Genomic DNA, 57,671 nt, shown 5'->3' on the forward strand with positions numbered 1-57,671 from the left:
TCGGCTACGGCCGAGTAGCGCCGCAAGCCAAACGAGCCGGCCGCCACGCCCAGTTGCACGCGGGCCTCGCCGGGCACTGGCCGGCGGTTGCTTAGCAGCACCACGCCGCCCGTGCCGGCTCCGTAGGCGCTGCCGGCCGGGCCTTTTATCACCTCGATTCTACCCAGGGTGGCGGGGTCGAGCAGGTTGAGCGGCGTGCTGCCGCTGGCTTCGGTAAACGGGATGTCGTTGTAATACACCTTTACGTTGCGCACCCCAAACGGCGAGCGTAAAGTGCTGCCCCGCACGCTAATGCGGTAGCTGGCCGTGGCGCGCTCCTCCAGCCGCACGCCGGGCAGCGTGTTAACGGCCTGCGTTAGCGACACCTCGTTGAAGCGCCGAATCACCTGCTCATCTATTACGCCTACGGCCGCAGCGGTGCGCCGCAGCGGCAAGCGCTGCCCGTACCCGATTACCGTGGCTTCGGGCAGGGCTACGGAGCGGCGGGTGGTATCGCGGGCGGGGCTGTTTTGAGCCTGCGCACCTAGGGCAGCAGCACACAGCACAAGCAGCAGCGCAATTGGTAATGGGTGCATAGCAGCAACAAAGCAAACAGTTCCCGAACGTGAAAGCCCTTGCTATAGTTGGCCGACGCTTGGCAGGCGCACGCCTATAACACCTCCCGAGGGCCTAGGCAGCTAATCATCAATTTTTTGCAACGGTGCGCCCGAATTGTCGGCACTTGCGCTTTGCGCGGTATAGCCAAACGCAGCAGCCCCTTTTCAGATTCGAAACAAGAAGTCGACCATCCGCAGCGCGGCACAAATGCATGACTGTTGGCGCCAAGTCAATAGTTGAATTTAATTCAAAGGGATTTTACAGTGCGCCTGCGCCAACGGGCTGGCTGGTCTCGCAAGCTCTACTAATGATATTTATCATATATTTATTTGTTATTTATTTATAGACTCACTTGCTATTTGGTTCCAATTAAGGTTACTTTAATCAACGCCCTTGCTGCTACTGCGCTTGGTATGCTTACTGCCCTGCCGCCGTTCTTGCCTAGCTTCCCTTCTCACCTCTGTTGGCTGATGATGTATGAGGCAACCTGTACACTTGCTGATGGCCTAACCTAAGCCCTAGGTCTCTCGCCCTTTTTGTTCGTTCAACGGCTGCACGCTTGCTAACGCGTGTGGCCTGGCAAGCTATTGCTTTTGCCAAATGGTGGTTTTGCATTGCGCCGCCTTCAATTTATGCTCAGGAGTTGCCGCCTCCTTCGCAGTTAGCTAAAGCCGATTTGCCTGCTTAGCGCTTTGCCCTGGCTTGAGTAGCCAGCCCGAAGCCCCACCTCTCCAGCCCTGCCCTCTTGCATGCCCCGCTCAGCGTGGGCAGGCTGCTTTGCGCCCTTATCACATCCGCTTCACACCTACTCTCATCCACACACCTACGCACCATGAAACAGCTTTTCAATTACACACGACCCAACATTTTGAGGTGTTGTGACACACGGACACCAAATCAGCGCCAGTTATTACCTAGGTTGTTGGTGCTGATCATGTTCGTTATTGGGTACGGGTCGGCCTATGCCCAAAGCCTACCACCGGCAGATAGGTGCGTTTCAAAAGACCTGTTTGTAGAAAGTGCTACCCTGGCCAATAGCAGCTGCATAGAGTGCGTGCCAGGCGAACCGTTATCCCGCAAGCTTACGCTGCGCATCAACAATACCACAGGGTCCGATCGAGCGGCATTCGCCTTCTGGGGTACGCTGGTAGTTACCTCGCCTGGTGGTCAGCCCGTCAGCACTTCGATTTCGGGGTGCCAAGGCACTACTGATCCCAATAATCCGGCTTTGCCAGCCAACACCGTCACACCTCTTCTCTTTCAAGATGTTACCATCAACTTCAAATGCGGCGATGCGGTAAAAATTACTAACCTGTACATAGCCTGGACCGACGCCTCCAACACAGGTAAAAACGATTGCCCGCTTGACCCGTCGAAGATTGCGCCTAAGTGCGCTACGGCAACCGAACTTCAGATTACTACGCCCCCGAGTACACCTGTAGTTACGCCGGTGCAACCTACTTGCACCGTGGCTACGGGCAGCGCCACCGTTGGCACTACCGCGGGCCTTACCTTCAGCCTAAACAATGGCCCTTTTACCGCATATCCAGCCGGTGGCTACACCAACCTAGCGCCTGGCGATTACACCCTAAAGGCCAAAAACGCCGACAATTGCGTTTCCTCGGCTGCTAACTTCACCATCAATCAGCAGCCCAGCACGCCGGCGCCGCCCACCGTTAATGTAACACAGCCTAGTTGCACCGTGGCAACGGGCACGGCGGCCGTTACTTCTACCACATCAGGGTTGGAGTTTAGCCTCGACGGAATGGCTTATGCGCCTTACCCGAGCGGGGGCTATACGGGGTTGGCTGCAGGTCCGCACACCTTAACTGCGCGCAACGCGGCGGGGTGCGTTTCGCCTGTCGCCAACTTTACCATAAATGCCCAGCCCGCTACTCCGGGTGTGCCAACCGTGAGCCCCGTGCAGCCTACTTGCACTGTGGCCACCGGTAGCGCCACTGTCAGCTCAAGCACTGCTGGCCTCGAGTTCAGCCTCAACGGTGGCAACTTTGCGGCGTACCCCAGCGGCGGGTACAGCAACCTGGCGCCGGGCTCCTACAGCTTGGTGGCCAAGAACGGGGCCGGCTGCACCTCCGCTGCGGCCAACTTCACCATCAATCCGCAACCGGCTACGCCTGCAGCCCCAACGGTAAACGTAACGCAGCCCACGTGTACCGTAGCCACGGGTAGTATTGCCGTAACCTCCAACACCAGCGGTTTGCAGTTCAGCTTGGACGGAGCGGACTATGCTGCTTACCCCAGCGGTGGTTACACGGGGTTGGCTGCTGGCTCGCATAGCCTTACTGGTCGCAACTCCGATGGCTGTGTTTCGGCTGCGGCTAATTTTACGATTAACCAGCAGCCGGCCACACCCAGCGCGCCAACCGTAAGCAAAACGCAGCCCACCTGCACCGTGGCCACGGGCAGCGCAACCATTACCTCCAGCACGGCAGGCCTGGAGTTCAGCTTGGATAGCGGACCGTTTGCTGCGTACCCCAGCGGCGGTTACACGGGCCTTGCGGCGGGGTCTCACTCGTTGGTGGCCAGGAACAGCGCGGGCTGTACTTCGGCGGCGGCTAATTTCACTATTAACCAACAACCCGCTACCCCAGCGCAACCCACTGTAAGCGTAACGCAGCCTAACTGTACCATGGCCACCGGTAGCGCAACGGTTACCTCTAGCACCAGCGGCTTGCAGTTTAGCCTGGATGGTGAAGATTATGCGGCTTACCCGAATGGTGGTTACAGTGGATTGGCTCCGGGTAGCTACACCCTAACGGCTCGTAATGCAGCCGGCTGCGTTTCGGCAGTTGCCAACTTCACCATCAACCCGCAGCCGGCTACGCCTGCAGCCCCAACGGTAAATGCAACGCAGCCTACTTGCGAACAGGGCTCGGGCAGCATCGCCGTTACCTCGAGCACCGCGGGTTTGCAGTTCAGCCTCAACAACGGTGATTTTGCTAGCTACCCCAGTGGCGGATATACCAACCTGGCGCCCGGCAATTACACCTTAAGAGCCCGCAACGGTGCCGGCTGTATTTCGGAGGCAGCCGCTGTTACCATCAACCCGGCACCCAGCACCCCCGATGCCCCCGAGGTCAGCATCGTACAGCCTACCTGCACCACGGCTACGGGCAGCTTTACGGTAACTTCGAGCACCTCCGGCCTGCAGTTTAGCCTGAACAACGGTGAGTTTGCCAACTACCCGAGTGGCGGTTACGCCAACTTGGCACCCGGCACTTATAGTCTGCGCGCCCGCAACACAGCAGGTTGTATTTCGGCGGCGGCCACGGTTGTTATCAATCAGCAACCTGCTACTCCGGGTGCACCAACCGTAAGCGCGGTGCAACCCACCTGTGCCGTTGCCACGGGCAGTGCCACTATCACCTCCAATACCAGCGGCCTGCAGTTTAGCCTCAACGGTGGCTCCTTCGCCGCTTACCCAATGGGCGGTTACAGCAACCTAGCGCCGGGCTCCTACAGCTTGGTGGCCAAGAACGGGGCCGGCTGCACCTCCGCTGCGGCTAACTTTACCATCAATCCGCAACCGGGCACTCCGGGCGCACCTACTGTCGAGGTGACGCAACCCACCTGCGCTGTTGGTACGGGTACCATTGCCGTTACTGCACCTGTGGGCCAAGGCTTCGAGTACAACCTCAACGGCGGCACTTGGCAGAGCAGCTCCACGTTCAGCAATGTTGCCCCCGGCACGTACCAAGTGCGCGTACGCAACGACGACGGTTGCGTGTCGGCGGCGGCTACTGCTACCGTGAGTCCGCAGCCCGCGGCTCCGGCTGCGCCTAAGCTCAGCACCACGCAACCCAGCTGCACCGTGGCTACGGGTAGCATCACGGTTACCGAACCAACTGGCATGGGGCTGCAGTACAACCTGAACAACGGCACTTGGCAGAGCGGTACTACTTTCGGCAACCTGGCTCCGGGCACCTACCAGGTGCGCGTGAAAAACGCCGACAACTGCGTGTCGGGCCCAACGAGTGCTATCATCAACCAGCAGCCCAGCACGCCCGCGCCCCCAACGTACTCTGCTACGCAACCAACCTGTACCACCAGCACCGGTAGCATTACGGTAACGGCCCCTACCGGCACTGGCCTCGAGTACAACCTGAATGGTGGTACCTGGCAGAGCGGTACAATGTTTAGCAACCTAGCACCCGGCACTTACTTGCTACGGGTACGCAACGGCGCCAACTGTGTGTCGGCCGCCAGCAGCGTTACCATCGACCCGGCTCCCAGCAGCCCCGGTGCCCCCACCGTGCGTAGCTCGGAGGTGTGCTCCGCTCCCGGCGGCACCGTGGCACTCTCGGGTTTTGTAACGCCCACGGCAGGTGCCACCATCGTTTTCACTACGGCTGCCGGGGTGGCGCTTTCGCCGCAGCCCAGCACGCAAAGCATAGCCGCGGTTGGCGCGTTCACGTTCTACGTGCGGCAACAAATTGGCAGTTGCATTAGCCCGGTTGTCAGCTTTACCATTACGGTTAAAACGTGCAACGAGGGCTGCACACTGGGCTACTGGAAAAACCACACCAACCGCTGGTGCTTGGCTTACAGCCCAAATACGAAATACGGCTCGGTGTTCGGTGATAAGCAGGCCGGCAGCGACGTGGTGGTGAACGGGAAAGTAGTAGACGATGGTATCCCGAAGGACATCGAGAACCTGACGCTGCTGCAGGCCCTGAACCTGGGCGGTGGCGGTGTGTACAACCTCGCTCGCCAATCGGTGGCCGCGTTGCTGAACGCCTGCAGCGACGAGGTGACCTACGCCCTGACGACCAGCAGCGTAATCAGCAACGTGAACACCGCCTTTAAATCGGGTGGTGCGGCTCCGGGCAAAATGGCTACCACGCTCGATAACCTGAACAATGCAGGCTGCCCGCTGGGTGGTACGCCGGCTACTACCTCGGCTGCCCTAGGTGCGCAGGCCGCACCGAGCAGCGCAGCCCTGCGGGGCGGCGGTGAGCTGGAGCCTTCGGTATTCCCGAACCCGACCGGCGAAGATGCTACCATTACCTTCGCAGCAGCTAAATCGGGCCGGGCCGTGGTAGAGGTGTACAACGTGCTGGGTGCCAAAGTCGCTACCCTGTTCGACGCCCAAGTGCAGGCCGGCGAAGTGAAGGAAGTCATGTTCCGGGGAGCTTCGTTACCCACGGGTACGTACATCTATCGCATAAGCACCAACGGGCAGAGTAAAACCAACCGCATCAGCTTAGTGAAGTAAGTTTTGCTGGGTGCCTGCTGTAAAAGGCCCGCCTACCTAGGCGGGCCTTTTTCGTGCTTTGGCGACAACCGCAACTAAAAATCGTCAAAGCCAACATGATAGTAGGTTGTCGCTGCTACGCGCAACCAGTATGACCAATTTACTAGATGGGCTTTTCGAACCGATTAGGAAAGGTCTCACGTTTGTCGCTATTTCAAAATTCATTCGATTTATATCCTACATCACGCTTTATGCTTTTGCCCAATTACCAGCGCTACCGCCTGGCTGTCGTTGCACAGTGGGTTGTGGTTGTAGCCACGGTCGCCGCGCTTGTTTCTTCCGGCCTGCAGTACCGCCTCCTGCAGCATGCCTTGGCAGGCATAGAAATACTACCAGCAGCGGCCGACGCCAATGATGATCGGCAGCAGTTGGTTGGCGGTTTGCAGCTCGTACTTACCCTGTTGGCATTTATTGGCTTTATCTCGTGGTTTGCCAGGGCCTACGACAACCTGCGCCGTATTCCTGGGGCGCCCGAGCCAGCGTATAGCCCGGGCTGGGCGGTGGGCGCTTGGCTGGTACCCATCCTGAACCTGTGGCGGCCCCTGCACATGCTCAAGGAAGTGTGGTACCGTACGCAGCGGTATGCGCTCCACCACGGCCAGGGGGCTCCCGCGCAAGATCACAGCTTGCTAACAGGCTGGTGGATTCTGCGCATTGTGCTTTTTGTATTTGGCCGCTTGGTGAGCCGCGCCGGGGGCTCCGACCCTACCGTGGAGCAACTGCTCGACGCCACCACCACGCTGCTAATGCTCGATGTCCTGAATCTTGCCTACGCCGTGCTCACCATCGTTCTGCTACAACGTTTCCGAAATTTTGAAGATGGGTTGGCCGCCCGCTACGCACCCGACAATGTGCCAGCCACCCCGGTGTCGGTAGGCTAATCCGAACCCGTACACGCCGCCGGCGCTACCCGGGCGCCGTTGGCGGTTGGTTGCGGCTTAAGCCCCGCCGCCACCGGCCCTAGGTGGTTTGAGCGCCGCCAGGCCCGCCACCCGCGCGCATTTGCTACTTTGCCGGCTGGCTCGCCGTCTGCATGAAAAAACTCGCCCGCAAACTCACGTTTCAGGTACTTACTGCCATTGCCCTGGGGGTGCTGTTGGGCGCGTTTTTCCCGGGCGTGGGGGCCGCCCTCAAGCCCGTGGGCGAAACGTTTATCCGGCTTATCAAAATGCTCATCGGGCCCATCATCTTCCTCACGGTGGTGCTGGGCATCGGCAGCATGGGCAGCCTGAAAAAGGTGGGCCGGGTGGGCGGCAAAGCGCTGCTGTACTTCGAGCTGATTACCACGTTTGCCCTGTTGCTGGGCGTGGCCGCCGCCAACCTGGTGCACCCCGGCGCCGGCATCGACACCTCGGCGGCTACCGGCAAAGCCGCCGAAACCCAGAAGTACGCCGCGCAAGCCGCCGGCATGGATTGGGTGGCCTTTTTCACGCACATTGTGCCCGAGAGCATGGTGGGCGCTTTTGCCGAGGGCGACGTGCTGCAGGTGTTGCTGGTGGCGGTGTTGTTCGGCTTGGCCCTTACGCGCATGCCCGAGGCGGTAGCCCAGCCGCTTATTGCCACCTTCGATCGGCTGAGCCACGTGCTGTTTGGGGTGCTGGGCATGGTCATGAAGCTGGCGCCCCTAGGTGCTTTCGGCGGCATGGCCTACACCATTGGCAGGTACGGCCTGCACACCCTGCTGCCGCTGGCCAAGCTGATGGCCTCGGTGTACCTGACGATGGCCTTGTTCATTTTTGGGGTGCTTGGGCTGGTGGCGCGCTATTACCGTTTCAGCCTGTGGCGGTTGCTGGGCTTTATTAAGGAAGAGCTGCTGATTGTGCTCGGCACGTCGTCGTCCGAATCGGCCTTGCCGCGGCTGATTGACAAGCTAACGGCCTACGGCTGTTCGCGCTCGGTAGCCGGCCTCGTGATACCCACGGGCTACTCCTTCAACCTCGATGGCACCACCATTTACCTGTCCATGGCCAGCATCTTTCTGGCGCAGGCCTTCCACATTCCGCTTAGCCTAGGGCAGCAGCTTACCATTATTGGCATTCTGATGGTGACGAGCAAGGGCGCGGCGGGCGTTACGGGCTCGGGCTTTGTGGTGCTGGCCTCTACCCTGGCGGCCACCAAAACCATTCCCGTCGAGGGCATGGCGCTGCTGCTCGGCGTCGATCGGTTTATGTCGGAGGCGCGGGCCATTACCAACATCATCGGCAATGCGGTGGCGGCGGTGGTGGTAGCCAAAAGCGAAAACGAGTTCGACGAAGCCCGCAACCGTTGGGCCCTGGCCGGCCACGTACCGCCCGAAAGCGACGTAGCCGCCGACCGCCCCGAGCACGCAGTAGCGGTGCAGGAATCGGCAACCTCGCTGCCTGAGAACGAGCAAGCCGCAAAGCCCAGAAGCTAGAACCAGTTCCCCTCCTCAGCTGAGGAGGGGTGCCCGCAGGGCGGGGTGGTTGATAATCGTTGAATTGACACCACGTAGGGCAACAAAAACGTCATGCCGAGCTTGTCGAGGCATCTCGCGTGTTTAGCCTGATAGTAGATTCCATCCCACGTCAGCACGCGAGATGCCTCGACAAGCTCGACATGACGTTCTTTTATTAGACGCGCTGATGGCTTGAGGTTAGTATCTGACGCGAGGTCAACCACCCCAGCCGCAACTGCGTTGCGGCGTCCCCTCCTCATCTGAGGAGGGGAGCTTTTTCGGGCTTCGCCTTTTATCCCCGGCCACGCGGCTTGCGTACACAGCAAAAAACTGCACTTTCGGAAGCAAAAACCGCCCGCGCGTTGTTGTTTGCCTATATCCAATTGACTACATGCCCGCCTTACCCCCCGACTTACGCAAAGCCCTGCTCAACCTGCCGCAAAAGGAAAAGGACCAACTGCTGGTGCGCTTGGTGTGCCAGGACAAGGTGCTAACCGAACAGCTGCAGTTCCGCCTGCTCGAGGGGCCCGAAGCCCTGGAGGACCGGCGCGAGCGGCTGCGCGAGCGGCTCGACGACCCGGTGCGCGGCTACCACCAAACGCCCAACGATTTGCTGCTGATTTTGCGCCAGCTGCAAAACCAAATCAGCTACCACGCCAAGATTACCGGCGACACGTTTGGCGAAGCCGAACTGACGGTGCGCTTGCTCAACAACGTGTTTCGGCACCAGCCCGCTTCGGTGGCTCGCCTCAACGGCCCCACGCAGCCCTTGCTCAACCACGTAGTGCGCCGCACCGATACCGTACTGCGCCAAGCCGAGAAGCTTGAAACCGACTACCACATCGAACTGGCCGACGCCGTGAACGAGCTGCTTACCAACATTTGGAGCACCGCCGCCGCCCCGCTCGCCCGCGACCTGGGCTTGCCCAAGCAGTGGGGCGTATTTCACTAGCAACTGCGCGGCCACTGCTTGCGCACGGCCCCGGTGCCCTAGGTGGTAGCCGGGGCTTTTTTATTCAAGGGCCCGAAACACAATGGGCAAGGTATAGGCCACGCGCACGGGTTGCCCCGCTACGCTGCCGGGCGTCCACCAGGGCATGATGCGCACGAGGCGCAGGGCTTCGGCGTCGAGGTCGGCAGCGAGGCCTTTTACCACTTGCGGCTCGAGCAGGTGCCCGCGCTCATCTACCACAAACTGCACGTACACCTTGCCCGACTGGCCTTTGCGCAGCGCTTCTTCGGGGTAGTGCAGTTTGGCTTTCAGGAAAGATCGGAGTGCCTCCGAGCCGCCCGGGAAAGTGGGCATCACATCGGGGGCGTGGTACACGGCAGCGGCGGCGGCGGCAGCGGTTTCGGTGGCTGTGTCGCTTACCAGGGTGCTTTGCTGGGCTGTGGCTGGCAGAGCGGCGAGCAACGTGGCCGCCAGCAGCAGTGGGCTGAATAGGTGTGGCATGAGGTGGGCTAACGTCTTCGGCTTGAAGGCGCTGCAAACCTATTGGGCCGCTGCAGCTACCCGATGAAGGCTGAATTATGCTTGTGTTGCCGTTGTGTTGAGTGCGGTAGCAGCATCTTTTCGGAGCCCAGATCAGTAAAAAGCTTTGAGCCGCCCTAGGTGGCCGCCATCTACCCCTCCGATTCTCTCTTCCAAGCCATGAGCTACACGCCTAACCCCGACCACATGCGGGCGCCTAACCACCTCAGCGAAAACGAACTGCGGCAGGCGCTCGACGAGCTGGACACCAAGATTAAAACCCTGCACGCCCGCGCCAACGCCACCACCGCCAACTCGCCGCACCACTACCACGAGCACATTGCCGCGCTGGAAGTAAAGCGCAGCAAACTGGCCGAGCAGCTCGGCACTTCGGGCCACGATGCCGGGCAGCAAGGCAGCGTCTGGACGGAAATCAAGCGCGGCATCGACACGCTGCGCGACGACATCAGCAAGCTGATTTAACTGCCCCAACCGATGCGCAACCGACTGATTGGGGTGGTGATGGCAGCAGCCCTGCTGTATGCCTGCACCGCGCAAGAGAGCTACAAAAACGCCGTAGCCTGCACCGAAATTGAAGTGGGCATGACCCAGGAACAAGTGCGCCAACTGATGGGCGAGCCTACCGGCAACGACCCCGCCACCGACGGCGGCAACACGTGGTCGTACCTGTTTGGCAGTGCCACCGATACCCAGCCCATCAAAATTATTTTCGGGGCCGATGGCCGCGTAACCAGCAAGCAGTGCGCCCCCGAAGCCCAAGGCGACAAACGCCCCGATAGCGGCGACTACGGCAAGGAGTAACTTCTGCCCTTAGCATACCGAAAGCGGCCCCCGACCTAGGGGCCGCTTTCTTGCTTTGCGGGTCGGCCGTAAACTGCCCCTCGGCGCCCCCACTGCGCCCGCAATACGGCTTGCCACTCGACCCGCATTTTTTACCACTCGGCCGGGCCGCTTACCGCTCGCCTAGGTTTTGCTTCCGCCCGGGGCCACGAGGTGCCACCTTTGGATCATCAACCACGCCACAAACCGCCTGATGACCATGAAACGCTTCGCTACCGCCCTCCGCCCCCTCTGCGCCGCCCTGCTGCTGAGCACCGCTGCCCTGGCCCCCGCTGCAGCTCTGGCCCACCAACCAACTGCTGACGCCGCACGCACCACCGATAACCCCACCGCGCACCCCAACTTTACGGTGCGCGTGGTGGGCAAGGGCCAGCCCGTGCTGCTGATTCCGGGCCTTACTTGCCCCGGCGCCGTGTGGGACGAAACCGTGGCCCGCTACCAGCAGCAGTACCAGTGCCACATTGTGTCGCTGGCGGGGTTTGGCGGCGCAGCGGCTCCGGCTAGCACTGATAACTTGCTGCTGAATGTGCGCGACCAACTGCTGGCCTACATCAAAACCCAGAAGCTGCAACGCCCCGCCATCATTGGCCACAGCCTGGGTGGTTTTGTGGCCCTCTGGATGAGCGCTACCCAACCCGAAGCCATTGGCCCGCTGGTAATTGTTGATTCGCTGCCGTTTATGTCGGCCATCCAAAACCCCAACCTCACGGCCGAAATGGCCAAGCCCATGGCCGAGGGCATGCGCCAGCAAATGCGCCGCGGCCCCATGCCGGCTGCGCAGCAGCGCCAAATGGTGGCCAGCATGATTACCGACACCGCCCGCCAAACGGTGGCCGCCCGCTGGGGCCGCCTCTCCGACCCCGGCACCGTGGCCCAGGCCATGTACGACATGGCCACCACCGACCTGCGCCCCGATGTGGCCCGCATTCAGCAGCCGGTGCTGGTGCTCGGCGCCTGGGCCGCCTACAAGCAGTTTGGCTCGACGAAGGAAAGCACCCGCGCCATTTTTGAGCAGCAGTACGCCAAGCTGCCCCAGCGCCGCATCGAAATGTCGGAGGCCGGGCGCCACTTCCTGATGTGGGACGACCAGCAGTGGTTTTTTGCCCAAACCGACGCGTTTTTGCAGCAGCACGCTCCTGCCAAAACCAAAGCAAAAGCTGGGGCCCGCGCAAAAAACAGCTAAGTTTCGGGCCAACACCCGCGTGGTGTTGGCCTACTTTATCTTATCTGCGCTTCCACAACCGTTTTTATACCCCACCATGATTCGCCAAGAAGACTTCGCCGCCCTGCACCTGGAGCTGTCGGTAAAGGCCAAAAACGGCCTCGATTTTATTGCCGCCGCCACGCTGCTTTGGGCCGGCATTGCGGTGCTGTGGGCCCTGCCGGGCTCGGCCGCGCAGCACAGCCTCTACACGTTTATGGCCAGTGGGCTGATGCTGCCCTCGGCGCGCTTGCTCTCGGGCGTGTTCGGCACCACCTGGACACTCAAGCACAACCCGCTGCAGCCGCTGGGGCTGTGGCTCAACTTCGCGCAGCTGTTCTACTTCCCCTTTTTGGTGTTCATGTACCTGCGCCACCCCGAGTACTTTATCATGGCGTACGGCATCATCACGGGGGCGCACTTTTTTCCGTACGCCTGGTTTTATCGCACACCCGCATTTGTAGTGGCGGCCGGCGTAGTGGCGGCGGGCAGCCTGGCCCTAGGTATGTACCTGGCCCCAACGCAGCAGTACCTTATTCCGGCTTTCATCAGCGGCTCGCTGGTACTGCTGGGCGTGTGGCTGTGGGTTGATTACCGGGCCAAAGCGCGGCTTACGGCCGCGCAGCCAGCCGCGGTGGCCGTGGCTTAGCCAGTGCGCTGCAAATTGCTCATCGCCTAGCCCCGCCCCATCCCATGAACCCCTCCCCCGCTACGGTGCCGCCCCCAAGCCGCCTGTATTGGCGCCTGCAGCTAATTGGCTGGGCCCTGTACGGCCTGTTCGGGGTGCTGGGCTACACCATGTTCACCCAAAAGTTTGCGGCGCACATTGCAGCTATTCAGCTGGCGGTGGTAGCCACCATGCTGGGGTTGTCGCACGGGCTGCGCTACATTATCAGGCGCTACCAGTGGGTGCAGCTGCCGCTGCTGGGGGTGCTGTGGCGCCTGCTGCTTGCCAACGCCGCGTTGTCGGTGCTAAGCCAGGTGGTCATCTGGAGCATTACGCTGCTGATAATTGTGCCGCTAATGCAACCCGGGGGCAAGGCCCAGAGCGCGGGCGAGTTTTTTGGGTACGCGCTCAACGTCAACTTCGTGCTGTGGCTGTGGTCGGTGGTGTACTTTGGGCTGCACTACCTGCGCAGCTACCGCCAGGCCGAAGTGGATAAGTGGAAGCTGGCCGCCGCCGTGCGCGAAGCCGAAATGCAAACCCTGAAAGCGCAAATCAACCCGCATTTCCTCTTCAACGGACTCAACAACATCCGCTCGCTCATCGGCGAAGACCCCGAGCAGGCCCGCCACATGCTCTCGCACCTTTCGGAGCTGTTGCGCTACGCCATTCAGCTGAACCGCACCGAGCAGGTGCCCTTGGGCAAGGAGCTGGCCGTGGTGCAGGATTACCTGCAGCTCGAGTCGTTGCAGCTCGAGGAGCGCCTGCGCTACACCATTGATGTGCCCGCCGACTGCCTTGGGGTACAGGTGCCGCCCATGCTGGTGCAGGTGCTCGTCGAAAACGCGATTAAGCACGGGCTGGCGCAGTTGCCCACCGGGGGCGAGCTGCGGGTGCAGGCCCGCTGCACGGGCGGCGAGCTGCTGCTGAGCGTGGAAAACACCGGCCAGCTGCACAGCGGCCCGGCCAAGGCCGATGGCACCGGAACCGGCCTGCGCAACGCCCGCGAGCGGCTGCGCCTGCTCTTCGGACCTAGGGCCGAGCTGCGCCTCGAGCAGGCCACCCCCGATACCGTGGCTGCCCGCCTGCGCCTGCCGATGATCAATGAACAATTAGCAATGAGCAATGAACAGTTATCAATGAGCAGTTACCAGTGAACCAGTAACCATTGCCGCCGGGCCGCGGGCTGGCCCTAGGTACCGCCGCCGCGTTTAGGCCCCGGCAACGCTTTGCCAGCTGCACCCCGCATTTCCCTTATCATTGCCCATCAGCAATTGATCATTACTAATTGCTCATTGATCATTACCAAATGAACATCTTGCTCGTCGACGACTCGCGCCTGGCCCGGCAGGAGCTGCGCCGCCTATTGCAGCGCCACCCCGATGCGGCAGTGGTGGGCGAAGCCGCCAACGCCGACGAAGCCGCTGCCCGCATTGCCGAGCTGCAACCCGATGTGCTGCTGCTCGACATTCATATGCCTGGCCGCACAGGCTTTGAGCTGCTGGCCGACCTCGACGGGGCGGCTCCGCACGTCATCTTCACCACCGCCTTCGACCAGTACGCTGTGCAGGCCTTCGAGGTAAATGCCCTCGACTACCTGCTGAAGCCCGTCGACGAGCAGCGCCTAGGTGCTGCGCTGGCCAAAGCACGCGCGGCCCTGAGCGCAGAACCCGCCGCCGCCGACGAGCCCACTGCCGCCGCTGCGCCCGCCCGCGAGCTGCTGCGCGAAACCGACCAGGTGTTTGTGAAAGACGGCGAGCGGTGCTGGTTTGTGCGCCTGGCCGATGTGCGCCTGCTGGAGGTGGCCGAAAATTACACGCGCCTTCACTTTCACGACGAGCACCCGCTGATTTCGCGCACTTTGCACCAGCTCGAGAGCCGCCTCGACCCCGCCGTGTTTTTTCGCGTCAACCGCCAGCAAATCATCAACCTGAAGCATATCGAGCGCATCGAGCCGTGGTTTAGCAGCACGCTCAAAATTCAGTTGCGCGGCGGGCCCGAGGTGGAGGTGTCGCGGCAGCAGTCCATTCGCTTCCGCGAGGCCCTTAGCTTGTGATAGTACTGCCAACCTCGCTAAGTATCATTGATTAATCATTTATATTCATGATTTAATTTAAAATTAAGAACATAAACCGCCCCCTGGTGTATATTTATACTACTTGTAAGTATTCTTCAAAATCAGCTGATTGATAGAAGGCTATGTTTGTTTTCACTGTTTTGGCTGATTTTTCCGGGGTTGGTGCCAATGCCCTGGAATACATCGCCTTGCTAGCCCGTCAGCTTACCCTTCGGCAAATGAGCGTGCGGTTGCGCGTGCTCTCGGTTGCCGCCGACCTAGGCACCGCCGACGGCCTGTACGCCCAGCCCGCACTGCCGCCGCTGCCGCTGCTCGAGCAACGCCTTGCTGCGCTCGAACGCTTGCGCGAAACCTCGGTAACCTACACGCACGAGTTGCTGCAGCGGCCCGTGGCCGAGTGCCTGCCCGAAATGCTTCCGGCCTCGGTGCCAACTGTGCTTGTGTGCGGCCGCGCCAACCTGCCTGTCGCCGCCAACGCGCACACCGCGCTGCAGCTGATTCGGCTGGTGATGCAACCCTTGCTGCTGGTGCCCCAGCAGTACCACGAGCACGCGGTTCCGCTGCGCATCGTGTTCGATACTGACCGTAAGCCGGCGCGCCTGCCCAAATCGGTGGCTATTGTGCCCGAGTTTCTGCTGCAGTTTCAGCCCAACCGCGTGCTGTACCTAGGGCAAGGCCGCGTTGGCGCCCGGCGGCTGCTTACGCGCGTTATTCCGGAGGCCGTGGCCATCCACATTCATACCAGCGAGCAAGCGCCCGAGCCCGACGACATCCTGGCCAACGTACACGCCACGCAGCTGCTCAACGGCCTTTCGCACACCATCCAAACAAACCAGCACGTCAGCATCGAGCAGGGCATTATCGAAACGGCCTTGGCCCACGCCGCCGACCTGCTGATGTTTGTGGCGCGGCAGCAGTCGTTGCCCGGTGCTTTGTTTTACAATAGCCCCACGGCTGGCCTTATGCAGCGCACGCCCATTCCGGCGTTGGTAATCCCCGAGGCGGCTCCGGTGCCGTGGCCCGCCTAAGCTGCACGTTTAGTATCATAGGCTTTAGCAACGCCCGGCGGCTCTGTCCCGGACGTTTTGCTTGCGGGCCTGCGGCGCGTGCATCCTTTTGGCGCTAAAGCAAGTACACTTGCTTAGCTTCCCGGCCGCGGCCGGCTACCACCTAAAATCCGCGCCCTCATGAACATCTCGACTCCATTGCTCGCGCTGGGCCTGCTTGTACTCGGCAGCGCCTGCACCCAAGATAAAGTATTGCAACAGCCTAAAAGCTACGGCAACGTAAACAACAAACCCCAACGCCGCGCCAACGACAAGTCGTCGTTCCGAAAGCAGCCACGCACCGTCGGCTTCGGCGTTGATGTGAACGCGCGCAACCCCTACAAATTTCGCACGGTGAAATCGCCGAAAGCTTACCGCTACACCAAACCCGTAACGGCCAAGCCCGAGCGCAGCGCCGCACAGTAACAGCATCAGAGCCACCAACCAATGCAAACCGCCCCGGCGCCGCAAGGCACCGGGGCGGTTTGCATTAATTAATAATTGTTAATTATTAATTATCAATTAGCCAACCGCTGGCTCGCGGAAGCCTACCCAAGTAAAGCGCTTCAGCACAAACTCGGGGTTGGTGAAGGAGGCATTGCCCGCAGGGTTACCGCCGGTTACGTGAAAGTCGGAGAATGCCGCGTTCTGGTTGACGTAGATGCCACCCGTGAGGTTGAAGCTTACAGCGGTGCCGGCCAGGCTCATCTGGTCCATGATGTCCTCTTTCAGCTCGGCGTCGGTGGTGTAGGCCGCGCAGCTGATGGCGCCGTGCTCCCGGGCTAGCTCGGCAGCAAGGCGCACGCTCTCGTGCGAGTCTTTGGTTTTGATGGCCAGCATGATGGGGCCAAACAGCTCCTGGCTGAAGTGCTCCTTCTGGGTGGCATCAACCTCGTACAAAGCCGGCGAGCAGGTGCGGGCATTCTGGAACATGGGGTTCTCCACTTTGCCGTGCGCCAGCACGTTGCGGTGGCCGCGTTGCGCCATTTGCTCCACCCGCTCGTGCGTGGCCGGGTTCTGGATGGCACCCAGCACGTGCGGCGCGGCCTTGGGGTTGGTGGCCAGCCCTTGCACGGCGCCGGCCAGCTTTTGCACTACTTCATCAAAGGGCACCAACGTACCGGCTACCTTCACACCCTGCTCCGGGATGAAGAAGTTCTGCGGGGCAGTGCACATCTGGCCCGAGTACAGGCTTACCGAGAAAGCCAGGTTCTGGGCTACTTTATCGAGGTCGTCGCACGAGTCGAGGATAACCGAGTTCACGCCGGTTTTCTCGGTGAAGACGATTTTGCCCTGGCTTTGCAGGCTCTCGATGTAGTTGCCAAACTCGGTACCGCCGGTGTAGTCGATCAGCTTCACGGCGGGGTTCTCGGCCAACTCTTTCGTGATGAGGCGGTCGTCGGCATCAACGGCCAGCTGGCAAATGGCGGCGGGCAGGCCAGCGGCCACCAGCACTTTTTGCACCTCGGCCACCACAATGGCAATCGGCAGCACGGCCTTGGGGTGCGGCTTGATGATAACCGGGTTGCCGGTTACCAGCGAGGCGTACATGCCGGGCACCGTGTTCCAGGTGGGGAAGGTGGAGCAGCCAATTACCAGGGCCACGCCTTTGGGCACGGGGCGCCAGCTTTTGTTTAGGCTGATGGTGTACTTGCCCATGGGCTTGTCCCAGCGGGTTTCTTCGGGGAAGCGCGTTTGCTCCTCGTAGCCGGCAGCCACGGCCTCCAGGGCGCGGTCGGCGGCGTGCGGCCCCGAGGCCTGGAACGACATCATAAAGGCCTGCCCCGTGGTGTGCATGGTGGCGTAGCCGATTTCGAAAAAGCGCTGCTTCATGCCTTCCAGGCTCTCGATGAGCAGGGCGGCGCGGTCGGCGGGCTTCAGCTTGCGCCACGCATCAAACGACTGCTGGGCGTTGCGCACCAGTGTTTCGGGCGCGTAGTAGGGGTATTTGATACCTAGGGCCGCCTGCTCGTAGGGCGAGTCTTCTTGGCCGGCCCAGCCCTCAGGCTGGCCTTGCTGCAGCTCGGCAAACTGCTGGCCCCGGCGACCTAGGAAAGCCTCGCGGCCTTGGGCATCGGCTTCGGCGCCGTACACCTCGGGCGAGGGGTTTTCGGGGTAGTGGGCGAAAAACGTGCGGCCGTGCAGGGCTTGCACAGCTTGCTCCAGGGTAGCCTGGTGCTTTTGGGTTGTAGCGGTCATAATCGGGTATTGAGGGAATGCTAAGCAACGTCGAGCGAAAAAGCTCGGCCATGTGTCGCGGCGGGGCTAAATTTACGTAGTAAAGGCACACCTGCCCCATCACATCATTTGCATCAATGAAACAGCTTTTACGCCTGCTGTTTTTTGCCTATAGCTGCTGGCTGCTTCCGTTGGCGGGCGCAGCGCAATTGGCCCCGCTTGCCGCTGACGAGGCCCCGCCTACCTTGCCGGGCACGGCGGTGTTTAAGCTGCGCGAGGGAGTGGCCCTTACCTACGTTGAGCGCGCCTTGGGGCAACTAGCGGCCAAGCGCGTGGTGCAAAAGTTTCCGAGGGCGGTGCCGCCCTCGGCCGATTTGCCGGGCAGCGTGGAGCTGCGCACCATTTACCAGTTCAGCTACCCCACCGAGCTGCCGTTTGCCAAGGTGCGCCAAACGCTGCTGAGCACCGGCGCCGTGGAGTACGTAGAGCCGCTGTACCAGCGTGCTCCGCTTTACCAGCCCAACGACCCGCTGGCCGACTCCACCAAAACCGATGGCCAGTACCACCTCAAGCTTATCAAGGCTTATGCGGCCTGGAACCTGAGCAAGGGCGACACTTCGGTGGTGATTGGCATTACCGATAGCGGCGTGCTGTTCAACCACCAGGATTTGCGCGGGCAGGCCAAGCTGAACTACGCCGACCCCATCAACGGCCTCGACGACGACCGCGACGGGTACATCGACAACTTTCGGGGCTGGGATACCGGCGACAACGACAACAACCCCACGGCCTCGGTGCCGCGCAGCGGCTTATTCAGCCACGGCACGCTGGTAACCGGCACCGCCGCCGCCGCCGCCGACAACGGCAAGGGCGTGGCGGGCGTGGGGTTCAAGTGCCGTTTCATGCACATCAAAATTTACCCGCAAACGCCCGAAGGCGCTTTTGGCGGCTACGAGGGCATTGTGTACGCCGCCGACCACGGCTGCAAAGTCATTAATATGTCGTGGGGCGGGGTGGGCGGCCGCTCGCAGTACGAGCAGGATGTGTGCACGTACGCGGCCGTAAACCGCGATGCCGTGCTGGTGGCCGCCGCCGGCAACACCAACGCCGAGCTGGACTTTTACCCCGCCTCCTACGACCACGTGCTGTCGGTGGCGGGCCTCTCGGAAACCGATCAGCAAACCATTACCTACAGCTACCGCGTGGGCCTGAGCGCCCCGGGCAACCAAATCCTCACCACCCTCTACGACGCCGAAGATACCTACGCGGCGGTAGGTGGCTCGTCGTTTGCGGCGCCGCTGGTGGCCGGCACGGCGGGGCTGGTGCGCAGCAGGTACCCGCAGCTGTCGGCGGCGCAGGTGGTGGCCGTGCTGCGCCGCTCCGCCGACGACATCTACGGCATTCCTAGAAACGCGCCGCTGGTGGGCCGGTTGGGCTCGGGCCGCCTGAACGCGCACCGCGCCCTGGCCCTAGGCACCAACCAAACGGCCGTGCGTGTGCTGGGCCGCAGCCTCAGCAAGCCGCGCCTGCTGGCCGGCGACACCGCCCGCTTGGCGCTTACCATCCAAAACCTGCTGCAGCCGGTGCAGGGCCTCACGCTCAGCATCAGCTCGCTCTCGCCGCACCTCAGCGTTAGCAGCGGGGGCACGGCAACCCTAGGTGCGTTGGGCACCAATGCCACGGCCACCGTGCCGGTGCGCTTGAGCATTGCGGCCAACACGCCCGCCAGCACCCGCGCGGTGCTGCGTTGCCGCTTTACGGCGCCCAATGGCTTTGTGGCCGATGAGTACGTGACCCTTGAGCTGAACCCCGACTACGTGGTGCTGACGGCCAACAACCTGCACCTTACCCTTACCAGCCGCGGCAACCTGGGCTACGACAGCGGCAACGCCGAAGTGGGCGCCAGCATCACCTACCGCAACTCACCGGTGCTGCTAAGCGAAGGCGGCCTGCTGGTGGCCACGGGCCCCGCCAAAGTAGCCGACCGCCTGCGCGGGGTACCGAGCAGCCGCGTCGAGCAGGACTTTTTCAGCCAACAGGCCATAACCATGCAAACGGCTACGGCCGCCATGCAGCGCGCCTCCGGGGCCTTTCAGGATTCGTTGCCCGGCCAGAGCAACGGCCGCACCCTAGGGGTGCGCGTGCGCCAGCGCGCCACGGCCTGGGCCGGCCCCGCCCCCGCCGACCGGGATTACGTCATTGTGGAGTACACCTTGCGCAACCTGTCGCCCGATACCTGGCAAACCCTGCACGCCGGCTTGTTTTTGGATTGGGACTTGCCCGCCGAAGCCGGCCGCAACCTGGCCGCCTACGACTCGGCCCGCGCCCTCGGCTACGTGCACGATGCGCTTAACCCTAGGTTGTTTGCGGGCGTGCGGCTGCTAGGGCCGGCGGCGCCTATCACGGCCTTGCACTACGCCATCGACCACGCCGCGCCCACCACCGCTGCCATAAGCCTGCGCGACGGGTTTTCGTCGGCCGAAAAATTTCTGACGCTTAGCTCGGGGCGCAAGCAGCGCACCGCCGGCGCCCCCAACGGCTCCGATGTGTCGCACGTGGTGGGCGCCGCCCTAGGCCGCCTGGCCCCCAACGACTCCGTAACGGTGGCCTTTGCCGTGCTGGCTGCTCCCACCCTGGCCGAGCTGCAAGCCGCTGCCGATGCCGCCCAGCTGCGCTACGCCCAAGTATTGCCTACGCGGCCCACGGCGTCCCAGCAGGCAAGCTGGGCGGTATTTCCGAACCCAAGCCAGGGGCGCCTGCAGGTGCAACTGCCCGGCAACGCGGCGGCTGGTTCGGTGCTGATCTTGCGCAACAACCTAGGGCAGCCGGTGCGCACGTGGCGCGTAACCCAAGCCACTACCGAGTTGCAAGTGCAGGCCTTGCCCGCGGGCGTGTACCTGCTGCAGTGGCAATTGGCCGGCGGCGGGGTGCTTACGCGGCGTGTGGTGCTGCAGCCGTAGCATCGGCTACGCCTTGGCGGCGGCGTCGCCGATGCGCCACAGCTGCTCCCAGTTGGTGGTAAACTGCGGCGACACGTACTCACAGCGCCCCTGCCACGAGAGCGGCTTGGTACCGGCGGCGGCGTAGCGCACTTTGGCCCGCCCGAAACGCTTGTTCAAGGCATCGAGCGCCTCCATCAGCTGCTTGCTTTTCTGGCGCGCTTCGGGCGCTTCAAACAAGCCCAACTGCACGCGACCCTCGGGCTCTAGGCCGGCGCACACCACCCCGGCGCGGGTGTAGCTGGTGCCGGCCCGGCGCAGGCGCTGCAGGGCACCTAGGGCGTAATGCGTCAGCTGGCCCGTGTCGTTGGTGGCGCAGGGCAGCGCAACGGTGGTGCTGAAGGTAGACGGACCCGGCTTGGGCGAAAACCGATCGGTACCGAGCAGCACCGTGAGCAGGTGCGCGGCCAGCCCCTCGGCGCGGAGCTTTTCGGCGGCGCGGGCGGCAAACGTGGCTACGGCTTCGCGTAGGCGCTGCTCGTCGGCAATGGGCCTGGTGAACGAGCGCGTGCAGGCGGCACTCTGGCGCTGCGTGGCCCTAGGTCCGAGGGTGGCTTCGTCGTCGGGGAGGCGGGCCTCCAATTCCAGGCAAGGCTGGCCGTTCAACTCGTACCACAGCCGCTCGCCCACCACGCCGCCCAGGTATTGGCGCACCCACGCGCGGGGCTTGGCGGCCAAGGCGGCGGCGGTGCAGATGTTTTGCTCGTGCAGCTTGCGGGCGTAGCGGTGGCCAATACCCCACACGTCCTCCACGGTGGTGCGCTCCAACGCTTCAAGCCGCTGCGCATCGGTGCCCAACACCCATACGCGTTCCTTTTCGGAGCGCTTGCGGGCCAAGCGGTTGGCCATTTTGGCCAGCACTTTGGTGGGCGCCACGCCTACGGCGGTAGGTATGCCTACGTACTGCTTTACGGTTTCCCGGATGCGGCCAGCGTACTGCTCCAGCCCCTCGGAGGCCCAGTAGCGCATGCCACCTAGGTTCAGAAAGGCCTCGTCGATGGAGTACACCTCCACCTCGGGTGCAAAGTCGCAGAGCACCCGCACCACGCGCCGGCTCATGTCGCCGTACAGGGCGTAGTTCGAGGAGAAAACCTTTACGGCGTGCTCCTGCAAGGTGGGCTTCACCAGATGAAACGCGTCGCCCATTTTCAGCCCCAGCGCCTTTGCTTCGTCGGAGCGGGCAATCAGGCAGCCGTCGTTGTTGCTGAGCACCACCACGGGCACGCCCTCGTAGCGCGGCTGAAACACCCGCTCGCACGATACATAAAAGTTGTTGCAGTCGACCAGGGCAAACATAACGCGGCTGGCTAGGCGCGGCGGCGCTGGTTGGGTACCTGCCCGAGCACGCGGCTGCGCTTTTCGCGAAAGGCGTGGATTACGTGCGTTACCACCCCAAACACAATCAGCTCGCTGCCCTCGTGCAAGCGAATAACAGGGTAGCGCGGGTTTTCGGGCTCCAGCCACGTTTGCGTGCCCTCGCGGCGCAGGCGCTTCACGGTATGTTCGCCATCGAGCACGGCCACCACAATGCAGCCATCGGCGGGCTCCAGGGCGCGGTCGACGGCGATGATGTCGTTGTGGCGAATGCCGGCCCCGTTCATCGAGTCGCCGGTTACGCGGGCCAGAAACGTGGAGGCCGGATGCGCAAACAACAGCTCGTGCAGGTTCAGCGGTGCGTCGAGGTGGTCGTCGGCCGGCGACGGAAAACCGGCCGGCACCACGCAGGCGAAGAGCGGCAGCGTGAAGCCGGCCCAATCGGTGCTAATAGAAAAAGGCGTAATGCGCGTCATAGAACGAGCCGACCCCCACTTGTCCGTTGGTCGGCGCTGCTATTTACTAAATTTTTTAGCATATAGTTTTCTAAACTTGTCGGATTAGTTCCCGCGGCACCCAATATTTTCTCTAGGCTGGCGTCCTTAACCTGGCTTTAATGCTATTCAAACAACAATAGCACCCTTTTTTAGCCGAATTTTTCTACCTAATATTTTTAGTTTATGCTGAATATCCGTATTTTTGGATATGCGCAGAACGAAGAAGATACAGCTTCCTACTCCCCCTCCCGTGCAGCAATACGCCCGCTGCGTCGATGCCACCCGCCGGCCCCACGACCACATTGGCGACTGGCCCGAGCGCGGCGCGGTGTACTCGGTAGAGTACCGGCTGAATGCCCGCACCAAGGAGCCGCAGGTGCACGTGCTTGGCTTCTATGCCGAGCAGCCCTACGGCGCATTCGCTACCCGACGCTTCGAGCCTGTAGCGGAGGTGTGGCTGAATTAGCCAACCCGTTTCTGTTCCATCGTCGGCCGCCTTTGTGCGGCCGTTTTTTTTGGCGGCGGCGGGCAGCGCCTTGCGACCTACCTAGGTGCTTTGGGCCCCTTCTGCGCGGGTTAACATTTTGCCCTAGGCAGCGGCACGGGCGCGCCAAGGGCGCGGCCTATCTTTGCCTTTTCTGCCTTTCCCGTTCTCATGAAAAACGCCACGCCCGAGCCGGTTTACGCCATACCGGCCTCGTACCGCCGCATGGAAAACCTGCACATCGTGTTCTGGCTGCTCAAGGACGTAAGCTGGTGCATGGTCTGGAAGCCCCTCGGCATCAGCATGATATTCCCGACGCTGGCCATTGCCGCGGTTATTGCCTGGCGCACCCGCCACCTGAAATCGGAGCTGGCCCACAACCTGGCCATTGTGCTCTGGATTTCGGCCAACTCGTACTGGATGATCAGCGAATTTTTTCACTTCGACGAGGTGCGCGTGGCCGGGCTAATTACGGGCAAGCACCTGGCGCTCATTCCCTTTGCGCTGGGGCTGCTGGTGCTGGCTTACCACTACTTATTTCAACAGCCGCGCGAAGCCACTACCCAACCCGAGCAAGCAGCTACGCCGTAGGCCCGGCTCGCTGCTGCTCCCCGGCGGCTCCATGCTTTTCGGCTTTGCCTAACTACCTAGGGCCAGCAAATCAGCGAGTTGGCTTTCTAAACATCGGCGCACGCTTGGCGGCCTTTGGCGCTTTGGCAGGGCCGCGGTTCGTAGAAAAGCTACGGCAGCACCCGCACGATACCAACCTCCCAGTAATCGTTGCCGAAAAGGGGTTCGTGGCGCCATTTATCGGTGTCCTGCATCTGGTTTTTGCGCATCAAATACCCAAAATCCCTGCCCGGCTCCAGCGTGCTTTCGGCAAACACAAACTTGCCTACCCGCTTTACATCGTAGAGGCCATTTACCAGTTCATAGGATTTATCCTGCTGAAAACGGGCCGGTGGGTATTTCGAGAAAAACAACGTGTACACGTAAGGCAGCGGCATATGCGTGGTTACGAGCACTTGCCGCACGCCCGGCAGGCGCTCTGCTTCGTCGAACGCCTCTTTCAAACCCACGTTAAAATCCTCGCGAATTCGGCTGCTTGGGTACTCCGCAAAATAATCCCGAACCACCAATCCGCCTTCCACAGCAAACCACAATACCACAACTGCGCGAATGGCGGTTTTGGGCACGTTATCATTTATATTTCTAATAATTAAATCAATAACCCAAACCGACAGCACCAAGCACGGCAAATAGAAATGATTAAACCGATTGATATTTAAATCAATCACAAAAAACAACGGCAACGACGCCACCGCCCACGCAAAAAACACCCACGCCACTACGTCGCGCCGCGACTCCGCTACCGGCCATTTAGGCCGCAGCACGCGGTAGAGCATAACCGCCAGCGCAACCACAAAAAGCAGGATAGTAAAGCTAAACAGCGGCCTGAATCCCTGAATCATGTTATAGGATGAGCCGTCGTTGAACCCGGAATTAACGAAAGCCCAATTATGCCGCAGCATTTGCCATTCGTGCTGCTGGTTGGCTTCGTTTACCTGCTGGAGCCGGTTTACCTCGAGCAAAGGCGTAGAGAAGAACAGCTTATCCGTCCAAGCCAGGTTCTTGTGCAGGATAAAATTCTCCAGAATAACCAGCGCAAACGGCGCCGCCACCACGGCAAACAGGCCCACCGCAGCCAGCCAATACGGCCACCGAAGCGCAATGCGTTTGCGAAACGCCAGTAACAGCAGCAGTAGCAACCCCGGCAGCACCACAACGGTGGTGCCGTAGGCGTACAACGACAGGGCGAAGGGCACGAGGCACGCCGCAATCCACGCGGGCTTTTGGGTGTTTATGGCCTGAATTACCATTGCGCAACCCAGCAGCATAAAAAACGGCACCAAATTGCTCTCCAGCCCCCACCTCGACAGCATAAAATGCCACGGAACCACCGCCACCACAAACACGGTCAGCAAAGAGGCATAACGACCTAGGGCGCGAACGGCCCCATACAACAGCGGCAGGGTAAGAATACCGAGTATCAGCGGCAGAATACGAATGGAAAATATATTCAGGCCAAATACTTTAATAAAAGGGATAATTAAATAAGCCATTAACACATTTTGCCCACTGCCCCACGAGCGGAAGTATGCCGGCCATGCGTCGCCCCATTTATCCTTGCCGGTTTCAGACAACGCAAACGCCTCCACCGCGGTGCACGCCTCATCTTGGTTAAAGCCGGGTGGTATTTTCGGAAAATGCGCAATCCGAATCCAGACACCGATTCCGATAATAAATAGCAGTAGAAGCGTAACGCCTAGGTGCTGTTTTTTCTGCAAGCTTTTAATGGCAACCATTATTGATACGTAGGCAAAGCCGGCCCTGATGGATAAACCCCAGGAATTACAATTGAGCAATTACGCGGAAGGGCTCATTCGAGCCCGCTAAACTAGGCCCGGAGCACCCTACCGACTAGGCCGCAAAACTACAGGTTGTTTTCCCAAACGCGGCCCCGCTGGCCCTAGGTGCCAGGGGGCCGAGCGGCCGCCCGGCACCTAGGGCCAGCGGGGCCAACAAACGTCATGCACCGGATTGGGCAAAAACGCGTACTTGCCCGCATGACCCGAATCCTGCTCACGGGGGCCACCGGCAACGTAGGCGCGGCCACGCTCCAACACTTGCTGCAAACCCCCAACGTGGCCGAGCGTCTGCTGGCCGCTGTGCGCCCCGGCACCGCCCCCGCCTTGCCCGCGGGCGTAGCCACCGTACCACTCGATTTCACCGACCCCACCACCTACCCGCCCGCGCTGCAAGGCATCGAGCGGCTGCTGCTGATTCGGCCGCCTGAGCTGAGCGACGTAAAGCGCTACCTGCGCCCGTTTATCGAGCGGGCGCAACTGAGCGGCGTGCGGCACGTGGTGTTTTTGTCGTTGCAGGGCGCGCAATACAACTGGTTTGCCCCACACCACAAGGTAGAGGCCGATTTGCGCCGCTCGGGCATGGGCTGGACGATGCTACGGCCCAGCTTTTTTATGCAGAACCTGAGCACCACGCATTGCTTCGACATCCGCGACAACCACCAGATTTTGCTGCCCGCCGGCAATGGCCGCACGTCGTTTGTTGATGTGCGCGACATCGGGGCCGTAGCGGCGCGCGTGCTGCTGCAGCCCGGCGAGCTGCCCAACGCGGCTTACGAGCTAACCGGCACCGAGGCGCTTACCTACACCGAAGTAGCCGCCGTGCTTTCGCAGGTGCTGGGCCAGCCCATCCGGTACCGCGCCGCAGGCATCGGCGAGTTTAGGCAGCACATGCTGGCCCACGGGCTCAAGCCCGCGTTCATCAACGTCATGATCGGTATTTACTCGGTGGCGCGGCTGGGCCTGGCGGCCCGCACCACCGGCACCGCCGCCGATTTGCTGGGCCGCGCGCCCATCTCGTTCCGGCAGTTTGCCGAGGATTTTAAAAGCAGCTGGCAATAACGCCCTAGGTGGCGCCGATAACATTAAACCACAAAGGGCCGATTTGCTACACGTACCACACAGCCTCGGGCGGCACTGCCACGTGCACCGCCGCACCCACGGCCAGCCCGTTGCCGGTGGTGCGGATAACAACCGATGCCCCGGCCAGCTCGGCCCGCAACTCGTAGTAGCTGCCGTAGTAGTTTACCTCCGTTACGGTGCCGGCCAGCCCCTGGCCCGGCGCTACCAGCCGCAGGTTTTCGGGGCGCAGCAGCAGGGCTTTGCGGTTGGGTCGCAGCCCTAGGTGCTTAGCCAGGGCTTTTTGCGCGGCACCGCGCAGCAGGTTATAGCCCCCAAACAAGCCGGCCACGTACTCGCTCGTGGGCTGTTGGTACACCTGCTGGGGCGTGCCGCGCTGCACAATGGCGCCGTGCTGCATTACCAGTATCTCGTCGGCCCACGAAAGGGTGTCCAGGGGGTCGTGCGAAATGAGGGTGCACGTGATGCCCAGCCGTTCGCTGATGTCGCGAATAACGGCTTTGAGCGTGGTTTTGTGGCCGATGTCGAGGTTGGAGAAGGGCTCATCGAGCAGCAGCAACCTAGGAGCGCCCAGCAGCAGCTTGGCCAAGGCAATGCGCTGCCGCTCGCCGCCCGAAAGCTGGTTGGTTTTTCGCTTCAACAAATGGCTGATCTGGCACACCTCGTACAGCGTTTCGGCCTCGCCGGCGGGCAGGGCGTTGGCGTACTGCAGCACCTGCTCCACACGCAAAAACTTGGGCAGCTCAAACTGCTGCGAGAGGTAGGCAATGCCTTTGTGCCCGGGAATCAATTTTTCGTGCGGGTCCTCCACGCGCTGCCCTTCAAACCACACCTCGCCCGACCCAGGCGACACCAGCCCGGCTATGGTTTGCAGCAGCGTGCTTTTGCCCGAGCCCGTTTCGCCGGCAATGGCCAGCTTCTGAAATCGCTGTTGGGTAAAGCTGATGTCGCGCAGGCCGAAGTTGCCTTCTTCCTGAAAGTTGATGTGGGAGACTTGGAGCATGGTAAGCGAGATGAATTTAGCCCGCAGAGGGCGCAGAAGTTTACGCAGAAGCCGCAGAGCTCAGCGCCCTCTGCGGGCTAACACATTACGGGAAACAAAAACCGGCCGCTTCCCACCTAGGGAAGCGGCCGGTTTGCTAGGGAGCTAGCAGCTCAGCTTCTTACTACAGCGCGCTGGCTTCCGTCGACTGCTGCAGACGGATCAGGTTCAGGGCCGAGCCGGCCTTAAACCACTCGATTTGGCCCTGGTTGTAGGTGTGGTTCACCGTGATGAGGTCCGTGTCGCCGTCGGTGTGGTGCAGGCGGATCTGCAGCGGCTTGCCGGGGGCAAACTCGGTCAGGCCGAGGATGTCGATGGTGTCGCCTTCCTCAATCAGGTCGTAGTCGGCCTTGTTGGCGAAGGTGAGGGCCAGCATGCCCTGCTTCTTCAGGTTGGTTTCGTGGATACGCGCGAACGACTTCACCAGGATAGCGCGCACGCCTAGGTGGCGGGGCTCCATGGCAGCGTGCTCGCGCGACGAACCTTCCCCGTAGTTCTCGTCGCCTACTACCACCGTGCCGATGCCCATCGACTTGTAGTTGCGGGCCACTTGCGGTACCGAGTTGTAGGTTTCGCCCTGGCTCACGAAGTCGCGCACCTTGTTGGCCTCGCTGTTGAAAGCGTTGATGGCCCCGATGAGCATGTTGTTCGAGATGTTGTCCAGGTGACCACGGTACTTCAGCCACGGGCCGGCCATCGAAATGTGGTCGGTGGTGCACTTGCCTTGGGCCTTGATGAGCAGGCGCAGACCCATCAGGTCGGTGCCTTCCCAGGGCTTGAAGGGCTCGAGCAGCTCGAGGCGGTCGGAGTTCGGATCAACGATTACCTGCACGCCCATGCCGTTTTCGGCCGGAGCTTGGTAGCCCGCGTCTTCCACGGCGTAGCCTTGCGGCGGCATTTCGAGGCCGCGGGGCTCATCCAGCTTTACTTGCTCGCCGTTTTTGTTCAGGAGCGTATCAGTGAGCGGGTTGAAGGTCAGGTCGCCGGCAATAGCGAAAGCGGTTACGATTTCCGGCGAAGCCACGAACGCGTGGGTGTTCGGGTTGCCGTCGTTACGCTTGGCGAAGTTGCGGTTGAACGAAGTGATGATCGAGTTCTTGCGCTTGGGGTCGTCGGTGTGGCGGGCCCACTGGCCGATGCACGGACCGCAGGCGTTGGCCAGCACCACGCCGCCCATTTGGGCGAAGGTATCGAGCAGGCCGTCGCGCTGCACGGTGTAGCGTACCAGCTCCGAACCCGGCGTTACCGTGAACTCGGCGTTTACCGTCAGGCCTTTGGTTACGGCCTGCTCGGCGATGGAAGCCGCACGGGTGATGTCTTCGTACGACGAGTTGGTGCACGAACCAATCAGGCCTACCTCGAGACGAGCGGGCCAGTTGTGCTCCTTAACGGCCGCCGCAAACTGCGAAATCGGCCAAGCTGCGTCGGGCGTAAAGGGGCCGTTTACGTGCGGCTCCAGCTCCGAGAGGTTAATCTCGATCAGCTGATCGTAGTACTGAGCCGGGTCGGCCAGCACTTCGTCGTCGGGGCGCAGGTGCTGCGCTACGCCGTTGGCCATGTCGGCAATTTCGGCGCGGCCGGTACCGCTCAGGTAGGTGGCCATCGACTCGTCGTAGGCGAATACCGAGGTGGTAGCCCCGATTTCGGCGCCCATGTTGCAGATGGTAGCCTTACCCGTGCACGACATGTTCGAAGCGCCTTCGCCGAAGTATTCCACGATAGCGCCGGTGCCGCCTTTTACGGTCAGGATACCCGCTACTTTCAGGATAACGTCTTTGGGCGAAGCCCAGCCCGAAAGCTTGCCGGTCAGCTTCACGCCGATCAGCTTCGGAAACTTCAGCTCCCATGCCATGCCGGCCATTACGTCAACGGCATCGGCACCGCCTACGCCAATGGCAATCATGCCGAGGCCGCCCGCGTTGGGGGTGTGCGAGTCGGTACCGATCATCATACCGCCGGGGAAGGCGTAGTTTTCGAGCACCACTTGGTGAATGATACCAGCACCGGGCTTCCAGAAGCCAATGCCGTACTTGTTCGATACAGAAGCCAGGAAGTCGTACACTTCCTTGTTCTCGTCGTTGGCTACGGCCAGGTCTTCGGCGGCGCCGTCGCGGGCCTGAATAAGGTGGTCGCAGTGCACGGTGGAGGGCACAGCCGTTTTGTCGCGGCCGGCTTGCATGAACTGCAGCAGGGCCATCTGGGCGGTGGCGTCCTGCATGGCTACGCGGTCGGGCGCGAAGTCAACGTACGATACGCCACGCTCAAAGCCCTGCGTGGGTGTACCGGCATACAAGTGGGCGTATAGGATTTTTTCGGCCAGCGTGAGGGGGCGGCCCACCACGCGGCGGGCAGCTTCTACTCGCTCGCCCAGACCGTTGTACACGGTCTTGATCATGTCCAGGTCAAACGCCATGGGATATCAGCGGGAAAAGGGTGACAAAACCAAGCCAGATTTGGCAAAGCGCAAATATAGGCCCCACCACCCGGCAGACAAACTTTATATTCGCCCTCGGGTTGTACGCGGGTTTGGCTGCTACGTTGGGTAGCCAAGTGTACTTTTCAGGGGTTCAGTGGGCCCGTATCTTTTTCTAACAGATGACTTTTCGTTTCGTTTCGGGCCGCCTGCTGTTGGGCAGCGCCGCCCTGCTGGCGTCGGTGCTGACGGCCTGCAACTCGGGTTCCGACAAAACTGCTGCTGATAGCGTGGAAAAAACCAGCGCGGCCTCGCCGCTGAAAACCGGCCCCTGGCGCGGCACTTTGAAAACCCAAGGGCAGGAAATTCCTTTCCTGTTTGAGGTGGCCGAAGAAGGTGGCAAACAGGTGGCTTACCTGATTAACAAAGGCATCAACGGCGAGGAGCGCCTGAAGCTGGATGAAATTAGCACCGCTGGCGACTCGACTTCTATTAAGCTGCACGTGTTTGATGCAGCCTTGGTGGTGCGCCCCGCAGGCGAAGGCAAACTAATTGGTACGTGGGTGAAGTACGACGCGCCCGAGCCGTACCGAGTGCCGTTTGAGGCTACGCAAAGCAACCAACTGTTTGGCGATGCGCAGGGCCAAGCCCAAAACTTTGCGGGCACTTGGGCTACCACGTTCAAGGACGACGAAGGCAACACCACGCCTGCGGTGGGCATCTTCAAGCAAAACGGCTCGGAGGTTACAGGCACATTTCTGACTACCACGGGCGACTACCGCTACTTGGCGGGCCAAGCCGAAGGCAACAGCGTGCGCATGACCACTTTCGACGGCAACCACGGATGGCTATTTACAGCCCAAAAGCAGGCAGATGGTACGCTAAAGGGCGACTTCTACAGCGGCAAATCGGGCCACGAAACCTGGACGGCTAAGCTAGACCCCAATGCCAAGCTGCCCGACGCCAACGCCCTCACCGGCATGAAGCCCGGCCAGAAGCGCCTCGACTTCAAATTCCCGAACGTGTACGAAGGCGGCTCTATCTCCCCCACCGACCCCAAGTACAAGGGCAAAGTAGTAGTGGTGCAGGTGCTCGGCTCGTGGTGCCCCAACTGCATGGACGAAACTAACTTCCTGGCGCCGTGGTACGAGAAGAACAAGCAGCGCGGCGTGGAAATCATCGGCCTAGGTTTCGAGCGCAGCCCCGACCAGAAGGCAGCCGCCCAAAAGCTGCTGAAAATGAAGGAGCGCCTGAACGTGGGCTACGATTTGGCCGTGGCCGGCATAGCCAACAAAGACTCGGCGAGCAAAGCCCTGCCCCAGCTCTCGAAAGTACTGGCCTTCCCCACCACCATCTTCCTGGATAAGAAGGGCGAGGTGCGCAAAATTCATACGGGCTTTAGCGGCCCCGGCACCGGCGAGTACTACCAAAAGCAGACCGCGGAGTTCAACAAAACCATCGATCAGCTGCTGGCAGAGTAGAGGCCTCACCCCCCCGGCCCCCTACCTCGCTCCAAGCGCGACATCGTGGAGAGGGGGAGCCAGGCGTCAGCAACGATTTCGTTCAACGATTGCGGCGGCTGCGGCTGGCGCCTTCGCCGCCGCGCTCTAGGTGTGCTAGCAGATTAGAAGAGAAAGTAGCGGGGCCGCCGAACGAGAGTTCGGCGGCCCCGCAATCGTTGCTGATGTTGCTGACGCCTGGCTCCCCCTCTCTTCGGGAGAGGGGCCGGGGGGTGAGGCCCCTAGGTACGGATGCGCTCCAGCAACACAATGAGGCCTTCGTGGTACGTGGTGCGGACAAACTCCTGAAAGCCGAACTTGCCGGCGAGGCGCAGCGAGGCTTCGTTGTCGGGGTCGATGATGCAGGTAATGCGGTTGGTGGGGAAGTGAGCATCGGCCCAAGCCAGGGCTGCCTCCAGGGCCTGGCTGGCGTAGCCGCGGCGGTGCACGCGCGGCGACAACACCCAGCCCGCTTCGGGCGTGCCTTTGATGGAGGGCGTGAGGTCGCGCTGGTAGTCGAAAAAGCCCACCGCCCCGATGTAGCGGCCGGTGGCTCTTTCCTCAATGGCCCAAGAGCCGTAGCCCAGCATGGCCCAGTGCCCCAGCTGACCCAGGATGCGGCGCCACACTTCTTCCTCCGTATTGGGCTTGTTGCCTAGGTAGCGGAAGAAATCGGGGTCGGTGTGCATGTCGGCCGACTCCTGCAAATCATCGAGCTTGGGCCCGCGCAGGATAAGGTCGGCGGTTTCGAGCTGCGGCACCAGGTTTTGCGGCGCGGCGAGCAGGCTTAGGGGCAGGGTCATGATGAGCAGGCAAAAGGAGAGAACAGGTGAAGTGGCCTAGGTGGCTGGCCGCTGCGGGGCGCGAGGCACCTAGGCGCGCACCCGGAAGCGCAACGTGATTTCGGCGCGGGGACGCAACGTGATGAGCGGGCGCATGCCGGGTGCGGGCTGCGCTTCCCACTCCACCTCGAAGCGGCGCAGGGTTTCGAGCAGCACCAACTGCATTTCGGTGAGGGCAAATTGGTTGCCGATGCACAGGCGCGGCCCGCCGCCAAACGGCAGGTAGGCGTAGGCAGGCTGCTCGCGCAGTTGCTCTTTGCCAAAACGCTCGGGCCGGAAAGCTTCGGGCTCGGGCCACAGCCTGGGCAGGTGGTGCACGCCGTAGATGTACGCCGAAATGAGCGTGCCTTTGGGCAGCGGCAGCCCGTTATACTCGTCGTCGTTGAGGGCTTGGCGGTCTACAATCCAGGCGGGCGGGTACAGCCGCATGGTTTCCTGAATTACCTGCAGCGAGTACGGCAGTTGGGGCAAGTCCTGAAAAGTCGGGCGCCGCTCACCTAGGGCAGCAGCCATTTCGGCGCGCAGCTTGGTTACAACCTCCGGGTGCTGGGCCAGCAAGTACCACAGCCACGACAACGCATTGGCCGAGGTTTCGTGGCCGGCCACGAGCAGGATAATGGCTTCGTCGAGCACCTGCGCCTCCGTCATGGGTTCGTGGGTGTCTTCGTAGCGCGCATCGAGCAGCATCTGCAGCAGGTCGTCTTTGCCGGCGCCTCCCTCCTGCTGCCGTTGCCTGATGTACTTAAGCACCAGCTGGCGCATCTGCGCGGCCAGTTGGTCGTGGTAGCGGAATTGGCCCTTCACGGCCAGCCACGGCTTCAGATAAGGCTGGCGCAGGGTGCGCGTGTAAAAGGCCTGGATATCGGTAAGCAAGTGCGCCAGCTGCTGCAGTTCGGCCTCGCTCATGCTGGTGCTGAATACCGAGCGCGCAATAACCCGGAAAGCCGTGGTCGTCATCAGCTCGTGCACGGCCACAGTGGTGGCACCGCCTTGCTGCCGGGCCTGCGCGGCCACGGGTTCCAAGCACTCTTCAATTACCTGCAGCATGGTTTCGGTGAGGGCCGCAATGCGCTGCCGATGAAACCCCGGCTGAATTAGCCGGCGCTGCTGCAGCCAGTAGCTGCCCTCGGAGGTAAGCAGCCCGTGCCCTAGGTAGCGCGCCACCCCGTGCGACATCTCCGACTTGGGGTAGTTGCGATGGTTTTTCTGCAGAATGTGCTGAATCAGGCCCGGGTCGCGGGTGAGCAAGGTGGGCTTGATGCCGCCCATGTGCAGCCCAATGGTGTCGCCCAACTCATCGAGGTACTGCGTGAGGACAGGAATCGGATTTTCGGCCAGCGCCAACGAGTTGCGAAAAGCCCGCAGGCGAGGCACTTGGGGCAGCGTGGGCGAAGCCGCCGGCGCAGAGGCGTTCATAGCTAAAGGGGCAAAATACAGGCGCTGGGCAAAAGCGCCCCAAAGTACACCCCGGGCCGCAAGCGGCCAACCGCTGCCTTGGTTTTTGCAGGGTTGCGGCACCTAGGCGGGTTACCTTTTTGCAGGTTCGTGCGTACCACTAGCGTGGGCTAACCCGCGTTAGCACCCAGGCCGTTCGGCACGCTTCCTTAACCCAAAACCAAACACCTCCCCGTATGTGGATTCAGCAGAAAGCCAACCAGCCCGCTCCCATTACTGAGTTGCAGGGGCACACCGTGGGGCTCAAGTTCGAGTGCAACGAGTGCCAAACCGAAGTTTTCACGGATCTAATCGGCATTCCGGCCCCCGACCACCTGGCCAACTCCGTGGAAGACGACGGCCAGTTCGAGAAAGAAGAAATTAAGTGCCCCGGCTGCGACATGGTGCACGAAATCACGGTAAAAAGCACCTTCGACGGTGTTACGTTTGATGTATCCGACGTGGCCCCCGACAAAGTAAGCTACCAGATTCCACCGGCCGAACAGCACTAGCCATAGGCTCAATTGAGCTGAAAACAAACACCGCCCGAAGCAGCCATTTGCTTCGGGCGGTGTGCGTAGCGGGCGTTATTAGGCGCCCTATTTTTCGCGCTCGATGGTGTAGTCGATCAGCTGCGCCAACGAGGTACGGGCCGGCGACTCCGGAAAGGTGTTCAGGATTTCGAGGGCCTCGTCGCGGAAGCGCGTCATGCACTCGATGGCGTAATCCAGGCCGCCCGATTTCTTCACGAACTCGATAACCGACTGCACACGGTCGGAGCGGCCGTCGTTGTTTTGCACGTTGTAAATGATGCGCCGCTTTTGCAGCCACGAGGCCTCGCGCAGGGCGTGAATAAGCGGCAGCGTCATCTTCTTCTCCTTGATATCGATGCCCACGGGCTTGCCGATTTCGGCGGTGCCGTAGTCAAACAAGTCGTCCTTGATCTGGAACGCCATGCCCACTTTTTCGCCGAACAGGCGGGCACGCTCCACGGTGGCTTTGTCGGCGCCGGCCGACGAAGCGCCCACGGCCGTGCAGGAGGCAATCAGCGAAGCCGTTTTCTGCCGGATGATATCGAAGTACACGTCCTCGGTGATGTCGAGGCGGCGCGCTTTTTCGATCTGCAGCAGTTCGCCTTCGCTCAGCTCGCGCACGGCATTGTTCACGATCTTGAGCAAGTCAAAATCGTCGTTCTCCAGGGCCAGGGCCATGCCGCGCGAGAGCAGGTAGTCGCCCACGAGCACGGCAATCTTGTTCTTCCAGAGGGCGTTGATGGAGAAGAAGCCGCGGCGGTAGTTCGAATCATCTACCACGTCGTCGTGCACCAGCGTGGCCGTGTGCAGCAGCTCGATTAGGGCCGCCCCGCGAAAGGAAGCTTCGGGCAGCGGCGCGGTGGGGTCGGCGCTAACGGTGTGGGCCGTCAGGAACACGAACATGGGCCGCAGCTGCTTGCCTTTGCGCTTGATGATGTAGCCCATGATTTTATCAAGCAGCATCACCCGCGTTTGCATGGACTGGCGGAATTTGGTTTCAAATTCCTGCATTTCGGCCGCTATCGGGGCCTGTATATCGTCCAGCGTATATCTCATGCGGTGGTTGGGCGCGCAATGATACGCACGCGGCGGCAGTTTTTAAGCGGAAGGGTCGGGCAGAATACGGCGGAAGCGTAGTTTAAGCCAACAACCACCAACCAACCACCTGCGGTTTAAACCACCTGACTGCCACCGTTACCGGCGCCCTCAATGGAGGCACCGCGTTGTAAGGTGCTTACTGCCAACGCCCCTGCCGAAAACACCAAGCCTGCCACAACTACCAATGGCACCGCAGCTCCGCCCTAGCGGCTGGGCCGGGGCAGCGCTGCAGCTTAGCAGGCGCGGTTTTTTCTGGCTTTTGGCAAAAGCCTATCGGCCGTTTCTGTTGTTGGTTACGTACCTTCTGCTGTAACCCCTCACTGTCGGGCTTCCGAGCCCCATTGCTTTCTGTGCCATGCCTGCTGCCGCAACCCTCACCCGCCTCGATTTTGTACTGACGCCCGCGCATCACGCGCGGCCGTTTGCCGCCGATGCCCGCTTTGTGCCCGACGGTAAACCCAAGCCGGTGGTGGTGTTTGTGCATGGCTTCAAAGGCTTCAAAGAGTGGGGCCACTTCAACGTGCTGGCCGATTACTTTGCCCAACGCGGCTTTGTGTTCGTGAAGCTCGATTTATCGCACAACGGCGTGGTAATTGGCGGCACCGGCGACCTGGAAGACCTCGACGCCTTCGGCCGCAACAACTTCAGCATCGAGCTCGATGATATCGGCTGCCTGCTCGATGCCCTGCACCACCCCGGCGCTGCCCCCGTTCCGCCCACCGAAATGGACCTAGGGCGCTTGTACCTTGCGGGTCACAGCCGCGGCGGCGGGTTGGTAATGCTGAAAGGAGCTGAAGACAAACGCGTGAAGGCCGTGGCGGCGTGGGCGCCCATTACCAACGTAAACCCCGGCTGGCCCGAGCCCATGATGCAACAGTGGCAGCAAGCGGGCGTCATCCACGTCGAAAACGCGCGCACCAAGCAGCAATTGCCGCTGTATTTCCAGATTGTGGAAGATTTCCATACCAACCGCTTGCGCCTCGATATTCCGCACAACGTGCGCCGCAAGCTGCGCCAGCCGCTGCTCGTGATTCATGGCGACCAAGACGAGACCTTGCCCGTACAAAAAGCGCACGAGGTGCCCCGCTGGAAACCCGACACCGAGCTGGTAATATTGCCCGGCGCGGGGCATATGTTTGGCGGCGCGCACCCCTGGGATGCCGAACACCTCCCCGAGCCTGCCCACGAAGCCGCCGAACGCACCGTTGCCTTTTTTCAGCGCCAAGCCTCCTAGGCCATGAACCACAAGCACAACGCCTACCTCCTGCTCGGCTCGAACCTGGGCGACCGGGTTGCTACCCTGCACCGCGCCCTAGTGGCACTGGCCGCCAAAGCCGGCAAAATTGTGTCGGTATCGGGCGTGTACGAAACCGCCGCCTGGGGCAACCAAGGCCAGCCCGCTTTCCTGAACCAAGCCATCTTGCTGAACACCGACCTCGGGCCCGAGCAGTTGCTTGATGCCTGCCAGCAAGTGGAGCAGGCGTTTGGCCGCGAGCGGCTGGAGCCTTGGGGCCCGCGCACCCTCGATGTCGATATCCTTTTCTTCGACGATGTGGTGCTGCACACCGAGCGCCTTACCATCCCGCACCCGCGCCTGCCCGAACGCATGTTCGTGCTGGCCCCCTTGAGCGACATTGCCACCACCTACGTGCACCCCGAGCTGCACAAAAGCGTAGCCGATTTGCTTGCCGACTGCCCCGATAAATTGCCCGTGGAGCAGTGGATGGGCGATATGTAAACTAGGGCGCCGGCCGGCTGGTTTGGTGCGGGGCCTCCAACGGCTGCACCGGCCGCATGCGGCAAAAATGCGCCACCCGAATCATACGCGCGGCCGGGTATACCAGCCACAGGGCCAGCAGCCACACCACCCAACGCCGGCGGGCGGCCACTCCGCAAACTACCGTGGCCAGCACCAGCAGCACCGGGCCGTACACCACGGCGCAGTAACGCTCCACATCGTACACGTTGCCCGCGCTGCGGCTGGCCACGGTGGTTGCTATGTGAATGAGCAAGTAAACGACTACGGCAACGCTCAGCTGCCGCACCAACCGGTGGCTTTGCTGCCAACCCAGGTACAGCAAGCCCGCCAGCGCCCCGAGCAAAAGCACCAGAAACACCCAATGTTTGGGCCACTCGGCTTGGTGCACCGGCACCATCCAACGCACTAGTACGTAGCCGTAGTCGGCCAAGGCTTCGCGCATGCCTTGCCAGCCTTTGTTGCGGTAAAACTCGGGGTACGGCGCTACTATCCGGGCGTAAATCAGCCAAGCCAAAGCCGCTAAGCCGCAGGCTGCACCGTGCAGCAGCAAGGCCGGCCGCCGGCGCTTCCAAGCATTGGGGTAAGCCAGCAACAAGCCGAGGCCCATGCCCACCAGCAGAAACAACCCCGAGGTGCGCTGCAGCGGCAGCAGCACCCCCAGCACGGTAGCGGCCAACAACCACCTAGGACCATTGTGCTGCAGGTATTGGTGCAGAGAAACCACGTACAGCCCAAACAGCAAGCCAAATACCGGTTCCGACCACACAAACTTGGCCGTGGCCAGCCAGGGCGTGGCGCAAGCCAATGCCAGTGTAAAAACCACAGTCACTGCGCGCTTAGGCACCACCTGCCAGCCCAACCAGCTCCAAGCACCTAGGCAGCCCAGTAAGCTCAGGCCATTCAGCACGCCCACCCAATTTTTTAGGTGGCCCACGCCGGGCGCCAGCAGCACGGGGTACAACGGGCCCCACCAGCAATACGCCGAGCCATCGGGGTTTAGCAGGCGGCCTTGCGCGGCAAAGCTGCGGGCTGCCGATATGTAGTAACGCGAGTCGGAGGTGGTGCCGGGGCCGGGCCAGTAGGCATAGGCAAACAGGCCCAGCAACCAGCCCGCTGCCAGCAAGCCAATCACGAGCCTTCCGGCACTACCCCTCGTCAGCTGTGGCTGCTGCATGCACCTAGGGCAAAAAGCAAAAGAGCCGGCGGCGGGCCGGCTCTTGCTGTAATCGAAAGCTTACTGAGCCGAAGCGGTAGCGGCCTGCGGCGAAATCTTTTTCACCAAGCCTTGCAGCACCTTGCCGGGGCCGCACTCCACAAACTCGGCGGCGCCGTCCTGCGTCATGCGCTGCACCGACTGCGTCCAGCGCACCGGAGCGGTGAGTTGGCTGATCAGGTTCTGGCGAATTTCGTCGGGGTTGGTGTGCGGGGCAGCGTCTACGTTCTGGTACACGGCGCAACGGCCCGCACTGAAGGTGGTACGGCCAATGGCTTCGGCCAGCGCCGCCTCCGCCGATTGCATCAGCGGCGAGTGGAAGGCCCCGCCCACCGGCAGCGGCAGAGCGCGCTTGGCGCCGGCGGCCTTCAGGGCTTCGCAAGCCTGCTCGATGCCCAGTTTCGAGCCGCTGATTACCAGCTGGCCGGGGCAGTTGTAGTTGGCCGCTACCACCACGTTGCCGCCCTGCGTGATTTCCTGGCAGATGCGCTCCACCGCGGCATCGTCGAGGCCCAGGATGGCGGCCATGGTGCCGGGCTGCTCTTCGCAGGCCGCTTGCATGGCTTGGGCACGGCGGGCTACCAGTTGCAGCGCGTCTTCAAACTGCAGCACCCCCGCCGCTACCAGCGCCGAAAACTCACCTAGGGAGTGGCCGGCTACCATATCGGGCTGCAAGCCGGGCGTGGCCACAAACTGCGCCACCGAGTGCACAAAGATGGCCGGCTGCGTTACGTCGGTGCGGCGCAGGTCTTCGTCGGAACCCGCAAACATGATATCCGTGAGCGAGAAGCCCAGAATTTCGTTGGCTTGCAGCATCAGGCGCTTGGCCTCGGCGTTTTGCTCGAAAAGCTCGCGGCCCATGCCCGTAAACTGGCTGCCCTGGCCGGGGAATACTACTGCTTTCATCAAGAGGGAAATGCGATGGAAGAAACGGTGGCGGGCGCGCGGCCCGGTTTAGCAGCGGCTAAACAGGCCGCAAGGTGCGCAATCAGGGCCTTATGCGCAAAACCCATAGGGCGGCCCTGGGTGCCGGGGCGCGGTTTTGCCCGCGGCACCTAGGGCCGGTGCGGCGCGGGGCTTGCTCGGCTGCCTGCTTCGCACGTGCGCCCGGGGCACCTAGGGCCAGCACAAAAAACGGGCTGCCGATAATCGGCAGCCCGTTTCTGGAATACTCGCTAAAGGTCGTTAGCGCATCAGCTCTACCCAGCCTTTAAACGTGCGGGTGGTGCGCTTGAGGTCGGCAAACTCCACCTCGAGCAGGTAGTAGTAAGTGCCGGCCGAGGCGCGTGCCCCGGTGTCGCCGCCTTCGTTGCCGCGGCCGCCGCCGCCGTTCCACAAGGTTAGGTCGCTCGAGGCATTGCCTTCGTACACCTTCGCGCCCCAACGGTTAAAGATCTGCACCTTGGCACGGGTTACCGGGCTGGCGAAGATGGGCTTGAACGTGTCGTTGCGGCCGTCGCCGTTGGGCGTGAAGATGTTCGGCAGCACAAAAATCTGGCAGTTGTCCTGGCACTCGATGTTGCTTTGCGCGCTCGAGGTACCAGCCGAGTCGACGGCAATTACTGCGTAGCAGCCCGCCGCCGAGGCTAGGTTGCGGTGCACAAAGCTTTGCACCGGCGTGCGCCCGATTTCGGAAAACTCGCCCTCTTCGGTGGGCCGGAACAGCACGCGGTAGAAGGCAATGTTGCGGCCGCAGTCGGCCGGGGTATTACCCAGCGTCCAGCGCAGGTAGTTGTTGTAGCGGGCCTGCCCACCGCGGGGCAAAGTGGCCGCTACGCTGTCGCAGTTGATGGGCCGCAGCGTAAGCACCGGCGGGCACGGAATGGAGGCCAGCGCCACGCACCGAACCTGGCTTTTGTTGATGAGGTTGCTGGGCAAGTTGGGCGCCCCGTAGGTACCCACGGTTTCCACGTAGTAGCAGTACGTCTGGTTTTTGCGCAGCGGCTGGGCCGTGGTGCCACGGTCGGTAAAAGTGCCGCCGGTGCGCGTTACCACGGTGTCGGCAATAAGCGTAAAGGCCGTAGCGCCCGGGTTGCGGCGGTAAATGCGCGTGCGTTGCTGGCTGTTGTCCCAGGGCACGTTGTACGTCCAGTTCAGCTTAATGCTGTTGCCTACGGCATTGGCCACGCCGTTGAGGCGCACGCTGCTAGCCGGCCCCGCATTCTCGACGATGGCCGCGGAGTTGGGCTGCGTCGAAACGTTGCTGAAGAACTCGAGCCGGTACGTGAAGGCTTTGGTCTCGGTGTCGAGGCCGCTGTCTACATACACCGTGTCGTTCAGGTTGTTGATGGTGCTTACCAGCGTGTAGCTGCCGGTGGCCGGGTTCTGGCCCTCGCCGCGGAACAAGCGGTAGCCCACCGGCGGGTTGAAGCCCGACGAGCTGGCCGGCTTGGTCCACTTCACGGTAATCTGGCCGTTGGCTACTTCGGTGCGGTCGACGGTAACGTTGGTGAACAACGCCGCTCTTCCTTCCAGCTTTACACAAACTTCCTGCGAGGCAATGCTGGCCCCGCCTGCCGGGCGCGGAAACTCGGCGTAGATGCGGTAGCAGTAGGTTTTGCCCCGCTCCAGGCCGCGGCCAGCGTTGTCGTCGGTAAAGGAAACCACGTTGCTGGCCACCGAGCCAATTTGGGTATAGCCGGCGCTGGCCGGTATGCCGGTTTCGCAAGGCCCGGGCCGGAACGATGAAGTATTCTCCTTGCGGAAGATGAGAATGCGCGAAGCATTGCTGCAGATGTACCGGTCCCAGTTGAGCACAACGGAGCCGCCCTGCGGCCTGCCTGCTAGGTTGGCCGGCGGCGGCCCTACCACCGTGATGCGCCAAGGCCGCTCGTCGATCAGCGGCGAAATAGCTCCCGGCGGCTGGTCCTGCACCTTAAATACTACCTGCGTGGGGTCGGAGGCAACATCGGAGCAGCTAGTGGTCCATTGGAAGGTGCCGGCCACGTAGCCGGGCCGGCTAATGGTTTGCCGAAACGTAGCGGGCGGAAAAATCCCGCCGAACGCCTGCAGCTGCATGGTGTGGTTGTCGGGGTCGGTGCCGGTGATGGTGCGCGTAATGGTGGCGCCGGCAATTACGCAGGTATCGCGCGGCACAAACACGGTGGGGCGCTGGTTGTTGGAGGCAACTACCGTAATCTGCATGTCGCGAATTACCTCGCCGATGATGCGGCGGCCGCCGTTGGCGTCGCGGCGCCACTCCGTTACAATAAAGGCCACGTTGTAATCGCCGAGGCCGCGCGGGCTGGGCGCGTTCCAAACCAATTGGCCGGTGCGGGGGTCAATCACCAAAATGGCCGGCTCTCCCTCCTGCGCCGCAGGCGGCCCGGAGTAGCGCACCTGCACTCCGCCCGGCGACACACTTTGCTCGTTGGGGTAGGCATAGCCGGGCACGGGCGTTGGCTGAGGCCGGTTGCGGTTGGTGGTAGCCGTGGTAATGCCTACCACACCGCGGGGCTCGCGCTGGCACACCACCAAGCGGTACGAAAGCGAGTCGCCGTCGGGGTCGGAGGCGGCGGGGTTGTGCAAAAACACCTGCGAAGCCGTGGCCCGATCGACGGCCGGCGCATTAAGCACCGGCGAACTGTTGGCCCCCAAAATGGGGTCGATGGTGATGCGGGTGTGGATGTAGAAATTTTGCGCATCCGAGGCCTGCATGTTCCGGATGCCGGTGGCCCGGTTCTCACCAATGAAGCTTACAAAGTAGCTACCCGGTGCATTATAGGTATGCTCGAAATTGTAAACGTTGCGCAGAATGTCGTTGCCAATATTGGTACGGCTGGATACCGTAATGGCATTTACGCCACTCGTGGTACCATCTCCATAAAATATCGTTTCGGTTTCATCGGCCGACGCCTGCGAGCGGGAGTCGGTGTAGATGATCATCTGAAAAATGATGCGCAGCGGGTTGTTAGGGTCGGCGCGGGCCTGGATGTCGCCGGCCCGAATGTGCGTGGCCATTGCCTGCCCGGCAACCAGCCACAGCGCAACGAGCGTCAGGAATGTGGCGAGCCCACGAGAAGCCCGGCAATTAAGTAGCGGAAGCGTCATATAGCTAATCCGTTAGAAGCGTCGGCGAGAAGCGAAGAAGATGCGGAAAATTCCTTGATCAACCTAACAAAAACCATACTAGTTGGGTTACTAAAATGGTACGATGAGTGTAACGGTTCAACAGCCTAGGTGGTTTGGCCTGCTTCCGAGCTTAATTACTGTTCGGCTTAGGTTACATTGTTTCGTAGCGGGTCGGGCAGTACCTTTGACCGGTACAACCCCCCATTTTCTCACCCTTTCGTTCCCCTATGAGTTGGCTTAGCAAAGCGCTTACCAGCAGCATTGGCCGCAAAATCGTCGTGGCCGTCACGGGTTTGTTCCTGTGCTCGTTCCTCGTCGTTCACTTGGTTGGCAACCTACAGTTGTTCAAGAACGACGGCGGTGTTGCTTTCAACATTTACTCCCACTTCATGGGCACCAACCCCGTCATTCGGGTGATGGAAATTGTGTTGGTGGCCGGTTTCGTTTTTCACATCTACGAAACCTACATGCTCACTGCCCGCAACAAAGCCGCCCGCGGTGCCCAGGGCTACGTAGTAAACCACAACGAGCAGAACTCGCCCTGGCAGTCGCGTAACATGGGTTTGCTGGGTACCATCATCCTGATTTTCCTACTGGTACACCTGTACAATTTCTTTTACCGGGCGCGCTTCGGCGAGCTGGACCCGGACATTAACAACAACGACGACTTGTTCACGCTGGTGGCTTCGTCGTTTAAGCAGTGGTGGTACGTGGTGCTGTACGTGGCCGCGCAAATTGCATTGGGCTTTCACTTGGTGCACGGCTTCAAAAGCGCCTTCCAGACCCTAGGGCTCACCCACCGCAAGTACACCCCGGCCATTACCTACGCCGGGTACGCCTTCGCCATTTTGGTAGCGGCGGGCTTCGCCGTCATGCCGCTGTACTTCTACTTTCTGACCGACGACAACTATCAGCCTGTGTGGGCCGTGAAGCCGTTGGTGGACACCATTAACCTCGCGCTCAACTAATGAAACTGGAAGCTAAGATTCCCGAAGGCCCCTTGGCCGAAAAATGGGAGAAGCACAAGTTCAACGTTAAGCTTGTAAACCCTGCTAACAAGCGCAAGTACGACGTAATCGTGGTAGGCACGGGCTTGGCCGGTGCCTCTGCGGCGGCTTCGCTGGCCGAGTTGGGCTACAACGTGAAGGCTTTCTCGTTCCACGATTCGCCCCGCCGCGCGCACTCCATTGCTGCGCAGGGTGGTATCAACGCTGCCAAAAACTACCAGAACGACGGCGACTCCGTGTTCCGTTTGTTCTACGACACCGTGAAAGGCGGTGACTACCGCGCCCGCGAAGCAAACGTGTACCGCTTGGCGCAGGTATCGGTAAATATCATCGACCAATGCGTGGCGCAGGGCGTACCCTTTGCCCGCGAGTACGGCGGATTGCTGGCCAACCGCTCGTTCGGGGGTGCGCAGGTAAGCCGCACGTTTTACGCCCGCGGCCAAACCGGCCAGCAGCTGCTGCTCGGTGCCTACTCGGCCCTCTCGCGCCAGATTGCTTACGGCAAGGTGAAGATGTACACCCGCACCGAGATGCTCGATCTGGTGGTGGTTGACGGCCAGGCCCGCGGCATCGTGACGCGCAACCTGATTACCGGCGAAATCCAGACGCACGCGGCGCACGCTGTGCTGCTGTGCACCGGTGGCTACGGCAACGTGTTCTACCTGAGCACGAACGCCAAGTACTCGAACGCTACCGCCGCTTGGCGCGCGCACAAAAAGGGTGCTTACTTCGCCAACCCTTGCTTCACGCAAATTCACCCTACCTGCATCCCGGTGTCGGGCGACTACCAGTCGAAACTGACGCTGATGTCGGAGTCGCTGCGCAACGACGGCCGCGTGTGGGTACCCAAGACGAAGGAAACCGCTGAGCGCCTGCGCGCCGGCCAGATCCGCGTGAACGACATTGCAGAGGAAGACCGTGACTACTTCTTGGAGCGTAAGTACCCGGCTTTCGGTAATCTGGTGCCCCGCGACGTAGCCTCGCGCAACGCCAAAATGATGTGCGACGAAGGCCGCGGTGTGGGCCAGTCAGGCCTTGCCGTATACCTCGATTTCGCCGACGCCATCAAGCGTAACGGTGCCGATTGGGTAAGCTCGAAGTACGGCAACCTGTTTGCCATGTACGAGAAGATTACCGGCGAGGACCCCTACCAGCAGCCGATGCGCATTTACCCCGCGGTGCACTACACCATGGGCGGCCTGTGGGTTGATTACAACCTGCAAACCACTGTACCGGGCCTGTACGCCCTGGGCGAGTGCAACTTCTCCGACCACGGTGCCAACCGCCTGGGTGCTTCGGCGCTGATGCAAGGCCTGGCCGACGGTTACTTTGTAATTCCCTACACCCTAGGTGATTACTTAGCTCAAACGCCGCCCAAGCCGGTTACTACCGAGCACCCCGCGTTCCAGCAGGCCGAAACCGAGGTACGCGAGCGAATTGCCAAGTTCATGAGCATCAACGGCAACCGCACGCCTACCGAGTTCCACAAGGCCCTAGGTCATATCATGTGGGAGTACTGCGGCATGGCCCGCACGGCCGAAGGTTTGCGCTTTGCCAAGCAGGCAATTCAGCAACTGCGCAAGGAGTTTTGGAGCGATTTGAAGGTAGTAGGTGTTAACGAAGAGCTGAACCAGACGCTGGAAGCCGCCGGCCGCGTGGCCGACTTCCTGGAGCTGGGCGAGCTGATGGTTGACGATGCCTTGAACCGCGACGAAAGCTGCGGTGGCCACTTCCGCGAGGAGTACCAGACGCCCGAAGGCGAAGCCCTTCGCGACGACGACAACTTCGCGTACGTGGCGGCTTGGGAGTACCAGGGCGACAACACGCCCGAAGCACTTCACAAGGAAGACCTCAGCTTCGAAAACGTGAAGCTCACGCAGCGTAGCTACAAGTAAGGTTATAGGGCTTAGGGATTTTGGGGTTAGATTCGTACCCCTCCCTGCCCTAATACCTACGTTCCTAAGATCTAATACCTCAGAAATAAAATGGCCGGTAATAACCCGAATGCCAAACCCATGAATCTTACCCTGCGCGTGTGGCGGCAGCGCAACCGCAACAGCGGCGGTAATCTGGTTGACTACCAGGTACGCGACATTTCGCCGGAAATGTCGTTCCTGGAAATGCTTGACGTACTAAACGAAGACCTGCTTCACAAAGGCGAGGAGCCGGTTGCTTTCGACCACGACTGCCGCGAGGGCATTTGCGGCTCGTGCAACCTGTTCATCAACGGCCGCGCCCACGGCCCCGAGCCGGGCACCACGACTTGCCAGTTGCACATGCGCAAGTTCAGCGACGGCGACACCATCGTTATCGAGCCCTGGCGCGCGGCGGCATTCCCCGTGAACAAAGACCTGAGCGTTGACCGCTCGGCCTTCGACCGGATTATTCAGGCCGGTGGCTATGTGTCGGTAAACACCGGCGGCGTACCCGATGCCAACGAAATTCCGATTCCGAAGAACATTGCCGACCGTGCATTCGACGCCGCTACCTGCATTGGTTGCGGTGCTTGCGTAGCGGCATGCAAAAATGCTTCGGCTATGCTGTTCGTATCGGCTAAGGTGTCGCAGCTCGCGCTGTTGCCCCAAGGCCAGGTAGAACGCAAAACCCGCGTGGAGAACATGGTAGCGCAGATGGACAAGGAAGGCTTCGGCGCTTGCTCAAACATCGGCTCGTGCGCAGCGGAGTGCCCAGTGGGCATCTCGCTCGAGAACATTGCCATCCTGAACCGCGAGTTCCTGAACGCCAAGGCAACTTCCAATAACCTTGCGTAGCACTTAGCAGTTAAGTGCTGCGAAAGCGGAAAAGCGAAACGGCCCTCCGTTTCGCTTTTCTTTTGCCCCTACCTCACCTGCCGAGCAATGCGGCTCGCCCCACTACCTAGGGCTTGCAGCATTGCGGCCGGCAACACGCATGGCCCCTACCCCAATGATTACCATTATCGCCGGTACCAACCGGCCCCGTTCGCGGGCGCGTCGGCTGAGCAGCCTGTACGCCGCTACGCTGCAAAGCCTGGACGCCGAGGCGCAGGTGCTCGACTTGGCCGAGTTGCCTGCTGATTTTATTTCGACCGCGCTCTACGAGCACGCCGGCCGCAACGACGCGTTCAACCGCTTGGCCGGCTTGGCTAGCCAAGCCGACAAGCTGGTGTTTGTGGTGCCCGAATACAATTGCTCGTTTCCGGGGGTACTGAAAGCGTTTATCGACGGCTTGCCCTACCCCGGCGGCATTCGCAACAAAAAAGCAGCCTTAGTGGGTTTGTCGTCGGGCACGCAGGGAGGCTTGTTGGCCCTTACCCACTTAACCGACGTACTGATGTACCTAGGCACGGCGGTGCTGCCGTTGCGCGTGCGCCTGCCCAACATCGAGGAACACCTTACGCTTGAGGGCGAACTAAAGCACCCGTTGTTCCAGGAACTGCTGCGCCAACAGGCCGAGGAGCTGATCCGGTTTTAAGAAACCACACCTTGCCACGGAGCCGTTGCCAACTCGCGTATTCCTTCTTTTGAGCTCGGCCCGCTACGCGTTGTTTTGCCCTTTGGGTGGCCAGCAATACCTAGGGCGGCTTAGCTGCTTGTGGCATTAAGCAGACGCAGAAGCATAATTCGAACGTTGTAGCGTAGCCGATTGGTGCTACATTAAGCATTGCCGGCCATCTGCCTCTGGCAGCACACCATCAGCCCACGGCGCCCTAGGTAATCCGCGCGCAATTTGTAACAAACAGCCCTTGGTTATATGCGTTTCCGTACCGCAACTCCTGCTTTTGCCGCCCTGGTGCTGGCCATTGCCTCGCTGGTTTTTACGGCCTGCGGCAGCAAAAATAAGGCGCAGCCCAGCAAAGGCACATTGCAACTGCAATTCGAGAACGTAGTGGGCACGCAAGCCTTGGCCCTGGGCCAGACGTACACCACCGCCGACGGCGACCCGTTTACCGTAAGCAAGCTGAACTACTACATCAGCAACATTAGGCTTACCAAAGCCGATGGCAGCGAATGGGCCGAACCCGAAAGCTACCACCTGGTGAAGCACGACCAAACCAGTACTCGCACCATTGCGCTGCAGCAGGTGCCCACCGGCAACTACACCGCCATCCGCTTTACCATCGGCGTAGATAGCACCCGCAACGTATCGGGTGCGCAAGCCGGCGCCCTCGATCCGTTGAACGACATGTTCTGGACGTGGAATACCGGCTACATTTTCCTGAAGCTGGAAGGCACTTCGCCGCGGGCGGCCAACGGGCAGCTCGTGTTCCATATCGGCGGGTTTCGGGCGCCTCACAACACCATCCGTACGGTGTCGCCGCCCTTGCCCGCGGGTGCGTTGCTGCAGGTACGCGCCGACAAAGCCGCAACGGTATACTACAAGGCCGATGTGCTGAAGCTGTTCAGCGGCCCCCACCCAGTTCGGTTTGCGGAACTTTCGAACACGATGGGCGGCGCGGCCGCGGTAAGGGTGGCCAACAACTACGCCGCGGGCATGTTTCGCATCGACCACGTGCACGCCGACTAACCCAGGGCCGTTATGCAACGCTTGGTGGCCGTTTTGTTGAGTGCCGCGCTGGCAGGCCTGCTCGTGGGCAGCTGCCGGCCCGATGCCGATTGGCAACCCGTACAGGAGTTGCCTGGCAGCGCGTTGCCAAGCCGCTTTCCGGCGCCTGCGTATGCGCCCGATCAAAATCCACCCGACCGCGCCGCGTTCGAGCTCGGCCGCAAACTGTTTTACGACGCGCGCCTGTCGCGCGATGGGAGCGTATCGTGCGGCTCGTGCCACCAGCAAACCCACGCCTTTGCCGACGCGGGCCACGCGCTTAGCCTCGGCGTGGGCGGCCGCCAGGGTAGCCGCAACACCCCGGCGCTGCAAAACCTGCGGTGGCGCCGTTCGCTGCTCTGGGACGGCGGCGTAGCCCACCTGGAAATGCTGCCACTGGCTCCGCTCGCCAACCCGGCCGAGATGAACGAAACGCTGCCCAACGTACTGCGCAAGCTGAATGCCGATGCCGACTACCGCCAGCGCTTTGCCCAGGCGTACGGCGCCGGGCCCATTGGCTCGCAGCAGTTTTTGAAAGCGCTGGCCCAGTTTCTGGCGGGCTTTACTTCGGCCAACTCGCGCTACGACCAGTACGTGCGCAACGAAAGCGACGGCACCTTGGCGGCCCCAGAGGTGCGCGGGCTGTTGGTGTTCAAAGCCAACTGCGCCGGTTGCCACGCCACCGATTTGTTTACCGACGAGTCGTTTCGCAACAACGGCCTCGACCGTGGCTTCGCAGCCGATTCGGGACGGGCACACATTACCGGCCGCGCCGCCGACCGGGGCTTGTTTAAGGTGCCGAGCTTGCGCAACGTGGCCCGCACGGCGCCCTACATGCACGATGGCCGCTTTGGCACGCTGGAGCAGGTGCTCGATCATTATAACACCGGCGTGGTGGAGTCGCCTACCCTCGATCCGCAGCTACGCCGCCCCGGCGGCCGCCTAGGTATTGCGCTTACAGTTCAGCAAAAGAGCGACTTGCGGGCTTTCCTGCTCACGCTCACCGACGAGCAATTTCTCAACAACCCGCAGCTCGCGAAGCCTCGCTAACCGCGCTGTTACCCGCACGCAGGCCGCTTTAGTTGGCAAGCCTACCGAGAGCCCGTGCATTTTGGTCGGGGCTTCGTGGTTTTGACGTTGCTGGGCTGGAACTTAATGCCATAGCCACAAATTGCGGCCGACTACGCGCCGACGAGCTTTTGCCCCGAACCAAGCCTGCGCGCACGCGGTTCTTCACCTGAAAAGGCGTAATTTCAGCTACCACCCTTAGCCCAAGCATTGTGCACCTTGCCGCGCTGCCCCGCATTTACCGCCAACTGCTTTGGGCAGGTTTGCTGCTGATGGCCGCCGGCTGCAAGCCCGATAAGGATGTGGAGGAACCCTTGGGTACCCCTACCCCGCTGCAGCTTACGGCACCTAGGGGCTTCCCGCGCATCCCCGAAACGCCCGACAATCCGCTCACCGAAGAAGGCGTGGCGTTGGGCAGGGCTCTGTTCTACGAAAAGCAACTCTCCGCCAACGGCACCGTTTCGTGCGGCTCGTGCCACCAACAAAGCAAGGCATTTGCCGACGACCAAGCCCTGGCCCTAGGTATTGGCGGGCAGCGCAACCGCCGCAGCAGCATGTCGCTGGCCAATGTGCTGTGGGAAAAGGCCTTACTGTGGGACGGCGGCGCCTCGGAGCTGGAACAGCAAGCGCGCATTCCCATCGAAAACCCAATTGAGATGCACCAGTCGTTGGCCGAGGGCGTGCGCAAGCTGCAGCAAACCACTACATACCCGGCGCTGTTTCGCAAAGCGTTCGGCTCTGCCACCATCACCGAAGAGCACGTGCTGAAAGCGCTGGCGCAGTTTCAGCGCACCCTCATTTCGGCTGGCTCGAAGTACGACCGTTTTCTGACCAACCCAACGGTGTTCAGCCCCGATGAAGTGCAAGGCTTTGCCTTGTTTCGCTCGCACGCCACCGGCACCACCCGCGGGGCCGAGTGCTTTCACTGCCACGTGCCGCCCACGTTTTCGGGCCCCTACAACACCTTTTTCAACAACGGCCTCGACCAAACATTTACCGACTCAGGCCGCGGCGGCGTAACGGGCCTCGGCATCGACATGGGCCGCTTCAAGGCTCCTACGCTGCGCAACATCGCTCTTACGGCCCCCTACATGCACGATGGACGGTTCAAAACCTTGGAGGAGGTGCTCGACCACTACAGCGACCATGTGCAACTCAACAGCCCCAACCTCGACCCAAACCTCGCCAACAGCCCCAACCACCCCTCGGGCCGCATGATGCTTTCGGCCACCGAAAAACGCCAGATCATTGCTTTTTTGAAGACGCTGACAGACTCTACATTCATCAGCAACCCGCAGTTTTCGGCGCCTGGCCCCTAGGTAAGCTGCTTGCCCATAAGACCAAGAAGCCCAAAAGCAACGGCCCCGCTGGCATGCCAGCGGGGCCGTTGCTTTACTAGGTGCAGCACCTAGTCCACGTTGTCGTGCAGGAAGCGGTTGTCGCCGAGCAGTTCGTTGTCATCGGAGAGGTTGAAGCGCGAGATGTTGCGCTCCGACGACGGCTGCACCGGCTCCAGTTTAACCTGGCGGCGCAAGTAAGCGGGCACTTCCAGTTGCTCCTTCACCGCATCCGTCGAGAGGCCGTTGCTCAGCTCCATCAGGCGGCGGCGGCGCTCCTCGGCGCGGGCATCCAACGACGGGCGAGCGGGCACGGCTTGCGGCAGCGGTTCGGCCGGAGCGGCGGGCACGTGTTGCACCACCTGCAACGGCTCGGGGGCCGAAGACGTGGGGTACACCACAGGCGGCACGAACGGTGAAGGCGACTGCTCTAGGTCGAAGCGGGCTTGCGGCGGCTCCGGGGCCGCAGGCGGTGTTACGGGCGGGTACTCCACAGCCGCCACAGGCGTGGCTACAACCGGCGCAGGCGGTGCCACCACCGGCGAAGGATTGGGCACAACCGGGCGCATCCCGACGGGCTCGTGGCGGTCTTTGTCGAAGAGGTTGATCTGCGGGTCGGGCACTACCACCGGCTCCGACTTGGAAACCGAATCGGCTTCGCGCGACAAGCTGTTCATGATGGTGATGCTGTGCGCTTCACGGGCAAAGCCCGTGGCAATTACCGTTACGCGGATGCTCTGACCCAACGTACCGTCGATGCCGTGGCCGAAAATAACCTCGGCATCCTGGCCGGCTTTGGCCTGGATGTACTCGGTGATTTCGGTGAGTTCGTCCATCTCCAGCTCGGCCTGGTCGCCCGACATGATGGAGAGCAGGATTTTCTGCGCGCCGTGAATGTCGGTATTGTTCAGCAGCGGCGAAGCCAAAGCCTCTTCGGCGGCGCGGCGGGCGCGGTTCTCGCCTTCGGTAATGCTGCTGCCCATTACGGCCGCACCCGAGTCCTTCATGACGGTTTTCACGTCTTCAAAGTCCACGTTTACATCGGCCGTTACCGTAATGATTTCGGCAATCGACTTGGCAGCGGTGCTCAACACATTATCTGCTTTCGCGAAAGCCGAGCGGATGGGCAAATTGCCGTACATCTCGCGCAGCTTGTCGTTGAGGATAACCAGCACCGTGTCGCAGTTGTCGCTCAAATCGCGGATACCCATTTCGGCTTGCTGGCGCTTCTTGCGGCCCTCGAACATGAAGGGCGCCGTCACGATGCCCACCGTCAGGATACCCAGCTCTTTGGCAACTTTGGCAATTACCGGCGCAGCGCCCGTACCGGTGCCACCGCCCATGCCTGCCGTAATAAACACCATTTTGGTGCCGTTGCTCAGCAGCTCCCGAATTTGCTCGCGGCTCTCGATAGCGGCTTGCTTGCCACGCTCAGGGTTGGCGCCAGCACCTAGGCCTTCCGTGAGGTCGACGCCAATTTGCAGGCGGTTCGGTACGGATGAGCTCTGCAACGCCTGCTTATCGGTGTTGCAGATAACGAACTCTACATCTTTAATCCCCTGCGAGTACATGTGGTTGACGGCGTTGGAGCCGCCACCACCCACACCAATCACCTTGATGATGGACTTGCTTTGGGGTGTGATATCAAATTTAAAATCCATGGCAGGATGGGCTGTTAGCTGTTGGCTGTTGGCGGTTAGCTTTTGGGGCTGGCCTGTAGCCATCGGCTGTGTTTCGCGAAGTTCGGAAACTGACAGCTAATAGCTATAAGCTAACAGCTTCCCTAGTACTGTTTATCGTCGAAATCGTCGATCAACAAACCTTTCGTCTTGGTCAGGATGTCGCGGAAGAAACCGGCGGCCTTGCTCGGCTGCTTGGGCTGCTCCGGTTGTTTGGCTTGCGGTTGAGCCTGGGTGGGCTGGGCAGCCGGCGTGGTGTTCTGCCGAGCCGAAGCCTCGTGCGGGCGCGTCATGGTGTACTCGTCATACTGCTGGCGCGAGCCGCGCTCGTCGAGAGAGCGGTACCCGGCCAACACCAAGCCCACCGTGGTAGCGTACATCGGCGACTTCACGGCCTCGATGCGCGACTTGCCTAGGTGTTCGTTGGGGTAGCCAATGCGGGTATCCATGCCGGTGATGTACTCGGTCAGCTGCACCAAGTTTTGAAGCTGCGAGCCGCCACCCGTCAGCACAATGCCCGCCGCCAGGCTTTTCTCGAAACCGGTGCGCTGAATTTCGGCGTACACCAGCTCCAGAATTTCCTCCATGCGGGCCTCGATGATGTAAGCCAGGTTTTTCAGGCTGATTTCCTTCGGCGCCCGGTCGCGCAGTCCCGGAATGCTCACGATTTCGTACTCCGAGGCTTCTTCAGCAATGGCTTTGCCAAATTTCACCTTCAGTTGCTCGGCCTGGTTTTGCATTACCAAGCAGCCTTGCTTAATGTCGGAAGTGATGATGTTGCCCCCAAACGGCAGCACGGCCGCGTGGCGAATAATGCCGTCTTTGAAAATGGCCAGATCGGTGGTGCCGCCGCCGATATCGATCAGGGCCACACCTGCTTCCTTCTCCTCGTCCGACAGCACCGACATCGACGACGCCAGCGGCTCCAGAATCAGGTTATCGATTTCCAGCCCGGCCTTGGTAACGCACTTATTGATGTTGTTGATGGCCGTGCTCTGCGCCGTGATAATGTGGAAGTTACCTTCCAGGCGCACGCCCGACATACCCACCGGGTCCATGATGTTCTCCTCGTAATCAACCTTGTAATCCTGAGGCATTACGTGGATGATTTCGGAGCCGGGCGGCGTTACCAACCGGTACATGTCGTTGGTCAGGCGCATCACGTCTTCCTGCGTAATCTCGCTATCGGCCGACGCACGCGTAATGGAGCCGTTGTGTTGCAGCGACTTGATATGCTGACCGGCAATGCCAACGTTTACAATTCCGATGTTAATTCCGGACTGTTCTTCGGCCTGCCGAATAGCACGTTTAATTGCATCAACGGTCTTGTCGATATTCGAAACAATACCACGCACTACACCCTCCGACACGGCTTTACCCATGCCGAGAATTTCGAGTTTGCCGTATTCGTTTTTACGGCCCACCAAAGCGCAAATTTTGGTGGTGCCAATGTCAAGACCTACTACAATTTTATCGTGCTGCATGGACGTAATGGCTGGCGGGTAAAAGCGGTGTTGAGGGTCGGGAGAAAGCAAAATGCCGGAAAATCAGATAGTTTCAACGGCCTTTTATTCGCAAATAATTTGATTCTGAAATTCCACATTAACCCGGTGGTACGTATCCCATCCTAAAGCTGGCGGAATTTGGCGGTAAAATACCATGAGTTTCGCGAATTTTTCCGAAATATTCTCAGGATATCCAAATTCTACGCGTTGGTCGCCTACTTGCTGGGTAAACGTGAGCTTGCCGTTGACCGACACAAATACTTCGGCCACCTGCGCACGCCAGAAGGGATGCTCGTCGATGTAACGCAAAAACTCCAGGTAACGGCGTCCTGTCGAGTCGCGGAAAAACCCGCTGCTCAACGGCGCACCGCCCACGCGCGCAATGGGCACCACGCGCGCCGAATACAGGGTCGAGAGCGGCAGCGTTTGGCCGTCGGCGTCCACATATAGGTCTTGGTCGGCATTGGGGTGCACGAGGCGGGCAATGGGACGGTTCTGGCGCACATCGGCGTGCAAGTTGCCGCCTAGGTCGCGGTACACTTGGGCATCCTTCACAAACGGGTGGGTTTTCAAACGCCCCTCCAACGCGCGCAGGTCGAGCTCCTGCGGCTCGGCGCCTTCCAACTGCTGATTTCCGTTGCGCGTGAGCAGTGCCGTCACTTGCTGTTCGCTGATGAAGAAATTATTGAATTCGTTGCCGATCGAAACAATTACCGAACCCACGGGGCGGTTGGCCTGCCGCACCGACGCGAATACCGTTAAAGCCGTCATTAGCAGGAGGCTACCAATAACGAAAAGTACATTTTTTGCCTTACGCTTCAGCGCCATACCATTTTTTGTTCAGAATTTTTTTCAATTCCGGGACAAGCTGGTCAATGTCGCCCGCGCCGATGGTGACCAGCACCTCAAAATCGTCGTCGCCGTAGGCGCTTTCTACTTGCAGCAGGCGCTCCTTGGTGAGCAAGGCTTTGCGGGTAGTAGTCAGCTTCTCGAAGATGATATCCGATTCAACGCCTTCGATGGGCTGCTCGCGGGCCGGGTAAATGGGCAACAAAATAACCTCGTCGGCCAGGCTTAGGCTTTGGGCAAAACCATCGACAAAATCGCGGGTGCGGGTGTAGAGGTGCGGCTGAAAAATGGCCCGAATGCGCTTGCCGGGATATAGGGCGCGCACCGAGCGCAAAAAGGCCTCAATCTCGCGGGGGTGGTGGGCGTAGTCGTCGATAAAGGCGTGGTCCTCCCCCTTCGTCAGCACAAACTCGAAGCGGCGGTGCACCCCCCGGTAGGCAGCTACGGCCTCGGGCAGTTGCTCCCAGGGCAAGCCCACAATGCTGGCGGCGGCGGCAGCGGCCAGCAGGTTCTCCACGTTGTGGTAGCCGGGCACCGGCAGCTCCAGGCCAGGCACGCGCATATCACCTAGGCCGGGCGCCAGCAAATCGAAGTGAAACTTGTGGCCTTGCGCCTGAATGTGGCCGGTATGCAGATCGGGGCCTTGCTCGGGCGTGAGGCCGTAGCGCAACACGCGCACACCGGGCTGCACGGCCGTGGCCAGGCTTTGATCGGCGGTGTGGTTGAGCAGCAGCGTGCCACCGGGCTTGATCTGGCTTACAAACTGCCGAAACGAATCGACCAGGGCCGACTGCTCGCCGTAAATGTCGAGGTGGTCGGCGTCGGTGCTCGTTACAATGGCCACATCGGGGTGCAGCGTCAGAAACGACCGGTCGTATTCGTCGGCCTCCACTACCACCGGCACCTCGGGCCCGGCCTCGGCGGGCGGCAGCAGCAGGTTCGAATCGAGGTTGACGCAAATGCCACCCAGGAAAGCGCCGGCCGGCACTTGCGCGTGGTGCAACAAATGCGCAACCATGCTGCTGGTGGTGGTTTTGCCGTGCGTACCCGCCACGGCCACCGTGCGGCGGCCCTGCGTGAGCAAGCCCAGCACCTGGCTTCGCTTCTGGATGTTAAAGTTGTTTTCGCGCAGCCAAGCCCACTCGCGGTGGTCTTTGGGCATGGCGGGCGTCAGTACTACCAGCGTCTTGTCGGGGTTCACCCGCACTTCGGTAGGGATGCTGAGTGGGTCGTCGGCGTAGTGCACGTGGATGCCCTCGTGCTGCAAAGCCTCGGTAAGCGGCGTACGCGTTTTGTCGTAGCCCCACACAATGTGGCCGTTGGCCCGAAACCAGCGCGCCAGCGCCGACATGCCAATGCCGCCAATACCTAGGAAATAAACGTAGGGAAATTGAGCTACAGGATTCATCGGGCTGCGAGGGCGCGTTGGCGTTCAATTAAGATTTCCAGTTCGTCGACGATGGCCGTGGTGGCATCGGGGCGGGCCAGGGGCAGAATGTTGCGGCGCAGCTCGGTTTGCCGGGCGGGGTTGCGCAGCAAATCCAAGGCCACATTGTAGAGCTTGTGCGGGACCTCGGCATCGGTTACCAGCAAAGCCGCAGAGCGCGAGGACAATGCCTGCGCATTTTTTGTTTGGTGGTCTTCGGCCACGTTGGGCGAGGGCACCAGCACGCAAGGTTTGCCGGTAAGGCACAGCTCCGAAACCGACAGCGCCCCGGCGCGGCTAATTACCACATCGGCGGCGGCGTAGGCCAAATCCATGCGCCGAATGAACTCTAGCGCATGCAAGCCAGCAGCGGCAAAAGGCGCGGCTTCTTGCTGGGCATTAGGGTAGTACAGCTTGCCCGTTTGCCAGAGCAACTGCACGCCAGCTTCTTGCAACTGTGGCAAGGCCGCTGCCGTGGCTTGGTTAAGCGTACGGGCACCTAGGCTTCCGCCTACCACCAGCAGCACCGGGCGCGCGGGGTCGAGGCCGAAAAACGTAAGGGCCTCCTCGCGGCTACCGCCGGCAATTTCGCTGCGCACAGGGTTGCCCGTGAGCACCAGCCGATCTTGCGGGAAGAATCGCGCCATGCCATCGTAAGCCACGCAAATTTTATCGACGCGGCGGGCCAGCAGCTTGTTTACGAGGCCCGCGTAGGAGTTTTGCTCCTGAATAAGCGACGGAATAGCGCGCGAGGTAGCAGCCAACAGCACCGGCGCCGAGGCGTAACCGCCTACGCCCACCACGGCATCGGGCCGAAAACGCTCGAGCAGCTTGCCTGCCTTGCGCACGGCCCGAAACACCTTAACCGGAAAGAGCAGATTTTGCGGCGTAAGGCGGCGCTGCAAGCCCGAAATATCAAGCCCCACAATGCGGTAGCCGGCTTCGGGTACGCGCGTCATCTCCATGCGGCCGTTGGCACCCACAAACAGGATGTCGGCATCGGGGCGGCGGCGGCGCAGCTCGTTGGCAATGGCTACGGCCGGAAAAATGTGCCCACCCGTGCCCCCGCCGCTGATAATCACGCGGCAAGATGCATTCAGATTGGACTCGATATGGGCAGCCGGATTTGGCATGGTGTTCAAATGAGTGGATGGCTGGCTGAGCAGATAAGTGGATGAAAAGATGGTTTGGCCGGTTACCCGTGTGTATTCATCTGTTCATCCGCTCACCTACTCGTCTTAATCAAGCCAGCGCCGTTTGTTTCGGGATGCGGGGTGCATCGTCGGGCTCTCCCGTCATGGGACGAAGCTCCCGCTCGCCCCGGCTCACGCTCAAGATAATACCGATGCTGATACCCGTGAAAATCAGCGAGGTACCGCCCATGCTGAGCATGGGCAGCGGCAGGCCCGTAATCGGACCTAGGCCCACGGCAACGCCCATATTCACCATGGCCTGCAATACCAAACTAAAGCTCAGCCCAGCCGAGAGTAGCCCTCCGAAAGCGCCGTAACTGCGCATTACGGTAATCAGCCCGCGGTACAGAAAGGCTAGGTACAGGAACAAGATGCCCACGCCACCAACAAAGCCATACTCTTCGATAATCACAGCGTAAATGAAGTCGGAATACGGGTGCGGCAGAATGTTGCGCTCGGTGCTTTTGCCGGGACCTTTGCCGGTGAGGCCGCCCGTAGCAATGGCGATGTAGCTGTGCTCGAGCTGAAACGGCACCGGTTTCGATTTGTCCGTGAACGACTCGATCCGCTTTTGTACCGTACCCCAGCGCTGG

48 protein-coding genes (2 of these 48 cut by a window edge) are annotated in these 57,671 nt (G+C 61.1%); 27 read left to right on the plus strand and 21 right to left on the minus strand.

Annotated features, from left to right (window positions below):
• Both D3Y59_RS07570 and D3Y59_RS18735 read right to left on the minus strand, forming a co-directional pair.
• Window positions 1-575, minus strand: the beginning of a protein-coding gene (locus D3Y59_RS07570) for a TonB-dependent receptor family protein (protein ID WP_119444504.1). Its footprint begins 1,576 nt before the window's first position; the window shows 575 of its 2,151 coding nt (coding positions 1-575); the start codon lies at window positions 573-575; its stop codon lies beyond the left edge, outside the window.
• 2,077 nt (window positions 576-2,652) lie between these two features.
• Window positions 2,653-2,781, minus strand: a complete 129-nt coding sequence (locus D3Y59_RS18735) for a hypothetical protein (RefSeq protein WP_262696966.1) — start codon at window positions 2,779-2,781, stop codon at window positions 2,653-2,655.
• 466 nt (window positions 2,782-3,247) lie between these two features.
• On the opposite strand from D3Y59_RS18735, the gene D3Y59_RS18250 reads away from it, so the two are divergent.
• From D3Y59_RS18250 to D3Y59_RS07590, 4 genes are all read left to right on the plus strand, one after another.
• Window positions 3,248-5,833 (plus strand): T9SS type A sorting domain-containing protein, encoded by a 2,586-nt coding sequence (locus D3Y59_RS18250; RefSeq protein WP_162910621.1) that lies wholly within the window; start codon window positions 3,248-3,250, stop codon window positions 5,831-5,833.
• Between the two features lie 230 nt (window positions 5,834-6,063).
• Entirely contained in the window at window positions 6,064-6,753 is a 690-nt protein-coding gene (locus D3Y59_RS07580; protein ID WP_162910622.1) for a DUF4328 domain-containing protein, read from the plus strand.
• A 152-nt stretch (window positions 6,754-6,905) separates the two neighbouring features.
• On the plus strand, window positions 6,906-8,267 hold the full coding sequence (gene dctA, locus D3Y59_RS07585; protein WP_119444507.1) for a C4-dicarboxylate transporter DctA: 1,362 nt from the start codon (window positions 6,906-6,908) through the stop codon (window positions 8,265-8,267).
• 412 nt (window positions 8,268-8,679) lie between these two features.
• Window positions 8,680-9,240 (plus strand): hypothetical protein, encoded by a 561-nt coding sequence (locus D3Y59_RS07590; protein WP_119444508.1) that lies wholly within the window; start codon window positions 8,680-8,682, stop codon window positions 9,238-9,240.
• Between the two features lie 60 nt (window positions 9,241-9,300).
• Here D3Y59_RS07590 and D3Y59_RS07595 read toward each other — a convergent pair whose 3' ends face one another.
• Window positions 9,301-9,741: an energy transducer TonB gene (locus D3Y59_RS07595; protein ID WP_119444509.1), complete on the minus strand. Its 441-nt coding sequence runs from the start codon at window positions 9,739-9,741 to the stop codon at window positions 9,301-9,303.
• A gap of 198 nt (window positions 9,742-9,939) precedes the next feature.
• Here D3Y59_RS07595 and D3Y59_RS07600 point away from each other — a divergent pair, with 198 nt between their 5' ends.
• The 8 genes from D3Y59_RS07600 (at window position 9,940) to D3Y59_RS07635 (ending at window position 16,034) form a co-directional block, all read left to right on the plus strand.
• A complete protein-coding gene (locus D3Y59_RS07600; protein WP_119444510.1) occupies window positions 9,940-10,242 on the plus strand; it encodes a sll1863 family stress response protein in 303 nt (100 codons plus the stop codon).
• Between the two features lie 12 nt (window positions 10,243-10,254).
• Window positions 10,255-10,581 (plus strand): outer membrane protein assembly factor BamE, encoded by a 327-nt coding sequence (locus tag D3Y59_RS07605; RefSeq protein WP_119444511.1) that lies wholly within the window; start codon window positions 10,255-10,257, stop codon window positions 10,579-10,581.
• Between the two features lie 238 nt (window positions 10,582-10,819).
• On the plus strand, window positions 10,820-11,803 hold the full coding sequence (locus tag D3Y59_RS07610) for an alpha/beta fold hydrolase (RefSeq protein ID WP_162910623.1): 984 nt from the start codon (window positions 10,820-10,822) through the stop codon (window positions 11,801-11,803).
• 76 nt (window positions 11,804-11,879) lie between these two features.
• Window positions 11,880-12,470 carry a DUF7010 family protein gene (locus D3Y59_RS07615; RefSeq protein ID WP_119444513.1) on the plus strand — a complete coding sequence of 197 codons (591 nt, stop codon included), beginning with the start codon at window positions 11,880-11,882 and terminating at the stop codon, window positions 12,468-12,470.
• Between the two features lie 44 nt (window positions 12,471-12,514).
• Window positions 12,515-13,642, plus strand: a complete 1,128-nt coding sequence (locus D3Y59_RS07620; protein ID WP_119444514.1) for a sensor histidine kinase — start codon at window positions 12,515-12,517, stop codon at window positions 13,640-13,642.
• 152 nt (window positions 13,643-13,794) lie between these two features.
• Window positions 13,795-14,541 carry a LytR/AlgR family response regulator transcription factor gene (locus tag D3Y59_RS07625; protein WP_119444515.1) on the plus strand — a complete coding sequence of 249 codons (747 nt, stop codon included), beginning with the start codon at window positions 13,795-13,797 and terminating at the stop codon, window positions 14,539-14,541.
• Window positions 14,542-14,702: 161 nt separating this feature from the next.
• Entirely contained in the window at window positions 14,703-15,590 is an 888-nt protein-coding gene (locus D3Y59_RS07630; RefSeq protein ID WP_162910624.1) for a hypothetical protein, read from the plus strand.
• A 159-nt stretch (window positions 15,591-15,749) separates the two neighbouring features.
• Window positions 15,750-16,034: a hypothetical protein gene (locus tag D3Y59_RS07635; RefSeq protein ID WP_162910625.1), complete on the plus strand. Its 285-nt coding sequence runs from the start codon at window positions 15,750-15,752 to the stop codon at window positions 16,032-16,034.
• A 96-nt stretch (window positions 16,035-16,130) separates the two neighbouring features.
• On the opposite strand, the gene paaN is transcribed toward D3Y59_RS07635, so the two are convergent.
• Entirely contained in the window at window positions 16,131-17,807 is a 1,677-nt protein-coding gene (paaN, locus tag D3Y59_RS07640; protein WP_119444518.1) for a phenylacetic acid degradation protein PaaN, read from the minus strand.
• Window positions 17,808-17,923: 116 nt separating this feature from the next.
• Here paaN and D3Y59_RS07645 point away from each other — a divergent pair, with 116 nt between their 5' ends.
• Window positions 17,924-20,746, plus strand: a complete 2,823-nt coding sequence (locus tag D3Y59_RS07645) for a S8 family peptidase (RefSeq protein ID WP_119444519.1) — start codon at window positions 17,924-17,926, stop codon at window positions 20,744-20,746.
• A gap of 6 nt (window positions 20,747-20,752) precedes the next feature.
• On the opposite strand, the gene D3Y59_RS07650 is transcribed toward D3Y59_RS07645, so the two are convergent.
• Together D3Y59_RS07650 and D3Y59_RS07655 are read right to left on the minus strand one after the other, a co-directional pair.
• Complete coding sequence (locus tag D3Y59_RS07650; RefSeq protein ID WP_119444520.1) at window positions 20,753-22,081, minus strand: Y-family DNA polymerase; 1,329 nt, start codon at window positions 22,079-22,081, stop codon at window positions 20,753-20,755.
• Window positions 22,082-22,092: 11 nt separating this feature from the next.
• The gene (locus D3Y59_RS07655; protein WP_119444521.1) at window positions 22,093-22,575 is read right to left on the minus strand and encodes a LexA family protein; all 483 of its coding nucleotides are present in this window, start codon (window positions 22,573-22,575) and stop codon (window positions 22,093-22,095) included.
• A gap of 271 nt (window positions 22,576-22,846) precedes the next feature.
• Here D3Y59_RS07655 and D3Y59_RS07660 point away from each other — a divergent pair, with 271 nt between their 5' ends.
• Together D3Y59_RS07660 and D3Y59_RS07665 are read left to right on the plus strand one after the other, a co-directional pair.
• Window positions 22,847-23,062: a hypothetical protein gene (locus D3Y59_RS07660; protein WP_119444522.1), complete on the plus strand. Its 216-nt coding sequence runs from the start codon at window positions 22,847-22,849 to the stop codon at window positions 23,060-23,062.
• Window positions 23,063-23,251: 189 nt separating this feature from the next.
• Entirely contained in the window at window positions 23,252-23,671 is a 420-nt protein-coding gene (locus tag D3Y59_RS07665) for a hypothetical protein (protein WP_205590880.1), read from the plus strand.
• 149 nt (window positions 23,672-23,820) lie between these two features.
• Here the strand turns inward: D3Y59_RS07665 and D3Y59_RS07670 are convergent, their stop codons facing one another.
• Window positions 23,821-25,446, minus strand: a complete 1,626-nt coding sequence (locus D3Y59_RS07670) for an ArnT family glycosyltransferase (protein ID WP_119444523.1) — start codon at window positions 25,444-25,446, stop codon at window positions 23,821-23,823.
• A 261-nt stretch (window positions 25,447-25,707) separates the two neighbouring features.
• On the opposite strand from D3Y59_RS07670, the gene D3Y59_RS07675 reads away from it, so the two are divergent.
• The gene (locus D3Y59_RS07675) at window positions 25,708-26,568 is read left to right on the plus strand and encodes an SDR family oxidoreductase (protein ID WP_119444524.1); all 861 of its coding nucleotides are present in this window, start codon (window positions 25,708-25,710) and stop codon (window positions 26,566-26,568) included.
• A gap of 46 nt (window positions 26,569-26,614) precedes the next feature.
• On the opposite strand, the gene D3Y59_RS07680 is transcribed toward D3Y59_RS07675, so the two are convergent.
• Both D3Y59_RS07680 and D3Y59_RS07685 read right to left on the minus strand, forming a co-directional pair.
• Window positions 26,615-27,589: an ABC transporter ATP-binding protein gene (locus D3Y59_RS07680; protein ID WP_119444525.1), complete on the minus strand. Its 975-nt coding sequence runs from the start codon at window positions 27,587-27,589 to the stop codon at window positions 26,615-26,617.
• A gap of 163 nt (window positions 27,590-27,752) precedes the next feature.
• Window positions 27,753-30,041 carry an aconitate hydratase gene (locus D3Y59_RS07685; protein ID WP_119444526.1) on the minus strand — a complete coding sequence of 763 codons (2,289 nt, stop codon included), beginning with the start codon at window positions 30,039-30,041 and terminating at the stop codon, window positions 27,753-27,755.
• Window positions 30,042-30,223: 182 nt separating this feature from the next.
• Between D3Y59_RS07685 and D3Y59_RS07690 the strand changes: the two genes are divergently transcribed.
• Window positions 30,224-31,522 carry a peroxiredoxin family protein gene (locus D3Y59_RS07690; RefSeq protein WP_119444527.1) on the plus strand — a complete coding sequence of 433 codons (1,299 nt, stop codon included), beginning with the start codon at window positions 30,224-30,226 and terminating at the stop codon, window positions 31,520-31,522.
• A 260-nt stretch (window positions 31,523-31,782) separates the two neighbouring features.
• On the opposite strand, the gene D3Y59_RS07695 is transcribed toward D3Y59_RS07690, so the two are convergent.
• Entirely contained in the window at window positions 31,783-32,343 is a 561-nt protein-coding gene (locus D3Y59_RS07695) for a GNAT family N-acetyltransferase (protein ID WP_119444528.1), read from the minus strand.
• A 69-nt stretch (window positions 32,344-32,412) separates the two neighbouring features.
• Window positions 32,413-33,798, minus strand: a complete 1,386-nt coding sequence (locus tag D3Y59_RS07700) for a cytochrome P450 (protein WP_119444529.1) — start codon at window positions 33,796-33,798, stop codon at window positions 32,413-32,415.
• A gap of 215 nt (window positions 33,799-34,013) precedes the next feature.
• Here D3Y59_RS07700 and D3Y59_RS07705 point away from each other — a divergent pair, with 215 nt between their 5' ends.
• Window positions 34,014-34,328, plus strand: coding sequence for a hypothetical protein (locus D3Y59_RS07705; RefSeq protein ID WP_119444530.1), 315 nt, complete (start codon window positions 34,014-34,016; stop codon window positions 34,326-34,328).
• Window positions 34,329-34,415: 87 nt separating this feature from the next.
• On the opposite strand, the gene D3Y59_RS07710 is transcribed toward D3Y59_RS07705, so the two are convergent.
• A complete protein-coding gene (locus tag D3Y59_RS07710; RefSeq protein ID WP_119444531.1) occupies window positions 34,416-35,405 on the minus strand; it encodes a polyprenyl synthetase family protein in 990 nt (329 codons plus the stop codon).
• Window positions 35,406-35,802: 397 nt separating this feature from the next.
• Here D3Y59_RS07710 and D3Y59_RS07715 point away from each other — a divergent pair, with 397 nt between their 5' ends.
• Window positions 35,803-36,681: an alpha/beta hydrolase family protein gene (locus tag D3Y59_RS07715; RefSeq protein ID WP_119444532.1), complete on the plus strand. Its 879-nt coding sequence runs from the start codon at window positions 35,803-35,805 to the stop codon at window positions 36,679-36,681.
• A 3-nt stretch (window positions 36,682-36,684) separates the two neighbouring features.
• Entirely contained in the window at window positions 36,685-37,185 is a 501-nt protein-coding gene (gene folK / locus D3Y59_RS07720) for a 2-amino-4-hydroxy-6-hydroxymethyldihydropteridine diphosphokinase (RefSeq protein WP_119444533.1), read from the plus strand.
• A gap of 1 nt (window position 37,186) precedes the next feature.
• On the opposite strand, the gene D3Y59_RS07725 is transcribed toward folK, so the two are convergent.
• The 3 genes from D3Y59_RS07725 to D3Y59_RS07735 all read right to left on the minus strand — a co-directional run bounded on the left by D3Y59_RS07725 (window position 37,187) and on the right by D3Y59_RS07735 (window position 42,469).
• Window positions 37,187-38,338, minus strand: a complete 1,152-nt coding sequence (locus D3Y59_RS07725; RefSeq protein ID WP_119444534.1) for a hypothetical protein — start codon at window positions 38,336-38,338, stop codon at window positions 37,187-37,189.
• Window positions 38,339-38,440: 102 nt separating this feature from the next.
• Window positions 38,441-39,325 carry an ACP S-malonyltransferase gene (gene fabD, locus D3Y59_RS07730; protein WP_119444535.1) on the minus strand — a complete coding sequence of 295 codons (885 nt, stop codon included), beginning with the start codon at window positions 39,323-39,325 and terminating at the stop codon, window positions 38,441-38,443.
• A 279-nt stretch (window positions 39,326-39,604) separates the two neighbouring features.
• Window positions 39,605-42,469: a T9SS type B sorting domain-containing protein gene (locus D3Y59_RS07735; protein ID WP_119444536.1), complete on the minus strand. Its 2,865-nt coding sequence runs from the start codon at window positions 42,467-42,469 to the stop codon at window positions 39,605-39,607.
• Window positions 42,470-42,717: 248 nt separating this feature from the next.
• On the opposite strand from D3Y59_RS07735, the gene D3Y59_RS07740 reads away from it, so the two are divergent.
• The 7 genes from D3Y59_RS07740 to D3Y59_RS07770 all read left to right on the plus strand — a co-directional run bounded on the left by D3Y59_RS07740 (window position 42,718) and on the right by D3Y59_RS07770 (window position 50,408).
• On the plus strand, window positions 42,718-43,458 hold the full coding sequence (locus tag D3Y59_RS07740; RefSeq protein WP_119444537.1) for a succinate dehydrogenase cytochrome b subunit: 741 nt from the start codon (window positions 42,718-42,720) through the stop codon (window positions 43,456-43,458).
• Window positions 43,458-45,392, plus strand: coding sequence for a fumarate reductase/succinate dehydrogenase flavoprotein subunit (locus tag D3Y59_RS07745; RefSeq protein WP_119444538.1), 1,935 nt, complete (start codon window positions 43,458-43,460; stop codon window positions 45,390-45,392). Before D3Y59_RS07740 ends, D3Y59_RS07745 begins: the two co-directional genes overlap by 1 nt.
• 120 nt (window positions 45,393-45,512) lie before the next feature.
• Entirely contained in the window at window positions 45,513-46,268 is a 756-nt protein-coding gene (locus tag D3Y59_RS07750) for a succinate dehydrogenase/fumarate reductase iron-sulfur subunit (protein WP_119444539.1), read from the plus strand.
• A 154-nt stretch (window positions 46,269-46,422) separates the two neighbouring features.
• Entirely contained in the window at window positions 46,423-46,950 is a 528-nt protein-coding gene (locus D3Y59_RS07755; RefSeq protein ID WP_119444540.1) for an NADPH-dependent FMN reductase, read from the plus strand.
• A gap of 279 nt (window positions 46,951-47,229) precedes the next feature.
• Window positions 47,230-48,003, plus strand: coding sequence for an MbnP family protein (locus D3Y59_RS07760; protein ID WP_119444541.1), 774 nt, complete (start codon window positions 47,230-47,232; stop codon window positions 48,001-48,003).
• A 12-nt stretch (window positions 48,004-48,015) separates the two neighbouring features.
• Complete coding sequence (locus tag D3Y59_RS07765) at window positions 48,016-49,071, plus strand: cytochrome-c peroxidase (RefSeq protein ID WP_119444542.1); 1,056 nt, start codon at window positions 48,016-48,018, stop codon at window positions 49,069-49,071.
• A gap of 230 nt (window positions 49,072-49,301) precedes the next feature.
• Window positions 49,302-50,408, plus strand: coding sequence for a cytochrome-c peroxidase (locus tag D3Y59_RS07770; RefSeq protein WP_119444543.1), 1,107 nt, complete (start codon window positions 49,302-49,304; stop codon window positions 50,406-50,408).
• Window positions 50,409-50,497: 89 nt separating this feature from the next.
• Here D3Y59_RS07770 and ftsZ read toward each other — a convergent pair whose 3' ends face one another.
• From ftsZ to D3Y59_RS07800, 6 genes are all read right to left on the minus strand, one after another.
• Window positions 50,498-52,087 (minus strand): cell division protein FtsZ, encoded by a 1,590-nt coding sequence (gene ftsZ / locus D3Y59_RS07775; RefSeq protein ID WP_119446375.1) that lies wholly within the window; start codon window positions 52,085-52,087, stop codon window positions 50,498-50,500.
• Between the two features lie 122 nt (window positions 52,088-52,209).
• Window positions 52,210-53,589, minus strand: a complete 1,380-nt coding sequence (gene ftsA / locus D3Y59_RS07780; RefSeq protein WP_119444544.1) for a cell division protein FtsA — start codon at window positions 53,587-53,589, stop codon at window positions 52,210-52,212.
• Window positions 53,590-53,673: 84 nt separating this feature from the next.
• Window positions 53,674-54,381 (minus strand): cell division protein FtsQ/DivIB, encoded by a 708-nt coding sequence (locus D3Y59_RS07785; protein ID WP_240410568.1) that lies wholly within the window; start codon window positions 54,379-54,381, stop codon window positions 53,674-53,676.
• A gap of 40 nt (window positions 54,382-54,421) precedes the next feature.
• A complete protein-coding gene (murC, locus tag D3Y59_RS07790) occupies window positions 54,422-55,867 on the minus strand; it encodes a UDP-N-acetylmuramate--L-alanine ligase (RefSeq protein WP_119444545.1) in 1,446 nt (481 codons plus the stop codon).
• Window positions 55,864-57,018, minus strand: a complete 1,155-nt coding sequence (gene murG / locus D3Y59_RS07795; protein WP_119446377.1) for an undecaprenyldiphospho-muramoylpentapeptide beta-N-acetylglucosaminyltransferase — start codon at window positions 57,016-57,018, stop codon at window positions 55,864-55,866. Before murG ends, murC begins: the two co-directional genes overlap by 4 nt.
• A 109-nt stretch (window positions 57,019-57,127) precedes the next feature.
• Window positions 57,128-57,671, minus strand: the final stretch of a protein-coding gene (locus D3Y59_RS07800) for an FtsW/RodA/SpoVE family cell cycle protein (RefSeq protein ID WP_119444546.1). 638 nt of this gene lie beyond the right edge of the window; the window shows 544 of its 1,182 coding nt (coding positions 639-1,182); its start codon lies beyond the right edge, outside the window — the gene reads right to left on this strand; it ends in the stop codon at window positions 57,128-57,130.

Origin of the sequence: Hymenobacter oligotrophus (assembly GCF_003574965.1) — a bacterium.
Taxonomy (GTDB): domain Bacteria; phylum Bacteroidota; class Bacteroidia; order Cytophagales; family Hymenobacteraceae; genus Solirubrum; species Solirubrum oligotrophum.

Excerpts from the sequence above, each read along its gene's own strand:
- D3Y59_RS18250 (WP_162910621.1), top strand. The coding sequence starts at position 3,248 with ATGGCCACCGGTAGCGCAACGGTTACCTCTAGCACCAGCGGCTTGCAG.
- D3Y59_RS07580 (WP_162910622.1), top strand. The coding sequence starts at position 6,064 with ATGCTTTTGCCCAATTACCAGCGCTACCGCCTGGCTGTCGTTGCACAG.
- dctA (WP_119444507.1), top strand. The coding sequence starts at position 6,906 with ATGAAAAAACTCGCCCGCAAACTCACGTTTCAGGTACTTACTGCCATT.
- D3Y59_RS07590 (WP_119444508.1), top strand. The coding sequence starts at position 8,680 with ATGCCCGCCTTACCCCCCGACTTACGCAAAGCCCTGCTCAACCTGCCG.
- D3Y59_RS07595 (WP_119444509.1), bottom strand. The coding sequence starts at position 9,741 with ATGCCACACCTATTCAGCCCACTGCTGCTGGCGGCCACGTTGCTCGCC.
- D3Y59_RS07600 (WP_119444510.1), top strand. The coding sequence starts at position 9,940 with ATGAGCTACACGCCTAACCCCGACCACATGCGGGCGCCTAACCACCTC.
- D3Y59_RS07605 (WP_119444511.1), top strand. The coding sequence starts at position 10,255 with ATGCGCAACCGACTGATTGGGGTGGTGATGGCAGCAGCCCTGCTGTAT.
- D3Y59_RS07610 (WP_162910623.1), top strand. The coding sequence starts at position 10,820 with ATGAAACGCTTCGCTACCGCCCTCCGCCCCCTCTGCGCCGCCCTGCTG.
- D3Y59_RS07615 (WP_119444513.1), top strand. The coding sequence starts at position 11,880 with ATGATTCGCCAAGAAGACTTCGCCGCCCTGCACCTGGAGCTGTCGGTA.
- D3Y59_RS07620 (WP_119444514.1), top strand. The coding sequence starts at position 12,515 with ATGAACCCCTCCCCCGCTACGGTGCCGCCCCCAAGCCGCCTGTATTGG.
- D3Y59_RS07625 (WP_119444515.1), top strand. The coding sequence starts at position 13,795 with ATGAACATCTTGCTCGTCGACGACTCGCGCCTGGCCCGGCAGGAGCTG.
- D3Y59_RS07635 (WP_162910625.1), top strand. The coding sequence starts at position 15,750 with ATGAACATCTCGACTCCATTGCTCGCGCTGGGCCTGCTTGTACTCGGC.
- paaN (WP_119444518.1), bottom strand. The coding sequence starts at position 17,807 with ATGACCGCTACAACCCAAAAGCACCAGGCTACCCTGGAGCAAGCTGTG.
- D3Y59_RS07645 (WP_119444519.1), top strand. The coding sequence starts at position 17,924 with ATGAAACAGCTTTTACGCCTGCTGTTTTTTGCCTATAGCTGCTGGCTG.
- D3Y59_RS07650 (WP_119444520.1), bottom strand. The coding sequence starts at position 22,081 with ATGTTTGCCCTGGTCGACTGCAACAACTTTTATGTATCGTGCGAGCGG.
- D3Y59_RS07655 (WP_119444521.1), bottom strand. The coding sequence starts at position 22,575 with ATGACGCGCATTACGCCTTTTTCTATTAGCACCGATTGGGCCGGCTTC.
- D3Y59_RS07665 (WP_205590880.1), top strand. The coding sequence starts at position 23,252 with ATGAAAAACGCCACGCCCGAGCCGGTTTACGCCATACCGGCCTCGTAC.
- D3Y59_RS07670 (WP_119444523.1), bottom strand. The coding sequence starts at position 25,446 with ATGGTTGCCATTAAAAGCTTGCAGAAAAAACAGCACCTAGGCGTTACG.
- D3Y59_RS07675 (WP_119444524.1), top strand. The coding sequence starts at position 25,708 with ATGACCCGAATCCTGCTCACGGGGGCCACCGGCAACGTAGGCGCGGCC.
- D3Y59_RS07680 (WP_119444525.1), bottom strand. The coding sequence starts at position 27,589 with ATGCTCCAAGTCTCCCACATCAACTTTCAGGAAGAAGGCAACTTCGGC.
- D3Y59_RS07685 (WP_119444526.1), bottom strand. The coding sequence starts at position 30,041 with ATGGCGTTTGACCTGGACATGATCAAGACCGTGTACAACGGTCTGGGC.
- D3Y59_RS07690 (WP_119444527.1), top strand. The coding sequence starts at position 30,224 with ATGACTTTTCGTTTCGTTTCGGGCCGCCTGCTGTTGGGCAGCGCCGCC.
- D3Y59_RS07695 (WP_119444528.1), bottom strand. The coding sequence starts at position 32,343 with ATGACCCTGCCCCTAAGCCTGCTCGCCGCGCCGCAAAACCTGGTGCCG.
- D3Y59_RS07700 (WP_119444529.1), bottom strand. The coding sequence starts at position 33,798 with ATGAACGCCTCTGCGCCGGCGGCTTCGCCCACGCTGCCCCAAGTGCCT.
- D3Y59_RS07705 (WP_119444530.1), top strand. The coding sequence starts at position 34,014 with ATGTGGATTCAGCAGAAAGCCAACCAGCCCGCTCCCATTACTGAGTTG.
- D3Y59_RS07710 (WP_119444531.1), bottom strand. The coding sequence starts at position 35,405 with ATGAGATATACGCTGGACGATATACAGGCCCCGATAGCGGCCGAAATG.
- D3Y59_RS07715 (WP_119444532.1), top strand. The coding sequence starts at position 35,803 with ATGCCTGCTGCCGCAACCCTCACCCGCCTCGATTTTGTACTGACGCCC.
- folK (WP_119444533.1), top strand. The coding sequence starts at position 36,685 with ATGAACCACAAGCACAACGCCTACCTCCTGCTCGGCTCGAACCTGGGC.
- fabD (WP_119444535.1), bottom strand. The coding sequence starts at position 39,325 with ATGAAAGCAGTAGTATTCCCCGGCCAGGGCAGCCAGTTTACGGGCATG.
- D3Y59_RS07735 (WP_119444536.1), bottom strand. The coding sequence starts at position 42,469 with ATGACGCTTCCGCTACTTAATTGCCGGGCTTCTCGTGGGCTCGCCACA.
- D3Y59_RS07740 (WP_119444537.1), top strand. The coding sequence starts at position 42,718 with ATGAGTTGGCTTAGCAAAGCGCTTACCAGCAGCATTGGCCGCAAAATC.
- D3Y59_RS07745 (WP_119444538.1), top strand. The coding sequence starts at position 43,458 with ATGAAACTGGAAGCTAAGATTCCCGAAGGCCCCTTGGCCGAAAAATGG.
- D3Y59_RS07750 (WP_119444539.1), top strand. The coding sequence starts at position 45,513 with ATGAATCTTACCCTGCGCGTGTGGCGGCAGCGCAACCGCAACAGCGGC.
- D3Y59_RS07755 (WP_119444540.1), top strand. The coding sequence starts at position 46,423 with ATGATTACCATTATCGCCGGTACCAACCGGCCCCGTTCGCGGGCGCGT.
- D3Y59_RS07760 (WP_119444541.1), top strand. The coding sequence starts at position 47,230 with ATGCGTTTCCGTACCGCAACTCCTGCTTTTGCCGCCCTGGTGCTGGCC.
- D3Y59_RS07765 (WP_119444542.1), top strand. The coding sequence starts at position 48,016 with ATGCAACGCTTGGTGGCCGTTTTGTTGAGTGCCGCGCTGGCAGGCCTG.
- ftsZ (WP_119446375.1), bottom strand. The coding sequence starts at position 52,087 with ATGGATTTTAAATTTGATATCACACCCCAAAGCAAGTCCATCATCAAG.
- ftsA (WP_119444544.1), bottom strand. The coding sequence starts at position 53,589 with ATGCAGCACGATAAAATTGTAGTAGGTCTTGACATTGGCACCACCAAA.
- D3Y59_RS07785 (WP_240410568.1), bottom strand. The coding sequence starts at position 54,381 with ATGACGGCTTTAACGGTATTCGCGTCGGTGCGGCAGGCCAACCGCCCC.
- murC (WP_119444545.1), bottom strand. The coding sequence starts at position 55,867 with ATGAATCCTGTAGCTCAATTTCCCTACGTTTATTTCCTAGGTATTGGC.
- murG (WP_119446377.1), bottom strand. The coding sequence starts at position 57,018 with ATGCCAAATCCGGCTGCCCATATCGAGTCCAATCTGAATGCATCTTGC.